Here is a 57,671-nt window from a genome sequence, read left to right on the forward strand (position 1 = left end):
GCTGGTAGCGAAAGGCAAACCGAAGAAGGTGGCTTTAACCGCAGTGATGCGACAGATGCTCACGGTAATGAACTCGTTGCTCAAAACGCCGGAATTCGTCCTTGAGTAGAACACCGTTGCTCCAAAGCGGCTTCGCCGCAAAAGGGTTCACCACTCCCCACCTACGACACCCATCGTAGCGGAACGAATCCCGCCCCAGCTCCGTCCGCATCTCCTGCCTTTCCACTGATCACTCGGCACTCCCCGCCCCCACCTACTAGGCCCATCGTATCCCCTACCCCGCCCCTACCCCCATTTTCTAACAGAATCCCTCCACGCGGGGCAAAACCGGACAGCAACCGGATTTCTGCATAACGCAAATCCGTAGGTTTCCATTCATTCCTTGTCCCCCACGCGCTCCACCCCTTACCCCCATGCCCCTCGGCGAGCACCCACACACCCTCGCCAGGACCCTTACACACACAGACCACTTGATGAATCAAACCGCCCTCTCCCGAGCCCTGCTCATCGCGGCCGCCGCCCTCGGCCTGCAATCCGCCGGTGCCGCCACGGTGCTGGACCTCACGCCCACCGGCTACACCTGGAATACTGCGGATTCGGAAAGCTCCGTCTTGGGCGGACGCTCGATCTATATCCGCGCGAACGAAACCTTCAGCATCGACCAGATCACCTGGCACGGCGGCGTCACGGCCGGGAACTATGAGTTCGTGATCTACCAAGGACAGGGTGAACAGGCTGTTCTCGGTGCCATCCTCGGCAGCGGAAGCTCTGCCCTGCCCGAGGGAGCAGGCCCACAGACCATCGGTCTGAACTTCACCTTCGAGGAGAACACCGAATACGTTATCAGCTTCCGCGCCACCCCCGACACCTACGAATTCGATGGTCCCTATGCCTGGGACTATCTTTCATGGGGCGAGGAGGAGGAATCGGATCTCGGCTTGATAACCCTCTTGGACGGACGTCACGGCTTCACCCCCGATGAAAACAACAACTCCTGGACCACCCACTTCTCCATGAACGTGGTGCCGGAGCCCTCCAGCAGCCTGCTCGGCCTCGTCGGTCTCTGCGGGATCGTCCTGCGCCGCCGCCGCGCCTGATCGATACGGGCTACCATCTCCCCGAGGAAACAACCTCCCCGCCCCGCGATGCCCCCGCCCTCCCCGGCAAGGCATCGCGGGGCAATCTATTTACGGGGATCTTGCTACTACGCACATCGTAGATAGAGAAAGCGCTACGCCTCCAAGATCACAAAGTCAGGGGTCACGCTCACATCGGCAAATCTCCGCCTCCAAAGTCCCGGCAGGGACGGCAGAAATTAGCCGGTGGCGTAAGCCACCGGAAACGACGGCGCCATGTCCGAAGTCCCGGCAGGGACGACACGGAGTCAACCATTCCAGCGTCCGCGCTCATCCCGGATCGGGTGCTACACTCCGACGAACGGTGAAGCATCCGTAGTCCGCGGCGCTTCTGGTCATTCAACTCCGTGTCGTCCCTGCCGGGACTCGGTTGGTGGTCTCTCAATACCGGTGGCTCACGCCACCGGCTAATTTCTGCCGTCCCTACCGGGACTCAAGGTAAGCAGCAGAGCCCTCATCGCGATCCCCGATCTGATAGATCATGTCCTCCCATCCCCCGCCTGACCGCTCTCCGAGCGGTCCCTGCCTCCAGCCCTCAGATCTTCCCGATCCGCCCCATCACCTCCTCGAAGTCCTGCATCACCGCGGCATCCCGCCTCGCCCGGCCCGGCCTGCCTGTGGCCATGGCATCGCACACCGCACGGCGGGAGCGCCCGAAGGCCCGGGCCGTCATGCGCGGGCTCACACCCATCTTCACGCAGGCCAGCATGGCGACCACCCGCCCCCGCGCCGCCCGGGGAGAGCCGCGAGTGGGCCCCATGATCTCCCGCCACGGGCAGCCCGCCTGCCGCGCCGCCGCCTCCACACAGCGCGCCACCACCTCCGCCGCCATCGCTTGGCCCAGCTTCAGCAGCGCCTCGTTCCGGATATCTCCAAGTACGGTTTTCATCGTAGTATTCGTGGTAGCGGAAGGACTCTCGTCCTTCCGGCGGCTCGCATTTCCCCGCAGAGCGCCATGGGGTACTTGTTCGCATCCTCCCCCAGCCGGAAGGACGAGAGTCCTTCCGCTACGATGCGGCCTGCCTCCCCTCAAACCTCTGCAGCCGACCGTTGAGAAACAACGGGAACACCGTCCCCCTCTCGCCATTCCGCATCTTCGCCGCGCGGATCCCGTCCTCCTCCAGGTAGAGCACCACATCCGCATCCTGCCCGATCGCCCGGCTCTCCCGCAGCTTCCCCTGGTCATTCAACTGCGATGCCGTGAGCACCGGACACTTCAGCGATTTCGCCAGCGCCTTCAGCCCGCGCGAGACCGCCGCCACCTCCTGCTCCCGCGTTTCGTCCCGGCGCCGCCGCGCGCTCTCCACCAGCTGGAGGTAGTCGATCACCACCAGGTCCAGCCCGCCGTGGCGATCGCTCTCCGCGCGCGCGATGCCGGTGATGCGCTCCAGCGTGAGCCCGCCGCCATCATGGATCGTGAGCGCGGATTGGCTGATCTCCTCCAGCGCCCGCTGCGCCCGGGAGAGCATGCCGCGCGCGATCCCCTGCGGCCGCGTGAAGATCTCGTACGGCACCCGCGCCGTGCAGGAGGCAATGCGCGAGACCACCGCCGCCGCATCCATCTCCAGCGAGATCACCAGCACCCGCCGCTCGCCCTTCAGCGCCGCCGCCACCGCCTGCAGCATGGCCACGGACTTCCCGCAGGAAGGCTCCGCCGCCATCACCCACAGCTCTCCCGGCCGCATGCCGCCCGTGGCCGCATCCAGCGGATCCATGCCCGTGGTCAGCCCCGGCATCGAGCCCTTACTTGCGCTCTCCATCATCTGCGCGATCAAGGCGCCCACCGCCTCCCCCGCCGGGATCAGGCCGCTGCGCTCGGACAGGGCCGCACTGGTGGATTCCGTAGCTTCGCGCAGGGCCACCGTGAGCGCCGCACCATCTGCATTCCCCGTCTGCTCTGCGATCGCCAGCGCCGCGGCCAGCGCGCGACGCCGGGCGAGAAAGTCCCGCAGGATCTCCACGTGCGCTTCCCAGTGGGCCGTATTCGGCGCATAGGTATAGATGCCCGCGATGGCCCCCGGCCCGCCCAGCTCCTCGATCGCACCGCTGGCCTGCAGGTCCGTGACCACGGAGACCAGGTCCAGCTCCTTGCCTGCCGCCACGCGCTCGCCCAGGTAGCGGAAGAACTTCGCATGCGCCGGGATGCCGAAGTGCTCCTCCACGAGCCCCTCCGCCTTCCCGCGGGCGAGCATCTTCTCATCCCGCAGCAGGCCGGATAGCACCGACTTCTCCGGACCCTCCGCAACTGGTGGTACGACATTCATAGTAATCTCTCCAACCAATGACCCATGACCACTGACCCATGTCTCCGCCTCACAGCCTGAGCACCTTCTTCGGCTTGCCGTCCTTGCCGATCTCCCGTTGCTTCGCCGCCCCGGCCTCCGCCCATGCCCGGGAGGTGGCCATATCGCTCTGCCAGGAGCTCACCTTCCGCAGCGGTCCACCACCGGCCGTGCCCCGATACCAGTCCGCGGCGTTCCGCGTGTGCCACCAGAAGGCCGCCCCCTCGGGCGATAGCTGGCACATCGGCCCGTAGGCCATGGCCTGCTCCATCGTGCATACCGCCGGAGGCTCCTGCCCCCCGGGCTTTGGCATCACCCCATCCCTCTCCTCCCTTCCCTCGATCTCATCCATCTCCTCTCTCTCCTCTGATCTATCTCCTCTATGAGTAGGGTCCTGCGATGCCTGCACGGGTACCTTCAAACGATCGGGCGATGCATCCGCCGATCGTCCCGCAGCCACCACGGGAATCTCCGCCGGTGCCTCACCCTTGGCTCGGGCCGCCTCGTACTCGTCCATCCAGGGCAGACGCTTCGTCTTCGTCGTCCAGGCATTGATCATCGAGCGGTTCACATTTGCCCAGCCGCGCAGCTCGTACCAGCCGCCGCCCTTGTCCTCCACCCAGCCGGCACGGCCCGTCATGTGTTCCCAGAAGGCCTCCACATTCTCCCGCACCGCGCAGATCGAGGCCAGCTTCAGCGGATCCATCTGGAAGATCCACTGCTTCCGCGCCTGCGCATAGCCCCAGAGGCGCACCAGCACACCAAGTGCCCGCCCTTCCCCCACCATCGCGGCCAGCGCTTCGAACTTCCAATGGTAAATCAAATCAATCTCTATGATCATGTCGTGTAATTTCTGTTAGATCGTCCTTCGCATCCGCCCACGAGGCACGCCGTCAAGGGCACGTAGTCCCGCCTTCAGGCGGACGAACCCATCTGGCGTGTCCCTTCATCCTATCCGCCGTAGCGGGGGCACTTCGTGCTCCCGGCTGCTTGCATCCGCCCCGGGATCGCCATGGGCTTCTCTCTCGCGCACACCCCCAGCCGGAACGACGAAGCCGCCCCGCTACGATGGCCGTGGCGGCATGTGAGAGCGGCTTCTTCCGCCTGAAGGCGGGACTACGTGCCCTTGATGGCGTGGCGATGAGGGTGGCTTCGTGTTGTAGCGCCAGCACCGGGTGCGCTGGCTTCAGCCGGCTTGGACGGAAGGCGAGCCACCCCAGCGACTCCTCCTCACCATGACCCCGACCATCCAAGCCGACTAAAGTCGGCGCACCCGGTGCACCACGCCCCTCACGCCGCCTGTGCCTCCTGCTCCGGATCATCCGCCAGCTCGATCACCCGGCGCGTCTGCAGCACCTCCCCGCCGGGATGGTCCAGCAGCGCCATGCGGCAGGCACTCGGCAGGCTCTTGGTACGATAGATCTCGTAGCACAGCGCATTCCCCTGCCGGAGCAGCACGCCGGTGGAAAAGTCCGGCGCCTGCCCGCTCATCCGCACGCGGTCCACGCGCACCATCCGCTCCGCCTCCGATCCGGAGGCGATGGCATGTTCCTCACCCGCGTTCATGCCGCCACCTCCCTTCCCAGCAGCACGTCCGCGATCGCCCGCTCGATCGCCAGATCATTCAGCAGGTACTGCCGGGCCAGCGGCTTGCGCAGCTCGTCCCCCCAGCATTCGTGGAAGTTCGCGCCGGTCACCCCTCGCTTCTCCAGGTCATCCTTGTCCAGGATGGTGGCCCAGCCGAGATCCCGCCCGATGAGGCCCAGCGTGCGCGCCGCCCGGTTCGCCGAGCAGGTGCTGCCGGACTCCGCACCGATCAGGTAGAGCGGCGCCAGATCCACCCAGGCGCCCGGTGCCAGCTTCCCCGGACCGCCCCGCGCCGCGAAGGCCGCCGGCGGGATCGGCACCCGGTTCACCCAGGAACGCACGATCAGGAAGCGCGGATCGAAGGCGCTGCGCCCGTTATTCCCCGACCAGAAGGCCCAGGTGGGTGCCAGGCGGAACTCCCGCCAGAAGGCCCGCAGCAGCTCCTGCTCCGTGCCATCCAGGATCAAGGCATTCACCCCCGGATGGTGCACGCCGATGGCTACGACGCGTGCCGTAGCAGGATTCAGCGCGGCCTTCCGGTGGATGACCTGCCAGTACTTTTGCTCCTCCCGCTCGATCTTCGCCTTCACCCGCTCCTCATGGCGGATGTGGCTCACCTTCACCGCCGAGCGGTCGAAGGGCGGGCTGAGCCGGCCCACCGCTTCCAGGTCCGGGGCCGTCTCGATATCGAAGATGCTGATATTGCTCTCAGGGTATTTCATGGTGTCGTTTCGCTAGTTAGGGGAAAAGGGAAGGTGCCGTGTGATCAGTGAGCAGTGATCCATGGCGGAGAATCGGGAAACCAAGGCAGCCCCACCCGGGACCGCCCTTTCCACGGATCACTGCTCGCTGCTCACACGGCTATCCGGCGCAGCCGACTGCGGCTCCGGGCTGTCCCGACGGACCGCCGCCCGGTCTAACAGCGCCTTCACCGCCGCCACCGGCGGCAGCCCCGCATTCGCGGCGGCTAACAGGTAATCCTTCGTCGGCTCACCGAACCCGGAAATGGGAATCAGGACGCGACGCGAAGTGGCATCGGGCAATCGGGACATACACCAAAGTTACGCTTTCGGGTGCATCCGACAAGCCCAAAAATACACCGATTAGCGAAAATACCTCTCGACTTATTGCACCTTAGGGTGTATTCGATCTCCATGAATCCAAGCAAAGAAGACATTAAAGAGTGGTTAAAGACCACCGCCCGGAGCCGCGATTGGCTGGCCGCGCAATGCGGCAGCATCAGCAAGCGCACCGTGGACAACTGGCTCTCCAGCCCGAAGGAGATCCCCCTCGCCACCCTGGCCCTGATCGGCCGGCTGATGGAGGACGACCGGCAGGCGGAGGAGACCCGCCGCCAGCGGCAGGACCCGCAGCCGCAGATCTTCAGCGTGGAGGTGGATCTGGCCACCTTCCGGGACTACTCCCGCGCCGCCCTGGAATCCCGCATGACCCTGGAGGAATGGATCATCCACACCTGCGATGCCGAGGTGGGCCGGATCGCGCGGGACAAGGTGATCGCCCTGCCGCCTGCCCTCTCCGCCAGCCGCATGCTGGAGGAGGCGGAGCACTGGCTGGACCTGCACGGCGGCATCGCCGCCGGCGCCCGCATCTCCTCGGACATCCAGCCGGAGCCCGTGCGCGTCTCCCGGGACTACCCGGCGGATCACTACGCGCTGCGCGTCTTCGGCCGCTCCATGGAGCCGAAGATCCGGGACGGCGCGCTCATCATCGTGAAGCACTGGCACGGGCAGGGTTTCCCGCGGAAGGGCAGCATCGTCGCCTACTCCGACGGCCAAGGCGCCACCCTGAAGGAATTCGCCTACCGCAAAGCCCAGCCCGGCGAGGATGCCGACACCTTCGGCAACATCCCCGTCCTCCGATCCCTCAACAAGGAGTTCCCGGACATCCAAACCCTCGAAGGCGGCAGGATCGACGCCGTGCTGGTGGGGGTGGAGTAAGGGAGAACGGTGATAACGCCAGCCATCCTCCGGATGCGGTTTACCGCATCCGGAGGATGGCTGGTATATCCGACTTTGCCAAGTTTATTCGTTTGACACCACTCGTATGCCATGGCGATGTCTTGTAAGACATCGCCATGGCATACGAGAAAGAGAACAAGGAGCCCCTCTCGCCCCTTCCCCTGAAGGAGCGCTGGGATCTCGTGTTCAGCGGGTTGAGTTCGCTTCTCAGCTCCACCGACTCGGCTCACCCCGTGTCCCGGGTCTGGCGTCACTCGGATCTGGCCGGGGAGATCGCCTCGATTGCGCAGGCCCACGTGGCGGAGCTGACGACGAATTTCCCTCCGGCCCGGGAGGTGATCGAGCGCATGGTGCACATCGGCTGGGCCAAGCTCCTCCCCACCCTCACGCCCGCCGGGAAGAAGGACGAGCACCTCTACCTGATCGACATGGAGGCCCCCGCGAATGAACTGCCGGGCGTGCCCGAGCTCCTCCAAGGGGCCGAGCCCGGCGGCGTGCTCTGCTACTTCGGCGCACTGGAGCTCCACGAGCTCAGCACCCAGCTCCCGGCCTTCTACCACATCGCGCGCCTGGAAGACCCGCGGCCGCCGACACCCGCCGCAAAAACCCCGAAGCCGAAGCCCGAAACCACCGGCCCGCGCAAACCCCGCGATCCGCTCGGCACCCTGCGCTTTCACTACCAGGGCATCCCTTGCTACTCCACCCGCCGGGATCGCAGCCTCGTCCCCGGCACCCAGCTCCGCCAGCAAGGGCCGCGCACCCTGCTGCGCACCACCACGCTGGAGCAGACCCTGCTGGATACCCTGCTCCACCCGCTCCGCTGCGGCGGGGAGGCCACCGTGCTGGAGGCATGGGAGCGCGGCCTCCGCCGCTGGAATCCCGAGCGCATGGCCCGCCATCTCGAAGCGATCGCCCGCGATGACTTCGACCGCCGCACGGGCGCCATGCTCGAACTACTAGATGCATCGGAGGAGCCCGCCCTCACCCCGCGCCTGCGAGCGGCCAAGGCACGCTGGCAGCACACCGCGGATGCAGAACCCATCCCGCTGCTCCACGGCCTCGACTACTCCCGGGTCTCCTCCGGGTGGGGCGTGACCCTTCCCTGACCTCACCATGGGCCCCGACCAACAGCGCGCATGGAAGGACTCCGTGCTGCAGGAAGTTTTGCAAGCCATCGCCCGCCAGCTGGAGTTGAGGCGCGTCATCATCTTCAAGGGCGCACGCATCCTGAATCTCCATCTCGGCACGACGCGGCAGTCACTCGATATCGATTCGAATCTGGATGCCGACTTCCACGAGAGCATGTCCGGCCCTGAAGAAGAGGCCGCATGGTTCCAGGAACATCTTCTAACAGCACTGCACCGTCACTTCGAAGACCAGGATCCGGTCCGCTTCACGCTCGACTCCGTGGCCGTGCGCAGGAATCCGCCGCGCTTCCCGCACCCCCGTGGTTGGGACATGCTGGTGGCGGAGATCCGCCTCACCGATGAACGTTTCCGCGGGGTGCGCGGCCTGCCGGTTCTGGAGCTGGAGATTGCCGCACCCGAGCCCTTGGGACCGCACGCGGTGTGTGAACTGGCGATCGATGGCGCCAGCATCCAAGCCTACACGCTGCATCGCATCGCCGGGGAAAAGCTGCGGGCCTTCCTCACCTCGCTCCCTGCCTACCGGCAAAAGATGAGCGGCGGCGAACGGGCAATGCGCGTGAAGGATCTCCACGATCTCAGCCGCATCCTGAACGCACGCCCGATCTCCGATCACCGCTTCTGGTCCGCAGCCGCCGCCGAGTTCCGGCTCGCCTGCGAGAGCCGCCGCGTCGATTGCGAGGGACCGGTCACCTTCAAGCAAAACCCGGAGCTCATCCGCCGAGCCTACGAAGGCGATGCCTCGCTCAGCGCGATCCCATGGGAGGAGGCGGAGCAAGCCTTGGATCAGGTGCTCGCCTTCCTCGCAGAGCAGGGGACATTCCCGCTCCACTTCCCGGCCTGAGCCCCCCACCTCAAAACTCCTCCGCCTCGATCTCCTCGGTCTGGAGGTTGCCGTGTTCGACCTTGTAGAGGGTGATGGTGTAGCCGCTGACCTGGTTGCCGGTCTGGCGGAAGTTGAAGGCCTCATCCGCCTTGGAGTAGGCAGTGTCCGGACCGAAGAGGTAGGTATCGCCATACCACTTGTCGCCGGAGGCATACTTCACGGTGAAGTTCCCCAGCGGCACGTCCACCTTCACGGTGCTGCCGCCGCGGACGAAGACGGTCATCACCGGCTTGCCGGTCGCGGCATCCGCCAGCTTCACCAGGTGGTGGCTGTCGTAGGCGGACTTGATCTCGAAGGGCGCGAGGCGCTTCTGCTTGCGGTTCGTCATGCGGACCTCGCCGTCCTTCGGCAGCGGCTTCTCCGGCTGGGTGAAGGGCGGCTTCTCCGGCTTCGGCTTCGCGGCAGGTGCAGGGGCCGGCTTCGGCGGTTCCGGGTCCACCGGATTCGCCGCCAGGAAATCCGCCATGGGATCCCGCGCGTAGGAAGGCAGCTTCTCCGGCTTCGGCGGCGAGGAGAAGCGGTAAGGCTGCCCTGCATCCGCATATCGATCGTAGTCCGATAGCAGCCGGTCATCGCTGTATCTACGACCCCCATCGTAGGAGGACGGGCGCGAGGGCGCCGGGTCCTTCGCCGGCGATGAATAGGATGGATACGACGACGAGGAGGATGAGGAGCCCGCGGACGCCAGCCCCAGCACCTCATGCTCCCGGTAGTAGGGCCGGTCCTTGTTCCCCGCCTGCGCCACGGAGAAGGCCAGCGCGTAGGCCGCGAAACTGGCACCCACGATGCCCGCCGCCATCACCGGCCGCGCCGTGGAACGCTTCAGCGGCGGATGCGAGGCCAGCTCGCGGAAGTCATCCTCCTGCGCGAAGTAGGCGTGGTCCCGCTGATTCACCGCCACCCGGATCTTGTCCCGGAAGCTATTGATCACCCCGGCCATGATCGAGTAGGTCAGCTCGGGCGAGACGGTGAACTCCTCCGCGGACTTCGTGCCGAAGATCATGCGCACGCTGGTATGCTGGTAGCTGCCATTCCGGTGGTGATGCGTGGCGCGCACGTCCTCCAGCTCCCACAGCGGCCAGTACCACACGCGGTCGAAGCGGGTGCGCATGATGTAGAGCGGCGTGATCAGCAGCCATGACTTCAGCGCGGAGCGATGCCAGCGCACGATGCGCAGCAGGTTCAGCCCCTGCAGCACGCCCACCACCAGGGAGATCCCCATGAGCCACTGCTGCTCGCCCTCCCGCCAGCGCAGCGAGGCCGTGCCCATGGTGTAGAGATACCAGAACCAGCCGCTGAAGACGATGGCAAGGAAGTAGTTCCAGCCCACCCCGCCCTGCGCCACGCGGTACTGCACCTTGTTCTGCCCGGACACGCGGTCCCGCAGGCGCTGCTGCACCGCCGGCGGCAGATCGGAGAAATGGCAAGTGCCCGAGCCCGATGCCGGAGCGGCAGGCGCGGGAGCAGGCTGCGGTGGTGCCTGATAGGCCCGCTGCCCCGCGGAGGAAGATGACGATGATGATGATGACGATGCGGCCGCTGCGGGTGCAGGCTGCGGGGCCCGCCCCTGCGCGCCCGCCTCCTTCAGCGTGGCATAGGCGGCATTCAGCTCCTTCAGCATGTCATTCGCCAGCTCCCACTCCGCCCGCTGCGAGACCTGATCGAAGCGGTCCGGGTGCAAGAGCTTGCTGCGCAGGATGTAAGCCTTCCGGATTTCTTCCGGCGTGGCCGTGCGCGATACGCCGAGCACATCGTAGGGATCTCTGCGGGACATGGTGGAGGAGGAGTAAGGGGGAACTGCTTCGGAGAGATATCCCCCGCGCGCAGTCCGGCCTATCTAGCAGCCTGCCCCGGCATCACCAAGGACAGACTCCGCGCCTACGCCTTTGCGGAAGGGGAAACTATTCCCACATTCCCCTGCCCGCCCCCGCCTGCTACAGGTCCGCAGCATGAAGCTCATCCCCACCCTGCTGCTCACCCTGGCCGCGCTCACCCTGCACGCTGAGGAGGAAGCACCTGCCCCGGTCCGCCCGGAGCCCAAGCCGCCGCTGATGCTGCCGGATCCCGTGCCGCTCGCCCCGCTGGATCCCCTGGACGAACTGCCCGGGCAGGATGAGCTCGACCGCTTGATCGACCCGAAGGACCCGCACATGGCCGCGCTGGAGGAGATTATCCTGGAAAAGGCCGGCATGAGCGCCACCTGGCCGGATGTGGAATATGCGGAAGTACGAGGTTACTTGTACTTCCCCGGTCAGGGAGACCTCCTCGGCGAGGGCGCGGAGGATTCCATCATCAAGGGCCTGAAGCTCCACCCCGCCACCACCAATCCCGAGGGCGCGAAGCTGAGCGCGGAACAAGCCACCCGCCTGCTCGATGCCATCCGCCCGGCGAAGTGGCCGCGCCAAGGCACCGGCTGCTACCTCCCGCACCACGGCTTCGTCTTCTACGATCAGGCGGGCAAGATCGTCGCTCACGTTTCTCCCTGCCTCCTGTGCAAGAACGGCCGCGCCGAACCCGGGAACAAGAACCTCAGCACCTGGGACTTCGCCGCCCTGTCGAAACTCGTCACCGAGCTCGGCCTGCCCGTTTTCAAGGATATCGACGAAGCCGAGGCCTATTATGAGAAAGAGGTGAAGGTAAAAGCCAAGCCCGCGGGGAAGTGAGCGGCCACGAATCGACTTCCTCTTAACGGCCGATTTGATAAGGCAACTTTCTCATGAAGTTCATCGCCACGATTCCTTTGATCTTCTCTCTGGCCACCTTCGCGGTCTCGGCAGATCCGGAAAAGAGCAGCACGGACCAAACGGCTCCCGCGAAGAAAGCGATGAGCGCCACCTGGCCGGACGTGGAGTATGCGGAATTACGAGGCTACCTCTACTTCCCGGGCGGCAAGTGGATCCAATCATGGGAGGGCCGCGAACCCATCCTCAAAGAGGGCAAGCTCCACCCCAACGTGGTGAACCCGGAGGGAGCGAAACTCAGCCCCGCACAGGCCGAACGCCTGCTGAAGTCCGTGCGCCCCTGCACGGCCAGCGTCAAGGGCGATGCCTGTTTCCTGCCGCATCACGGATTCGTCTTCCACGATAAAGCGGGCAAACCGGTGGCAGCTCTTTCCATCTGTTTCCTGTGCGAACTCGGTCACGCCCATCCGGGTGAGATCATCGCCTCCTCATGGGAGTTCGAGGAACTTGAGACGCTCATCACCGAGCTCGGCCTGCCCGTCTTCAAGGACATCGACGAAGCCGAGGCCTACTACGAGAAAGAGGTGAAGGGGAAGGCGAACGCCAAGCCCGCGGCGAAGTGAGGCTATCCCGCGTGCTACGACATCTATCGTAGCGGAAGGAATCTTGTACTTCCGGCTGGGGGCGTCCGCGAGAGAGAACCCCATGCCCGTCTCCGGGCAGACTCACCCCGCCGGCCGCTACTCCAAAGACCCGCCTTGCCATCGCGCGTATATCCCCCTCATCCTTCCATCACCCGCTCCGCATGAAAAAGAAGCGCGCCCTCCTCCTCTTCGCCACGCTCGCCCTGCTGGTCGGCGGCTACGCCGCGTGGTGCGGCCGCATCTTCTACCTCCACGTGCCCACTCCGGAGATGACCGAGCTGCCGGAGGAATACCGTGCGGATGCCCGCGCCCTGATCAAGCAGCACGGCCTGACCGACCCGGAGCCCTTCGAGACCAAGCGCTTCCTGGAACTGCTCGCCCAGCCCTACGACAGCGATCCCGAGCCCGTCATCATCGGCCCGTGGACCGGCCCGGAGAACGTTTCCGCCTCCCGCATGCGCGTCCCCTTCCGATACACGAACCGGCAGATCGTCTTCTGGAGCACCGGCATCGGCTGGACCGCCATGGTCACCGACTACGTCCCCGGCAGCGAGACCATCGAACGCCGCCGCCTGCGCAAGGCCGGCGACGCGGCGCCATGAAGAAGAAGCGCGCGCTCCTGCTCTTCGGCAGCCTCGGCGTGCTCACCCTCGGCTATGTCGCGTGGTGCGGGCGCTCCCTGTATCTCTCCGTCCCCATCCCGGATATGACCGAACTCCCGGAGGAACATCGCGCCGAAGCCAGGGCGATCATCGCCGAACGCGGACTCGACAAGCCGGACTCCTTCGAGTTCGGGAGCTTTATCAAGCTGCTGTCCGCCCCTTACAAAGGCGAGCCCGGTGAAATCGTCGTGCACACGACGGAATCCGGCGACACCTATGTAGATCGCTTCAGCCCCGGCCGACGCCACTACCGCCTTTATGCGATTTTCTCCCGCACCCGGAGCGGCGCATGGTATCTGCGCGGCTGCCATATCGATGGCAAGTGGCGACCGGACCGCCTGCTCGGCGACTCACCGTAGTGCAAGCAGGCCCACGAACTACGACACTCATCGTAGCGGAAGGACATGCCATGGGGAACATCAGCATCCCTCCCCGCCCCGGAGGGGCATCGGAACTTAGCCGGTGCGCAAGCGCAGCGCAGCCACCGGTTAGACCCGCCACACCATTCGCGTCCCGGAGGGCCGCCGGAAATCCCCGGTTCACCCCGCCACTCACCACAGCTCCCGCGGCCCTCCGGGACGCCAATCATTTGTCCGCACCTACCGGTGGTTTCACCACCGGCTTGTATCTTCGCTTTGTCCGCCCGGCGTGCTTTCATACCCGCCATGCGTCCAAGCGGGTGACCGGGCTTGCACCCCGGCCACCCGGCCTGCGGCGAGTCCGTCACCGGCTCGGGTATCCTCGCGGATAACCCGAAACTTAGTTGGGACCGTCGCGGGCCATTGGATCGCCAGTTCGAACCGTTACATGAGCCGTTCCGGTGCAATCCGGGCGAGCTCGCATCACAAGCCTGAACGAACCGACTCCATGAATATCCTACCGGAACCACCCCCTCTCGTCCACCTCGGTGTCGACGTCGCCAAAGCCGAACTCGTCGCCGATTTCCAAGGCAGGATCCGCCGCTTCGGCAACGATCCCAAGAGCATCTCCGCCCTGATCAAGGCGGCCTCGCTCGTTCCCGGCATCCCGCACCTCGTCTGCGAGGCCACCGCCGGGTACGAACGCCAGCTCGCCGCCGCCGCCATGGACAAGGCGGTCCGCGTGAGCATCGTCCCGCCGCTGCGAGTGCGCGAGTTCGCGCGCGCCCACGGGCGGCTCGCCAAGAACGATCCGCTCGATGCGGCCCTGTTGAGCCGCTTCGGTGCCTCGGTCGGCCCGCGGCCCTTGCAGCCCAAGGACAAGATCCGCCTGCAGCTCGACGACATCATGCGCGCCCGCGCCGAACTCATCGATTCGATGCAGCGCGAGCTCAACCGCGCGGAACACCATTATTGCCCCGTGGTGGTGCGTATCCACAAGCAACTCGCCGCGGGCTACGCCAAGCATATCGCGACGCTCGAGGCCAAGGCCGCCGCGCTCATCGCCGGGGACCGCGATCTCTCGGAAGCCGACGCTCTCCTGCGGGCCGTTTCCGGGGTCGGCCCGCAGACCAGCCGGACCTTGCTGGCCTTCCTGCCCGAACTCGGGCATGTCGGTCGCAGGACCATCGCGGCACTGGCCGGTCTGGCACCCTACGACCGGGACAGCGGGAAGTCCAAGGTCAGGCGCTTCATCCAAGGTGGCCGCGGCCAAGTGCGCAAGGTGCTCTACATGGCATCGCTGGTGGCCATGCGTCACAACAGCGTGCTCAAGGAGTTCTATCAGCGGCTGCGCGACGCAGGCAAACCCTTCAAGGTCGCGATCGTCGCGGTTGCCCGCCACCTGCTGGTCCACCTCAATGCCATCATCGCCAGAAAACTCGAAATCCCCATTGCGGTTTAAGACCGTTACTAAGTTCCCATACCCCTCCGGGGCGGGATCAGTCGCCCATCCCGCGGAGCGATAAGGAGCGGGGACATTCTTGTCCCCGTTCAACACGCTCACCCCGACCACAAGAATGTCGTCACCCCTTACGCTACCCCCTTTGGAGCCGCAGGCTCCTTGGAGTGCGCGCGAGCATCGCCGCTTTCGAGCGAGTCCCCGCACCGCAGCGCCATGACGAGAGTGCTTCCGTCCTCCTTAAGCACCCACACACCTCTCCCACCTACGACATCCATCGTATTAAAAAGCCCGCCACCCCCTCAAGGCGCGAACTCCACCCTCAGCCGCAGCGGCTTCGGGCCTTCCGGCACGTCCAGATCCAGCGGGATCTGCACCGTCACCTCCGTGCAACCGTTCTCCAGCCGGCGGCGGGTGATCTCGCCCGAGCCCTTCCACGGTGCCCGGCCGTCCTTGCGCGCGATCTCGATCCGGTTTCCGGCATCCGTCACCAGCTCCACCACGTAGGACACATCCCGCGGCACTTCCGCCGGCAGGACGAACATCATCAGCGGCTCCGGCGGATCACCCAGAAAGGCCAGGGTCGGCAGCTTCTCCCAGGCATCCGGATCGTTCACCGGAGCCAGATCGAAGGCGTAGGCCATCAGGTTCGTGATCCCGTCCGTATCCAGATCCGCCTCGGGATCCGCGAACACGCCTACCAGGCCGTTCGCATCCGCCCACTCGAAGTAATCGTCATCCCCCGCCGACGCCGGCAGCAGCCCTGCAAAAAGCAAGCCACAGGCGAGGAAAAGGGGACGGCAGGACATGAGGGCGAAGAAGATAACTAATCCGCCCCCTCCGTCCAGCCCGGAATCCGGCAGCCGGAAGAGCAGGCGCCAGCGGATGAAACCCACTCTGCCGCAAAAGGTAGCGGAGGTGATTCGTGCTTCCGGCGGGGCAGACCATCCCGGAGACGAGCACGGGGTTCCTTCCCGATGATTCCCCCAGCCGGAACGACGAAGCCGTCCCGCTACCATCGAGCCCACCACCGCCGCTTGGAATCTTGCGCGGATTTTCCCCCACCTCCCGGGCCGAATCCCCTTCCCCGCACCGGAGATATACCATTGTCTCCGCGTCATGATCCTCCGCCCCCTGCCCCTATCCCGGCTCAGCCTATGTCTCGCCAGCCTGGCCATCCCGCCGCTGATGAGCTCCGCGCACGCCGCCAGCCTGCACTGGGATGGCGGCTCCACCGGACCGGATGCCGAGGGCGGCGCGGGCACCTGGAGCACCGCCACGGATGTCTTCAACTGGGACAGCGCCGCCACCGCCGGTAGCGATGTGGCATGGACGGATGGCTCGGACGCCGTCTTCGGCGGCAGCGGCGGCGCGGTCACGGTCTCCGGCACGGTCAGCGCCACCTCGCTGAACTTCGCCGCGGCAGGCTACTCCACCACCGGCGGCACTATCGCCCTCACCGGCACCCCGCTCATCGATGTCGCGGGGAATGATGTCACCCTCGGCTCGGTCCTCTCCGGCTCCGCCGCGATCCGCAAGACCGGCACCGGCACCCTCACGCTCTCCGCCTACAATACATTCTCCGGACAGCTCACCATCGAGCAAGGCACGGTGAAGACCTCTGGCAGCGGCCGCATGGGAGGCACCACGAATGGCACCGTGGTGCTGCCGGGTGCCACCTTCGACGTGAATGGAAACTACCACGAGGGCGAACTCTTCACCATCTCCGGCGCCGGTGTGAACGGCGCGGGCGCGATCGTGAACACCGGCCCTAACAATTCCGAGGCGGTGCGGCAGGTGGCACTGGCCGGGCCAGCCACCGTGGGCGGCACCGCCCGCTGGGATATCCGCCGGCTGAGCAGTGTGGGCTTCTTCACCATGGGTGGCCACACGCTCACGAAGACCGGGCCCGCAAGCGTCCATCTCGTAAGCATCACCGTGGGTAGCCCGGGGAATATCGATATCCAGCAGGGCAGCTTCTGGGTGGAGTCCAGCACCTCGCTGGGCGGCAGCGCCGCGAACAAGATGACCGTGCGCAGCGGCGCCGCCCTCAGGCAGTGGGATAACGCGGTGGCCCAGAATTGGACTGCGGACTTCGAGCCCGGGAGCAGTTGGATCGTGGATTACCGGAACTCCCGTTGGGCTGGTCCCGTCATCCTGAACGGCGCGACCACCTTCGACATGACCCGGGAGTGGAACCCCATCGGAGTGCTCACCACGAGCGGCGTGATCAGCGGCGCAGGCTCGCTGCGCAAGGTCGGCCCCGGCACCTTGGAACTCGCCGCGGCGAATACCTATACCGGCGGTACCACCGTGGATGCGGGCACGCTGGTGCTGAATGCCGCGGGCTTCTCCGGTATCGGCGCGCTGCGCGGGCCGCTCACGGTGAATGCCGGTGCCACGCTCAACCTGCCGGTGCAGGATTCGCTCGGCTACGTGGGCGGCCTGCGGGTCAGCGAGCTGAATATCAACGGCGGCCTGGTGGACCTGCCCCTGGTGGAGAACGAAGGCGTGCCGGTGGCGAACTACAACCGCGTCCCGGCCCTGAACTTCAGCGGCGGCATGCTCCGCACCAATGGCGGCGAGAATGCCGCCGACGCCATCAACTACTACCTGCTGGCGAATGACGGCGTGCTGAACAGCCTGCCCGCAGCGGACACCGCGGTGCTCTCCGGTCGCCTGCAACTGGGCACGGGCGTTGCGATCTACCGCTCGCACATCCATGTGGAAAAGGGTGATGCCGCCGAGGGCCTGCGCATCGATGCCGCCATCACCGGCAGCAATCCTTCCTCCGGCTTCCGCAAGGATGGCGATGGCCTGATGGTGCTGAACGGCCCGGCCGTCTATCCGGGCCTGACGCAGGTGGAGGATGGCACGCTTCTGTTAGGCCAAGATGGCGAGCTGCCCGCATCCACGCTGCAGGTGGAGGATGGTGGCGGCTTCGGCGTGAAGACACCGGGCAAGACCTTGGCCGCCATCACGGCGCAGGATGGCAGCACGCTGATCCTCCCGGCCGTGGCGGACGCCACCACCACGGTGAGCGGCGCACTGGATCTCACCAGCGGCAGCATCGCCATCGCCCCGGTGCTGGGTGCGGATACCGCGGCGGGCACGTACGATCTCATCACGGCGGGCAGCATCACCGGCAGCGGCATCCCGGTGCTGGATCTCTCCGCCGCCTACGGCCCCACCCGCGCCAGCGGCAGCGTGGCGGTGAATGGCAACAAGCTGCAGCTCACCGTGACCGGCACCGGCGCGGATCTGCTCTGGAACAATGCCTCCGCCGGCGGCGTGGCGAATGGCACCTGGAATGCCACACTGGCGAACTTCTCCAGCGGCACGGGCAACGAGGCCTTCCAAGCCTTCGACTCCGTGACCTTCCCGGATGGCGCGGGCGGCACGCGGACCATCGCGCTGGAAGGCCTGCTCGCCCCGGCACGGCTCACGGTGGATAACTCCGCCACGAACTATGTCTTCAGCTCCAGCGGCGCGCTGGCGGGCGCGGGCTCGCTGGTGAAGACCGGCAGCGGCACTCTCACCCTGGCCGGGCCTAACAGCTACACGATGACCGGCCCCATCACCGCCGCGGGCGGGGTGCTGGACTTCGGGCACAAGACGATCACCGCCGCCGGTCTCACGCTGGCAGGCGGGCAATTCAACAACGCCACGGCGCGGCTCGCCGCGATCGACCTGCAGGCCGGCAGCAGCAATGCACGCCTGATCTCCACCGCCCCCTGGCGGAAGACGACAGCCGGCGACGTGAGCCTGACCAATGCCAACGCGATGAGCGCGCCTGGTAGCGTGGAGGCGGGCACCCTCTTCGTGGGGAATCCCGCCGCACCGGACACCACCGCCACGCTCGGCGGTAGCGCACTGATCGGGATCGCGACCGGCGCCCGCGTGGTCTACAGCCACGGCGAGGGCACCCCGGTGATGCCGCACTCCTTCAGCGGCGGCGGCGAATTGCACCTCGTGGGGGTGAAGAGTTCGACCAACGTCCTCACGCAGTTCCAGCTTACCGGGGATAACCGCGCCCATACCGGCCCGCTGACGCTGACGAATGCGCGGATCACGGCGGAGAACGGCACGGAGATCGGCAGCGGTCCGCTGCGGATTGATGGCCGCGCCTCCGTCACGATCAAGAATCGCACGCTGGCAAACGCCATCGACGTGGCGGCCGGCGGGACCTGGAGCAATGGCTCCGGGGCCAGCGCGGGACTCAGCCTCACCAATGTCACGCTGAGCGGCCCGATCACGGTGCGGGACGGCATGACCTTCTCGTTCAGCTCCGCGGCTTCGTCGCGGAATGCGATCAGCGGCCCGATCGCGGGCGTGGGGCCGGCAGGCTTGCTCTACTTCAGCGGCAGCAGTAACAGCGAGATGCTGATCTCCGGCGCGACCGGCTACACGGGATTCATCGCGACCGCCGGGACGGGCTCGACACTGCGGTTGAACGGCAGCACGGCTGCTACGACAGTTACCGTAGGTAGCAATACCGCGCTCGCGGGCAGCGGCACGATCGGCAGCGGCGGCGCGCTCACGTTCAACAACCTTGGGACCCTCAAGACGGGCATGGCTGGCAGCGCCCTGACGGTGAATGGGGATGTGACTCTGGCCGCCTCGACCAAGGTCGCCCTGGAGCCCGGCCCGGGTACCGTGCTGGACGGACCGGTCACGATCCTGAACTACACCGGCACGCTCAACGGCACCACGGCGAACCTGGCCATGGATACCCCGGCCCATTACCGCAAGGCGGTATTCGCCATCGAACCCGGAAGGATCACCCTGGATGTGGGTGTGAAGGAGCTGGACTGGAAAGGCAGTTCCGGTGCCGCGTGGCAGTTGCAGGGGCAGCCGGTCTGGTCGAGCGGCATCAGCAGCGTGATCTTTTGCCGCGGAGATCATGTCCGCTTCGCGGACCGGGTGGGACTCAATGTCATCACCATCGGCGGGACTTCGGCGGTCCAGCCCTCTTCGGTCCTGGTGAATAACAGCCTGTCCGAATACCGGATCCCGAACATCATCGAAGGCGGTGCCACCTTCACGAAGGCTGGCAATGGCAAGCTGGTGCGCTCCGGCATCAGCACCTACAGCGGCGGCACCACCGTGAATGGCGGCGTGCTGGATGCCAGCGCCCAATCGCTGGGCACCGGCCCCGTGCTGGTGAATGCCGGCGGCACGCTGGCTGGAGATGCGGTCATCCCGGGAGCGGTCACCATCCATGGCACGGTGGATCCCGCTTCATCCGTCGCGATCTATCCTCCCGTTATCCAGACCGGCCCGCTCGTGCTGACCGGCACCTACCGCTGCCAGCTGGACACGACCACGAATGACCGCCTGACCGTCACGGGCGATTTGAACCTCACCGGTTCGACCTTGGTGGTGGAGCCCGTCTTCAATTCCGCCAGCGCGCCGGAGAATTTCACCATCGCCAGCTACACCGGAAATCTCACCGGCAGCTTCGCCACCGTCAGCGGCATGCCGGCCGGATACGCACTGAAAGTCCAGCCGGAGCAGAAGCGCATCGTGATCGCGCTCAGCGTCGTCGCGGATTGGGCCGCGGGCTATCCCGGCCTGGCCGACACCACTCCCGATGGCGACCCGGATCGCGACGGGATGACGAACCTCATGGAATACACGCTGGCCGGCGACCCCGGCGTGCCGGACGCCTCCAAGCTACCGCTGCAGACGCTCACGGAAGATTCGCTGATCATCCGCTACAGGCGGAACGATCTCTCCAGGGATACCACCACGCAGACCATCCAGTGGGGCAGCAGCCTGGGCACATGGAGCGAGATCCCCGTGACCCTCGCCAGCTCCCCGAACGTGCAAGTGGTGGAGAACGGCAGCGCGCCGGATGACATCACCGTGACCATCCCCCGCGTCCCCGGGAAGATGTTCGCCCGCTTGAAGGTCGTGGAGAAGTGAGCGGATAAGGAGCAGCGACATTCCTGCCGTCGGGGTGGATCCACCGTAGCGGAAGCACTCTCGTGCTTCCGGCGGCTCGCGTCTCCCCGCACATCGCCATGGGAATCTCTCTCGAATCCTCCCCCAGCCGGAACGACGAAATCATCCCGCTACCTTGGACGCCTACTCCCCGCCCCGGAGGGGCATCGGAACTTAGCCGGTCGGCAAGCGCAGCGCAGCCACCGGTTAGGCCCGTCGAGTGATTGGCGTCCCGGAGGGCCGCCGGAAATCCCCGGTTCACCCCCAGCACTCACCACAGCTCCCGCGGCCCTCCGGGACGCCGATCCTTCCTCCACACCTACCGGTGGTTTCACCACCGGCTTAGTTCCGATGCCCCTCCGGGGCGAAGCATCCCAGCTTCCGCCATCACGCACATCACCGACACATCATCCCTCCCGCCGCGCTCCAGCGCCCACTCCGCTTGATGCTTGGAAGATCAGCGATGGGTTACTTCCCCATACTCCACCCTTTCCAAAAACAAACCATCCGGCGGCGCACAGAAGGGCGACTTGCCGCCGGGCAAGCCCTTCGCCTGATCCAGATACCCCGCCACCTGCGCCAGGCCGATGCGTCCCTGCGCGGCTTGGATCGCCGTGCCTGTTAGAAGCCGCACCATTTTGTACAGGAAGCCATCGCCGGAGTAAGTGATCCGCCAGCCCCACTCCAGCGGAGCGAGCTCCACCGCTGTCACCGTGCGCACGTAGCTCGTCTCCTCCGTCTCGTAACCACGCTTCGCGCCGAAGGCCTCGAAGTCGTGCCGCCCGATGAAAAGGTCCAGCGCCTCCCGCAGCGTGTAGGGATCCAGCTGCCGCGGCAGGTGCCAGGCCAGCCCTGCGCGGAAGGGCGTGAGCACCGGCTCCGTGGAGATGTCGTAGCGATAGGTCTTCCCCGTGGCCCCGTAGCGCGCGTGGAACTCCGCCGGCACCTCCTCGCAGCTCATGATGCGGATGCAGTGCGGCAGCTTCGTATTCAGCGCCGGCACCCAGTTGAAGGGATTCATCGTCAGCTCCTCCGGCGCCTCGAAGTGCGCGATCTGCCCCAGCGCGTGCACCCCGGCATCCGTGCGACCGGAGCCGTGCAGGCGCACCGGCTGCTTCGCCGTCTCCGCGATCGCCTTCTCGATGAAGTCCTGGACCGTATTCCCCTCCGGCTGCGACTGCCAGCCCGCGAGCGTCCGGCCATCGTAAGCGATCGTCAATTTCAAGCGCACGCGCGGAGCGTGGCGGGCCAAGAGCCAAGAGCCAAGAGCCAAGAGACGGGGGCTTCAGCGCAGATCCGGCAGCGGAGCCGGGGGCAGCACATTCTCTTCTCCCTTTGCTGCTTCCTCTTCCTCGCCGGGCATCACCACCCGCTCGCCCGCCATCACTGCATTCGCCGCTTGTCGCACCTCTTCCGAGATCAGCGGCGAGTTGATCAGATGCGCCAAGGCGGGCCCCGGGAGCGGAGGACCGCCACGCGTCAGCCGCTGCATCACCGCATAGTCGCGCTTCTGCGGATCCGGGATCATTGCCAGCATCCGGTCCGTCGCCGCCAGATCTCTCATCGAGTCCTCATAAATCGCCGACATGAAGATCACCTGCTTGTCCCGGCCCTCCGGCTGCCATGCCTCCAGCCAAGGCATCGCCTTCTCCGCGTCCGCCCGGATCCAATCGTCGATCACCCGGGTGTAAGCGGAGTCGAGCGAATCCTCCAGGGCCCCCGCCATCCACGCGAAGGCCGCATCCGGATCCTTGTGCGCCCAACGCGTCACCAGCGTGGCGGTGGAATCCATGAGGCCGTGCATGCTCGCCTGCCCCGGCGCGATCCCCAGCGACTCGAGCCGCTCGGCCTCCGCCGCCCAATCCGTCTCCTCTGGCAGCACCTGCACGTAGCCCAGATACGCGAAGTCCTGCGACATGGAATTCAGCCCGGGAATCACGCCGATGGCCTCCTGCGGAGATTTCTCCGCCAGCACATTGAAGAGCTGGACCGTATCCACGCCGATCAGCACCGGCTCCTGCCCGAAGAACGCCGACGACTGCCGCAAGAAATCGAGGGCCAGTGCCGGATCCGTCTTCGCGATTCCCTTCAGCATCGCACCGTAGTGCTGGCGATCGTTCCCCTTCAGCCGCTCCTTCGCCAGGTCCAGCGCCTCCTGCGGGGAGAGCAGGCCCAGCCTCTCCCACAGGATCGGCACCAGCTCCACGCGCCGCGGATGCTCGGCACCCGGCAGCAGGCCGTCTTCGGCATCGCCCGGCGCACCCGCGCCGAACTTCAGCTCGAACAAGTCCGGCTCCGCGAAGATCTGCCGCAGTTCATCCAGAGACATGGCCTGCACCACATCCCACAGATCGATATCGCCCAGCGGTTCCCGGCTCAGCAGGCGCGCGCGCATCGACTCCACCCGGTGGGAATCACCACCCTCCACACCGCGCGTGCCGCGCCGCGCCGCTGCGGATGCCTCGGCTTCTTCACCACCCCGCTCCGTCTTCGCCTTCCGCGCCTTGCCCCCCGCCGCGGCCTCCTCCGCATCCGGCATCCCGCCGGAGAACACCCACCCCGCGAGCACGCCTAACAGCCCGAGCACCGCCAAGATCGTGAGCGCCTTCTTCACCCCTGCATCATCTACAAGCCCGCCGCGGACTCAAGCTCTCCGCGAGCCGCAGGCTCCTTGGACTGCGTGCAGCCTGCTGCCGCTTTCGCGAACGCAGCCTGCTGCGGAGCACGGGCGATATTCCTCCCACCCTAGGTCATCCCCGGCCCCGGCGATACCGAACTTCTTGACCAAGCAGCTTCCGAATCACCCGACACGCTCCCGGACAGAAACCCGCGACCTTCCCCACTGCTTCACGGCAGCAGGCTGCCTGCCGAAAGCGGCAGCAGGCTGCACGCAGTCCAAGGCGGCGATGCCGCGGATCCGGGCGCAGCGTCCACCCTCCCCGTATCTCCCGAAGTTCTCACATCACCCCCGCAAAAATGCCGATCCACTCCGTGAAAATTGCGTGATCCGGCATCTTTATATTGTCTCGTATCGCGATATCCCGGAGCAGAGCGGCATGCCGTTCACTCCTCCACAGGCAGGCCCCCTCGCGCCCATCACCCGCGCCTTCCTGCTCGCCGCTCTCCTGCTGCCGCAGGCATGGGCCGCCGCGCCGCAAATCCTCACCCCGCCGCAGCCCGCGGAGATGTATTTCCGGGAAAGCGCCATTCTCTCCGTGGAAACCGCCGGCGAGGACGTGAACCTGCAATGGTACAACGGCCAAAGTGGCGACACCTCCGCCCCCATCCCCGGCGCGACCGGCCCCCTCCTCGTCAGCCAGCCGATGAGGACCAGCCATGTCTTCTGGGTCCGCGCCAGCAATGCCGACGGCCACACCGACAGCCCTGCCGTGCCGGTCACCATGCACGCTGCCCCTAAAGGCACCCTCAAGGGGATGGGCACGAATCAGAGTAACATGCTCTTCCCCAGTGGCGACAGCAAGGTGCCGAAGCCCATCATGGAGGGCGTCATCGCCATGGCAGCAGGCACCAGGCACAATCTCGTGCTCAAGGATGATTTCTCTGTTTGGGCCATGGGCGATAACAGCCAGTTCCAGATCGGCTCGAGCTCGAACGCCACCAAGCTCGTTCCCGAGAGGATCGGGGAGAACTTTGTCCACCTGGCGGCCGGTAGTGACTTCACGCTCATGATTGCCGGCAGCGGCGCGCTTTATGGCTTTGGCGTGAATGATCGCGGCCAAATCGGAACGCTCGACTGGGCCAACTTCCAGCACGGCAGTCAGATCGCCGCCGATGTGGTGGATGCCTCGGCCGGTCTCGCCCACACCGCCTACGTCACCCGCGATGGCACACTCTGGGCGCGCGGTGCCAACTCGAGCGGCCAATTGGGAGATGGCAGCACCAGCGACCGCCAAGTCTCGGTAGCGGTGGCCTCCGGCGTCGCTCGCGTCTACGCCGGTAATGGTCACACCTTCTTCCTGAAGACGGACGGAAGCCTCTGGGGCACGGGCCACAACGAATACGGGCAACTGGGAGATGGCAGCAGGACCCGTCGGCTGCTCCCTTTCCAGATCGCGCAGGGCGTCATCTCGGCTGCCTGCGGCGGCACCCAGAGCTTCTACATCACCAGCGCGAATGAGCTCTTCGGCATGGGCGCCACCGAATCACTCGGTTTGGGCGAAGACGTTCAAGAAGCCTCCCAGCCCTCCCCGGTCGCCATCGCGCCGGACGTGAAGCGCGTGGCCTGCGGCTTCCGGCACAGCCTTTTCATCACCACGGACGGCATCCTCCACACCACGGGCTTCGGCGCCTTCGGCCAGTTGGGGGATGGCACCGCCACGAAACGCTTGGCACCCGTCACCGTCGGCAAGGCGGTTGAAGCCGCGGGCGGCGAGTATCAAAGCGTCTTCATCGATGCTGCCCCGGTCATCTCCGATCAGCCGGACTCGGTGGTCGTCCGCCCGGGTAAGACCGCCGGTTTCTCCGTGCTCGCGCAGGGCTTGGGCCCGCTCAGCTATCAATGGTATCTCGGACTGCCGGGAGACACCACGCAGCCGCTGGCCGGTGCCACCACCGCAGAGTTCACCACTCCGCCCTTGCGGGCCGCCGCCTCGTATTGGGTCCGCATCACCAATCCGCACGGCTACACCGATAGTGTGCCCGCACGCGTGCTCATGTTCGCTAGGGTCACGATCAAGCCGCTGCCCAAGAAGCTGGGCGTGCCGCACCTCGGGAATGTCGTGATCAAGGCGGAAGTGACGGGTCCGGCACTCAGCTACCAATGGTATCAAGGCAAGAAGGGCAACACCTCCCAACCGGTCCCCGGCGCCACCTCCACCCTGCTCGTCACCCCGCCTCTCGCCGCCAGCACCAGCTACTGGCTGCGGGCCACGAATACCATTGGCCACGTGGACAGCGGCGCGGTCGCCGTGACCGTAGCGCCCCCGCTCCGCGGCACGCTCCACAGCACCGGTCTGAACCACGTCGGCCAACTCGGCGATGGCTCGCTCACCCGCAGCCTCAGCTACCGGCCGGTCACCCACGAGGTCTCCGCCATCGCCGCGGATCTCAACCAGAGCTTCTTCATCAAGGCGGACGGCAGCCTCTGGGGCATGGGCGAGAATACCAACGGCGAGCTAGGCGATGGCTCCACCACGGATCGCAGCCTGCCGGTCCCCCTCGGCAGCGGGATTGTAGCCGTGGCCTCCCGCAACCAGAAAACCTTCTACCTGAAGGCGGATGGCAGCCTCTGGGGCTCCGGTCGCGGGATTCCCGGATACAGCGGGCAGCTCCTCACCGCCCCCGCGAAGATCGGGGACGGCTTCGCCAGCATCCACACCGGCACCACCTTCAGCTTGGCGCTGAAGACCGACGGCACCCTGTGGGGAGAGGGCGGGGATCATACCGGTCAGCTCGGCCAAGGTGATGATGATGAAGACAACTACCCCGCCTTCATGAAAATCGCGGATGGCGTGGTGCAAGCGGCCGCAGGCACCCTGCATTCGCTTTTCATCAAGAGTGACGGCTCCCTCTGGGGTATGGGTTACAACACCGGCAGGGCACTCGGCTTGCCCGACGCGCCGGGTGCTGTGATGAGCCCCACGCAGATCGTTCCCTCCGGCGTCACCCGCATCGCCGCGGGCAGGGAAAGCCTCTTCCTGAAACAAGATGGCAGTTGCTGGGGCATGGGCGGAAACTTGAATCCCGGCGCCGAGCTACCGGCCCAGATCGCCACGAAGGTGATCGAAGTCGGGGCGGGCGAATTCCATGTCTCCTTCCTGACGGGCGACAACGAGCTGTGGGTGATCGGAGCCAATGGCCAAGGCCAGCTCGGCGACGGCACCAATACCACCCGCACGGAGCCGACCTTCATTCACGCCGCGGTGGCCGCAGCCGCAGCCGGCTACCAGCACAGCCTGATCCTCACCGGAAACCCGGTGATCCTGGAGCAGCCACTACCGGTGGCGGTGAAGAAAGGCACCCGGGCAAGCCTCTCCGCTCAAGTTGCGAGCTCCGTGCCCGTGACCTGGCAATGGTACCTCGGGGAAAGCGGCGATACCTCGCGGCCGATCCGCGGTGCCAAGAAGGCGCTCTATCGCAGCGCCGCGGTGAACGAGCCGCTTCTCGTCTGGGCTCGCGTGACGAATCGCTACGGCCACACCGATACCGTGTCCGTGCTGATCCAGCCGGTGACCAAGCCGATCATCGCCTCCATCCCATCAAACACCACGCTGCGTGAAGGCGACCATGCCGCGCTGCCCGTATCCGCAAGCGGCGGGGTGCTGACCTACACGTGGTACGAGGGAACGCCCGGGAACACCTCCCAGCCGGTCGCGACGATCGATCAGGCCACGCTCCTCAGCCGCCCGCTGCGCGCCTCCACCAGCTACTGGGTCCGAGTCTCGAATGCCGCTGGCTTCGTAAATAGCGGTGCCATCCCCATCACCGTGCTGCCGCGCGCGGCCGGCACCCTCATGACCGCCGGCCGGAACCAATACGGACAGCTCGGCAACAACAGCACCCAAGGCAGCCCCGAGCGCGTGCCAGCGGCTAGCGGAGTGGTGAAGACGGTAGCAGGCGTCTTCAACACCTACTACCTGAAGGACGACGGCACGCTCTGGGGCATGGGCTACAATCATGTGGGCCAGCTCGGCACCCAAGACATGACCACCTCGATCGTGCCGATCCAGATCGCCACGGACGTGATCGATGTGATCGCGGGAAATGTCTACCTGCTCTTCATCAAGGCGGACGGCAGCCTCTGGGGCACCGGCTTCGACAATCACGGCCAGCTCGGCCAAGGCAGCCTGACATCCCGCAGGGCACCGGTCCAGATCGCCACCAATGTGGTGCAGGCCGCTGCCGGTGAAGCTCACACCATCTTCGTGAAGTCCGATGGCACCGCATGGGCCACCGGTCGCGATACCGATGGCGAGCAAGGCAATGGTACCGACATCGCCGGGAACGTGCTCACCCCCGCGCAGATCGCCACCGGGGTGGCCGCCGCAGCAGCCGGCGAGCATCACACCCTGCTGCTGAAACACGATGGCACCCTCTGGGCCGCAGGCCTGAATAGCCAGGGCCAGCTCGGCGATGGCAGCCGCACCTCCCGCCACTCCTTCGTCCCGGTCGGCAGCGGCATCCGCGCCGTGACTTGCGGGGACATGCACACGCTGGTGCGCAAGATGGACGATAGCCTCTGGACCCTCGGGCAGACCTCCACCGAGATCGCCACCGGCGTGGAATCCATGGCCGCGGGCGTGGGCTACAGCCTCTACCTCACCCGCCAGGGCGAGCTCTATGGCTGGGGGAACAACGAGAACGGCCAGCTCGGAAACGGCAGCCTGACCTATCAGGCCACGCCCGTGCTCCTGGGCACTGCCCATGCAGTGGCCTGCGGCGACTACCACTCCGCGGTGATCGTTCAGGACGAAGCCTCGGGCGCGACCGCAAACGCCACCGGACGCGCCGGGACCATCCCGGACCCCGATGGCGATTCCGATGGCGATGGCCTGAGCAACCTGATCGAACACGCATTCGCCAGCGATTCCCTTGCCCCCGGCGTGCCGCCCTACACGCTTGCCCTGCAGACCACCGAGGCCGGATCCGCGCTGGTGCTCACGCATCGCCGTGCGATCGGTGCCGCCGTGGACTTCATCTACGAGTGGTCGGACGACCTCGCCGATTGGCAGGCCTTCACCCCGCAGCTCCAGGTGCAGCCCGTAGATGATGAGGTGGAAACCGTCATCGCCACCCGCCCCATCGCCCCCGGCGAGGCCGCCATCTTCCTCCGCGTGCGCGTGCGGGAGAAGTGAGGCAGCGCCTCCCGCGATCTACGACATCCATCGTAGCGGAAGAAACGAGGCCATGAAGCGCGAATCACTTGCCGTCATGAAAGCCCCCATACCACCGGGGATACTCCCCCATCTCTGCATTTGCCTTGAGCACCGGGCTCCATCCATGACCTCATACCTCCGATGAACCAGCTCCTTCCTTACTCCATCATCCTTGCCCTCGCTTTCGCTCCCGCTCATGCGGAACCGTCCACCAAGCTGCAGGAGCTTCAGAAAGAGCGCAGGGAGATCACCGGCAAAATCCGAAAGGCGATTCCCGATCTCGGCGCCGTGGATCCGGAGCTGAGGAAGCTTGAGCAGGCTGCGGCCAAAGCTTCCGAGGCCCATCAGCTTGCGCTCGATAAACACCCGAAACTCCAGGAGCTCAATGCCCAGATGGCCGCCGCAAACGCCAAGCTCGAGGCCGCGACCGAGGCGAAGGACGAGGCGGGCAAGGCCGCGGCAGACGAGGAAATCTCCAAGCTCGCGGACCGCCTCATGGAAACCGCGGACAAAGAGCCCGAATTGAAACGCCTCGGAACGGCCATGCACAAAGCGACGATCGCATTGATGGAGCGTGAAGACCAAGTGCGCGCAAACCATCCGCTAACCAAGGAACTCTTCGCGCGGGAAGAAGCATTGCAGCGCCAGATCGACGCCGAGTTGGAAGCACATCCGGAGTCGGAAACAGAGTGATAGGAAACTCGATATTTGCCTATCGCCCCCTCGATCCACGAAGTCCATCGCAGCGGGATTACTTCGTATTTCCGGGGAGGCGCGGTCAACCTTGAGTCGGCACCGGTTTCATCGTCCCGCTACACCTCATGCCTCTACATAGGGAGCGACGACATTCCTGTCGTCGGGGTGAGCGTGTTCATCGGGGACAAGAATGTCCCCGCTCCTTACCGCTCCGCGCCCAACTACATCGCCTCTCCCATCGCGCGACAGCCCGCACTCCTATACCCGCAGCTTCCCCTCGATCGAGTCATCGAGCGTCTTCCCGAGCAGCGCACCCGCCACCACCTTCAGCCCGGCGATCGCATTGCCGTGCTTGGTGTCCCAGTAGTAGCCGCTCTCCGGCACGAACTCGATCACCGTGATGCGCGGATCGTTCTCCCCCTCCGTGAACCAGGTCTTCAGCAGCGGGTTCCACAGATCCCGGATCTTCGCCGCATCCCGCGTGATCCGGGCCGTGCCGGTCAGCAGCAGGAAGTCCGAATACTTCGAGCCCTGGAAATGCAGAACTACCCGCGGGTCGCTCTCGATCTCCAGGTTCTTGTGGCTATCGCTCGCGCTCAGCAACCACAGGTGACCCGCCGCATCCGTCTGCAGCACGTTCATCGGACGGGAGCCGGAGGACTCGCCCTTCGCCACCGCCGTGGTGAAGAAGCAGGTCTCCGCCTTTTCCACCAGTTCGCGGATCTTATCCACCGCTTGGATGTCATCCAGATCGGCGCGGTTCTCCTCGGGTTGATTGCGGTTGATCGAGTCCATGCCAACCGAATCGCACGAAGGGTGCCACCGCCATTTCCGCACCGCTACAAGCCTCCCCTTCCCCGCCGAGATGCCGGATGCACCCCAGCCGTTCGTTTTGCACCTTTTCCCGAGACTCCACCAATGACCAATGACCCATGACCAATGACCAATGACCAATGACCAATGACCCATGACCCATGACCCATGACCCCTACATTTCCCCCTAGCGCGCCGCGAACTCCGCGCTATGTCTGACGGAATGTCCCGGCACCGCGACCAACTCCTCACCATCGGTCTCACCGCCGCCGCCTCCGCGGCGCTCACCATCTTCGTGCGGAACTTCATTTCCGGGGAGAAGAAGATCAAGCACCGCATCGCCCAGCGCTACGGCATTTCGGACCCGCAGTTCGAGCGCTCCATGAGCCAGCTCCTCGGCCCGCCGATCCTTCCCGGGAACAAGGTCACGCCGCTCTACAATGGCGTGGAGATCTTCCCCGCCATGCTCGCCGCCATCGCCTCCGCGGAGCGCAGCATCTGCTTCGAGACCTTTGTCTACTGGTCCGGCCGCGTCGCCGATATCTTCGCCGATGCGCTGGCGAAGAAAGCCCGCGAGGGCGTGCGCGTGAACGTGCTGCTCGATGGTGTGGGCTGCAATTGCGTGAATGGCGACGCCATCCGCCGCATGGTCGATGCCGGGGTGGAGCTGGAGGTCTTCCACCTCGGGAACTTCGCCCGCACCAACGAGCGCACCCACCGCAAGCTCCTCATCATCGATGGTCACCTCGGCTTCACCGGCGGCGTCGGCATCGCGGATGAATGGGAAGGCGATGCGCGGAACGAGAACGAATTCCGCGATACCCAGTACCGCGTCGAGGGGCCCGTGGTCGCGCAAATGCAGGCCGCCTTCCTGGACAACTGGATGCGCACCCGCGCCGAGGTCCTGCACGGCGAGGCCTACTTCCCCCAGCTGCGGGAGGCCGGGGAGCTGCATTGCCAGATGTTCAAGAGTTCCCCCATGGAAGGCAGCGAGAGCGCGCGCCTGATGTACCTGCTCTCCATCGCCGCCGCGGAGAAGAACATCCGCGTGGGGAATGCCTACTTCCTGCCGGATGACCTGACCACGCAGACTCTGTTAGAAGCCGTCGAGCGCGGCGTGAGCGTGGAGATCCTGGTCCCCGGCGAGTGGAACGACTCGAAGACCGTCCGCCTCGCCGGGCGTCAGCGCATCGGCCAGCTGCTGGAGGGCGGCGTGCGCGTCTACGAGTACGAGCCCACCATGTACCACTGCAAGAACATGATGATCGACGGCCTCTGGACCTCCGTCGGCTCCGCGAACTTCGACAACCGCTCCTTCCGCATCAATGCCGAGGCGAACCTGAACGTCATCAACCGCGACTTCACCGCCACCGCCGTGCAGGTCTTCCGGCAAGACCTCCAGCGCGCCCGTGAATTCACCCTGCAGGACTGGCACGACCGCTCCCCCGCCGAGAAAATCGCCGGCAGCGCCGCCACCCTGCTACGCTCGCAGTTGTAGGCCCGGGCAAAGCACCCGGTCTTCTGCATTTCCACGGATCACTGCTCACTGATCACTCGGCACTTCTCCCTCCCTTGCATCCTCCGCGATTCTCCCGCCGTGCCCTCCGGGAATCCCAGCCGCCCTCTCCTCGATCCATCGCGATCCCGCACGATCCTGGGCATCGTCTTCGTGCTCGCCGGCATCAACCATTTCCGCGTGCCGGCGCTCTATGAATCGATGATCCCGCCCTACCTCCCCTGGCCCTCCGCGCTGAATCTCATCTCAGGCGCGGCGGAGATCCTCGGCGGACTCGGCATCCTGGTCCCCGCATTCAGGAGACCCGCCGCATGGGGCCTGATCGCCCTGCTCGTCGCGGTCTTCCCGGCCAATCTGCACATGGCCCTCCACGGCCTTCCGGGAAAGGACATCTCCCCATGGATCCTCTGGCTCAGGCTCCCTTTCCAGGCCGTGTTCATCTACTGGGTTTACCGTAGCTGCCTGTCGGGCGCCGATGATCCCGCTGCCAAGCCAGCGTGACGGTAGGCAGCTCCCGCAAACTCCGGTTGCCCTCATCCCCATCCTCCGCGATTCTCCCGCCGTGCCGTCCGAGAATCACATCCTCCGCCTCCTCCACCGCGCCGCGGTCTCGGTGGAGCACGCATGGGATCGCACCCGCTACCGCGCCAGCGCCGCCACCGGCCGCAGCGATCCCCGCCAGATCGTCGCCTACCAGGGCCATGCCGATCGCGCTGCCATCCACCTCAGCGGGCGCGTGCTCTCGAACAAGCCGAGCGGTGGCCCGCTCGATGACGACACCTGGTGGGACAATCTCGCGAATACCTGGCGACGCTGGGAGAGCGATGAAGTGCCCTACGCGCCCGTCCGCCTCCGCTTCCGCGATCAGCAGCAGGACCTGAGCGCGGATGAAGAAGGCTACTACCACGCCCGCTTCCCTCTCCCCGCCGATCCAGCACCGGATCGCCTCACCTGGCTGGAGGCCCATGCCCGCACCGGCCGCGAGGGCCACGAAAGCGAGATCCACGCCACGCACCGCATCATGCTCGTCCCGCGGGATGCCGCGTATGGCATCATCAGCGACCTGGACGACACCGTGGTACACACCGGCATCACCAGCCTGCTGCTCGCCGCGAAGCTCACCTTCCTGGAGAATGCGAAGACCCGCAAGCCGCTCGATGGCGTGGCCAAGCTCTACGAGGCCCTGCAGCGCGGCCACGCCGCCCACCCGCTCAATCCCATCTTCTACATCTCCAGCTCGCCCTGGAACCTGCACGACCTCCTCGTCGATTTCCTGCGCCTGAACGAGATCCCCTCCGGCCCCCTGCTCCTGCGCGATCTCGGCGTGGATGAGACCAAATTCATCAAGGAAAAGGGCCACGGCCACAAGCAGCGCAAGGCGCTCGATCTGTTAGACGCTTACCCGGAGCTGCCCTTCATCCTCATCGGCGATTCCGGGCAGGAGGATCCCGCCATCTACGCGGAGATCGCCGCGCGACACCCGCAGCGCATCCGCGCCATCTACATCCGCGATGTCGATCCCGAGCACGATAGCACCCACGACACCGCCGTGTACCGCGCCTGCGAGCGCGCCCAAGCCCACGACGTGCCGATGATCCTGGCGAAGGACAGCCTAGCCATCTCCCGCCATGCCGAATCGCTCGGCCTCATCCCGCCCGCCGCCTTGGGAGAAGTCATCACCGAAGTCCACAAGGACCAGGAACGCCCCGGCACCGGCGAGCAAGCCGTCATGGACGCCGTCGCCTCCATCGTCCCGGAGTGATCCGCCCCCTCTCCTCTCCATCCCGTGAAAAATCCATACCCACTCATCAAGAACGCGCTCGCGGAGCGATACCCCCGGCTGGCCGTCATGGCGCGCTATGTCCGCATGCGGCGCAAGCGCTTCGTGGCGCTCTTCCTCTTCGTAGCCCATACGGCGGGCGCGCTCACCTCGGTGCAGGCGCTCATGAATGTGCGCACCGCCCAGGGTGCCACGGCCTGGGTGGTGGCGCTCAATACCTTCCCCTACGTGGCCGTGCCGGCCTACTGGGTCTTCGGTAGGACCAAGTTCCAAGGCTACGTGAGCGAGCGCCGCGGCAGCGATACGAAGTCCGACAGCGTGGTGGCCGGTCTGCGCGACCGTGTGCAGCAGGCCGGGTATCTCGGAGGTGCGCGCGGCAATTCCAGCGATCGCCTGCTCGAGCGCTTGGCCAAGCTGCCCGCCACCACTGCCAATGACGTCCAGCTGCTACGCAACAGCGAGGAGATCTTCCCTTCCATCTTCGAGGGGATCGACCAAGCGAAGGACTACGTCCTCGTCCAATTCTACATCGTGCGGGATGACGAACTGGGGCAGAAGCTGAAAGACCACCTGATCTCCGCACGCGGCCGCGGCGTGCGCGTGCATTTCCTCTACGATGAGATCGGCAGCTACGGCATGCCCGACAAGTATGCCGCGGAAATGAAGAAGTCCGGAATCGAGATCCTGCCCTTCAACTCGATGAAAGGCTGGAACAACCGATTTCAGATCAACTTCCGCAACCACCGCAAGCTCGTGGTCACTGACGGCCGCTGCGCCTGGACCGGCGGCGCGAATATCGGCGACGAGTACAGCGGCGGCGACGAAGACCTCTCCCCCTGGCACGATACCATGGTCAAGATCCAAGGCCCTGCGGTGCAGACCGTGCAGGTCTCCTTCTTCGAGGACTGGATCTGGGCCAGCGGGAACGAGCTGGCTCTACAGTGGGAGCCCGCCGCCTCACCTGCCGGCGGGAACCAGCGCGTGCACTACATACCCAGTGGACCCGCAGATGCCGTGGAAACCTGCACCCTGTACTTTCTCCAGCTCATTCACTCCGCCAATCGCAGGCTCTGGATCGCCACGCCCTACTTCGTGCCCGACGAGCAATTCATCACGGCACTCGAGTTGGCCGCGCTGCGCGGCGTGGAAGTCCGCATCCTGGTCACCGACCAATGCGATAGCCAGTTGGTCGATCTCTCCGGCTGGGCCCACGTGGAGCGGCTCGGCGCTCTCGGCGTGAGATTCTACCGCCACGGCGACGGCTTCATGCACCAGAAGGTCACGCTCGTGGATGACGACACCGCCACGGTCGGCTCCGCAAACATCGACAACCGCTCCTTCCGCTTGAACTTCGAAGGCACGGTGGAGGTGCGGGACCAAGCATTTGCCACCAAGGTCCGTGAAATGTTCGAGCGCGATTTCAAGAAGTCACGACTCGTGCCGGTGGATGAGCCCACCCAGCGCGGCTTCTTCTTCATGCTGAAGGTCCGGGCTGCGAACTTACTCTCGCCGATCCAGTGAAACCGCCCGTGACACAATACTTCATTATGCACGGTTCACGCTGTCGGATCGCGCAGAACTCCCTGCTAAAATTCCGGGCGCATCTCGCAGCGGTCTTCGCTTTTCTTGCTACACCGGGGATTTGAGCGCGTGGCCGGCCCTCATGAGCCCTCGGCACACCCGTTGCTGAAACGATGCCGCCATGAAAAACCAACTCCGCGGCCTCCTCACTGCATGCGCGTCCACCCTCGCCTTTGCCCTCGTCTCCTGTGACGTGGACAAGAAGGAAGACGGCTCGCTTCCCGAGGTGAAGGTCCAAGTCGACGGTGAAGCCAAGCTTCCCAAATACGATGTGAATGGTCCCGACGTCACGGTCGGCAAAAAGAAAGTGGAAATGGAAGTCCCCACCGTGGATATCAATATCCCGAAGGAGGAGGACAACGAGCCTGCCACCAAGCCTGCCGAAGAGCAGAAATAAGTTTCCCCCCCGACTGGCGGCCATGGCTCAACGGGCTGGAGCCCTGCCGCTACCGCGCTCCGAGGGTGTAGATGAAGGAGGATTCCCCCGCCTCCCCCATTCGTCGCCACCTCCGGAGCGCGTTTAATTTTCACACCGGTCCCGGATTCCCGGAGTTCGGATTGCACGGATTGATGTGAGCCGAAATTCCGCGCACATTTATGCACCTCCTCCGGCCTAACACCCTTTGACCCCGTCGGAAATTCTCCCTACACCGGAATCAGCGAGCGGCCCCCAACGCTTGCACTCGACGGGCCCCGCAGCACGAAACTGCGGGGCCCGTCTTTGCATTCCAAGCGGAGTCCCCCCGGAATCCGCGTGGAAGACATCGCGCAATTGCAGGCGCAATAAAAAAGGGTTCGCTCTGATAGACCGCTGCGCGGCGGATCAGTTCAATTTTTCCTCATACTTCCTTGGATCCGGGCGATCCCGATCCGGAATCACCCGCCGCTACCCGGTCACTTTTCCTCCGCACCGGCCACTCGCAATTGAGTGCACAGCCACTGCGGCAGGCCATCAATCTCGTAGCCCAGATCCGCGTAGTAGGCGATGAATCCGCTCTCCGGCTTCGCCACCGTGGCCGTCACCGGACCGCCCTCCTTCAGCTCGATCGCCTGCGAGCTCCAGCGCGCCTCGCGGAAATCCTTCGTGTCCGAGCGCGCCACCCACAGCCGCGCCTCCTTCGGCGCGGGATCCGCCGTCACCTCCAGCTTCAGGCTGCCATCCGCCTCCGTCCCGTGCTTCCACGCCAGCTTCGGCAGCGGCTTGCCCGTGAGCTGATAGCGCACGAAGGCGGACACATTGTTGATCGCGCGATCCGCGTTCAGCTTCTTGCCCGCCTCATCCCGCTCGGTCAGGTCATGCCCGGCATTCGGCGTGTAGGAGATATATTTCTCACCCGGCAGCGCATCCCAATACAGGTTCAGCGCATCCGTGCTCCAGTAGCGGTCGTTGTTCCCCAGCACGATCAGCTTCGGCATGGTGAAGCGCTCGCGATAGGTCCACGGATCGATCATGCTCCACAGGCTCTCCGCGCGCGGCGTATCCGGCACCGGCACCAGCCCGCGGCTCGTGTAGGGAGAGATCTGCTCGCTCGTCCCACCCAGCGAGCGCTGCTGGTGCGTGAGCTGCTCGCGCATGTTCAGCACGTCGATCACCATCGGCGTGATCGCCATCACCCGCGCATCGCTCGCCGCCGTCAGCCAGGTCGTCCAGCCGCGCTTCGAGCCGCCGCCCACGATGAACTTCTGCACCGGCTGCTCCCACTCCTTCCTGCTGAATTCCTGCAGCGTATCCATCGCCTTCACCACGCTCTTCACCATCGGGAAGAGCAGCGGCCACGAGGCATCCCCGGAGTCCAGGTAGCGCACGAAGGTCTCCGCGATCAGGTCGTCCTCCCGCTTGCCGTCGAAGAGCGGCTGCTTCGGCACGCCCAGCAGTAGCGCCACCGGGGCCTTGATCTTGCCCGCCAGCAGCGCCGCATACATCGCCTTCTGCATCGAGGCGCTGCCGCCTTCATTGAGGAGCAGCACCTTCTCGGTCGAGACCTCCGCCGGCCGCACCACCAGCAGATCGTGCGACCACGTGATGCCCTGCCACACCTGGGACGTCAGCTTCAGCCGCCACGCCTTTATCCCCGGCAGCTCCTTCACATCCTCCACCGTCCACGCGTACTCCGGCTCCGCCTTCGCCACGTAGTTCGCCAGATCCGGCGGCACCGCCCGCACCTCTTTCCCCGCCGCCCAAGCCGCCGAGCCCAGCAGCACCGTGAGTATCCCGATTCCGACAAAACGCATTCGCCACGCTAGCAGCCTCCCGCCAAGGCACAAGCAGGCGATTTGCGAGGCCCTCTCATCGTAGCGGAAGGACTCTCGTCATTCCGGCTGGGGGCATCCGCGAGAAAGAACCCCATCCCCGCCTCAGGGCTCACCCACCCCGCCGGAAGCATGAAGCGCCTCCGCTACAGAATCCAGGCGAAGCCACCCCATCGTCCTACTACACCCATCGTAGAACCACCACTACACCCCTCACCCCCCGAAACACAACTCCACCACCGCGCCGCCCGTGACCCCGTTCGAAACCCGGATCGTCCCCCGGTGCGCCTCCATGATCCGCCGGCAAAAGGCCAGCCCCAGACCGCTCCCCGGCACCACCCCCACATTCTCCCCGCGCACGCCCGGCTCGAGGACCCGCTCCGCCTGCTCCAGCGGAATCCCCACGCCATTGTCCGCCACCCGCACGATCGTCAGACCCACCACCGACTCCCCCTCGATCCGGATGTGCGGCGCCGCGCTGCTGCGGTACTTGATCGCGTTCTCGACCAGGTTGATGAACAGCTGCACCAGCATCGTGCGGTTCCCGCGCACCGGCGGCAGCTCGCCCATCTCCAGCCGCGCCGCGCTCGATTCGATCAGCGGCGTCAGGTTCTGCTTCGCCGCCTGCACCACCGCTTCCAGATCCAGCTCCACCATCTCATCCGTGCTGGAGAATACCTTCGAGCGCCCGTGCAGCTCGCTGATCAGCGCCTCCATCTGCCGCAGCGATTCCAGCGCCACCTTCAGCGCCGGCCCGGTCGATTCCCCGCGCGCCTCCGCCTCCCGCGCCATCTCCGTCATGAAGAGCGCATTCGTCAGCGGGTTCCGCAGATCATGCGTCACCACCCCGGTGAAGGCCTCCAGATCGCCATTGCTCCGCGCCAGCGCCTGCTCCGCCTCCTTCGTCTTCGCCAGTTGATCCTTCAGTTGCAGGTTCAGCCGGTGCAGGCCCGGCAGTTGCAGCGCCTTCGGTGCGATGCGGAAGAGCGCGATCACCGTCGCCCAAGAGGCCAGCGCCGTCACCGTCTTCATCAGCGCGGAGAAGCGGTACACCGGCTCCCAGAAGATGATCGCATCCACCAGGTGCGTGAAGCCGCAGCTGAAGATGAAGGCCGCGAAGAGCCAGAACAGCCGCGGGAAGACCAGCTCGTTCCGCTTGCACCACCAGTAGGTCGCCAGCGCCAGCGGGATCATCGAGTAGGCTCCCGCGATCGCCAGATCCGAGATCACATGGAACCACCCGTGGACCTCGCTCCAATTCCCGCAGCGCCAGCGCGCCGGGAAATCGGAGGTATCGAACAATAGACTCAGGTCCGCGAGGGGCAGTCGCATGGCGGCCTCATAGCGAATCCACACTCAAGTTCAAGCCGCCACGATACAATTTATATCTATCTCGTGAATCCGTTAGTTATAGCCCCATAAGCGGACTGCCTGCCCGCTCCAAAGGAAAACGGTTCCCTCCCGCATTCTTCCCGGCTGCTGCTCCGCCGATGTCCGCCAATCCTCAAATTGCATGCGCGATCTTGCACATTGCAATTCACCCCTCCCCACTCCCGCCGGATTTACGCGGCTCTAGCGGTGGCATGCTCTGTGCCAGAGGCTTAGGCATGAACCTCTCCCCTGTGCACCTGAAGCGCTACAAGGACATTGCCGCCCTTTTCATGAAGTATGGTCGCGGCGACCTCTTGGCGCATGCTGACCTTCCCGTCACGGAGACTCCCGAGAAAACCACGGACGACCAACCGCCCGCTCAACTTGCAGACGACATCGAAAAGCTGGGGCCGGCCTTCGTGAAGATCGGCCAGTTGCTCTCCACCCGCTCCGATCTCCTGCCACCGGCCTATCTCGACGCCCTGGGACGCTTGCAAGACAAGGTGGAAGCGGTGGACTACGAGGAGATCGAAAACACCGTGCAAGCGGAGCTCGGCGTCCGCGTTTCAAAGGCCTTCGAATCCTTCGAACGCAAGCCGCTCGCCGCTGCCTCGCTCGGGCAGGTCCACCTCGCCACCTTGCGCGGCGGCCGCCAGGTGGCGGTGAAGGTCCAGCGCCCCGGCATTCGCCGGAAGATCTCGGAAGATCTGGAGAGCCTCGAATCCATTGCCACCTTCCTCGACGAGCATACCGACTTCGGAAAGAAGTACGAAACCCTCCGCATCGTGGATCAATTCCGCGGCAGCATCCTCCGCGAGCTGGACTACCAGCGGGAGGCCGCCAGCTTGAAGGAGATCCGCGCGAACCTCTCCGGCTTCTCCCGCCTGGTTGTGCCGCAGGTCGTGGATGACTATTCGAGCGGTCGGGTCCTCACCATGGACTATGTTCCCGGCACCAAGATCCCGGCTCTCTCCGGCGCCGTTCTAACAGATCTGGATGGTGACGAACTGGCGGCTCAGCTCTTCCGCGCCTATCTCAAGCAAATCCTCGTCGATGGTTTCTTCCACGCCGACCCCCACCCGGGCAACCTGATCCTCACCCACGACCGCCGTCTCGGGATCCTGGATCTCGGAATGACCGGCCGCGTGCAGCAGCGCATGCGCGACCAACTCGTGCACCTGCTGGCGGGCATCAGCGAGGGAAATGGCATCCAGACAGCGGAAGCCGCGCTCGGCATCGCCGAGGCGAAGGAGGACGCACTGGACCGCGAGGGCTTCATCAGCGCCGTGGAAGAAATCGTCGGCGCGGCGAAGATGCAGTCGCTCAAGCACATCGATGTGGGCTCGCTGGTGCTTGAAGTCACCCGTGCCTGCGCGAATGCCGGGCTGCGCATCCCGGGCGAAGTGAGCATGATCGGCAAGGCGCTTCTCAATCTGGACCGCGTGGGCCGCTGCCTGAGCCCGGGCTTCGATCCCCATCAGGCCATTCAACAGCACCTCGGTGAGATCAGTCGGGCACGGGTGAAGGAAACCCTGACCTCCGCGAATCTCATGGGCATTCTCACGGAGTCGAAGCAGTTCCTCGGTCAGTTGCCGCTGCGCGCGAACCGGATCATGGATCTGCTGGCGGACAACAAGATCAAGGTGCGGGTGGATTCCATCGATGAGAAGGCGCTCATCGTGGGCCTCCAGAAGGTGGCGAACCGAATCACCCTCGGTCTCATCCTCGCCGCGCTCATCGTGGGCTCTTCCATGCTGGCGCGGGTGGAGACCAGCTTCCGCCTCTTCGGCTATCCCGGCTTCGCCATGCTGTTCTTCCTCATCGCCGCGATCGGCGGCGTAATCCTCTTCGTGCAGATCATGATGAAGGACCGATGAAGCGCACCAGCGCCTCCCGCATGCAGCAGCACGCGCTGGCCTCCTTCCCCCCGGCCTGATAAGGCATCGGATGGAGATGCCATATCGCAAGGAATCCAGCCACCGTCCCCGCTCCCTGCTCGCGCTGGTCCCGCGGCTCGTCAGCTTCTGGCTCGGGCTGCCGGTGCTCGCCTTCCTGCTCTGGTCATGGCGCGATTCCATGGTCCATGCCAGCTGCCTGAACCAAGCACAGGGGAAGCCTTTCCAAATGGTCTGGCCGCCCGCCGATCCGCACCGCCTCCATTCCGCGCGGCCCATCCTCTCCGCGGAAGACCCGCGCCTGACGATGCCCGAGATCGAGGCCCCCAGCATCGACGCCCTGCTCAGCCAGCCCAGCTACTACGACGCCTCCCTTCCCGCGTCCCAGCAGATGCCGCTCAAGCCGCATCGCAATCTTCCCCTGAACTTCGCCAACCCGTGGCAAGCCACGCCGAGCATGGTGCAGCGCTACCTCTCGCTCGGCAGCAAGGGCAGCGTGATCTATCTCTCCTCCCGCATCGTCCCGGCCCCGCGCATCCCGGCATGGAGCTACCTGCGCGATCAAGCGGACGCCCCTTGGTTCCCCGCCCCGGAATACTCGCACCATGAAGCCATGCAGAGCCGCACCCTGCGCCTGCCCTATTGGCTCCTCCTCGCCATGGTCCTGCCCGCCTGGTCCTTGCTCCTCTTCTGGCGCGCCCGCCGCCTCCGCAAACGCCTGAGCAATCTCACCCCCGCGTGAGATGCCCTATCATCTCTTCTACTCCCCCATCCCCCAGGCCTGCCGCACCATCCGGCCCCAGCGCTCGCGCGCCTTCGCCTCCACCACCGTGGGGTGCTTCTCCGCCCACTGCCGCTCCACTGTCGCCAGAATCTCCTGCCGCTCCGCCAGCGGCACTTGCGCCCAGGATGGATCCAGTTCCTCCGCACCCCGCGTCTCATACAGCGCGATCCGCAGGTAGTCCTCGCGTCGACCTGTTAGATCCGCCGCTCGCAGGTAGTCCGCGCTGATCTTGCCCTCGCTCTCCTCCCACATCGCCTCCCAGGCGTGCTTCTGCTCCTCCGGCTTCACCCTCGCAAGCAGCTCGAAGGCCTCGCGCCGCGCCTCCTCATCCATCTCCCCCTTCGCCACTCCCTCCAAGGTTCTCTGGAGTTCCCCCTCACGATACTCCCGATCCAGGTAATTCGGATGCGCCACCAGCCACTCCGCCGCCTCCAGCGGGGATCGCTCCGCCCACACCCCGAGGGTATTCTCGCTCGCCGTATAGGGCTGGTAGTTGTCCCCGGCCAGGTGATCCAGCAGCTTCCGGAAATCGAAATCCGGCGCGAACTCCATCGACATCATCTCGTTGGATTCCACCTGCGGGATTTGCCGGAACACCTCGACCAACTTGTCCGCCGAGGTCTTCGCCGCGGCCAGCGAGACCTCCGAGATCACCGCATCCCCCCAAGTGGCCGAGTCGAACTCGGCACGGTGCTGCTGCCATTCCTCATACGCCTTCCACGGATCGCGGCGGCTGAACTGATAGAGCACCATCCCCGCGACCCGCTGACGCGCGCCCGACTCCACTCGCAGCACCCGCTCCCAAGCACCCCAGCCCTGCCGGTCGATCAACTCGTTGATCAATGCAAAGGTGACATCCCACTCCGGCCGCTTCTCCAGCGTGGTGCCATACTCCAGCAGCTCCCACAGCGCCTCCGTTTCACAGCTGGCCAGCGTGCGACGCAGCATCAGCATCCGCTCCGCATAACCACCCGGTGTAAGCGCCGCATCCTGCGCGGATGCATTCACCCTCTCTAACAGATCCTTCGCGCCGCCGCCATGGCCGCGCTCGCCCGACTTCGCCGCGGCCTGCTTCTCCGGTGCCTTGACGCGAGCGCCGCCCAGCATCGCCCCCACCGCGATCGCGAGCACGCAAGCCGCCGGGAACATCCATCGTGATGGTGTGGCACTCATGATCGGTGTCGCTTGTCCGCTTGCGCCCGGGAGCGCGGAGCCTCCGGCCCGCAGAAGTTGCCAGCCCGGCTCGCGAGATCTCGAGCTTTGAATGGATGTCGCCGCTGCCGATTTCTCACCCCGGTCCCACACTGGCACAACAAGGGTCGCTTCTGCGGGCCGGAGGCTCCGCGCTCCCGGGCCGACTTCACTCCGCCACCTCCTTCTCCCTCACCAGAATCGGAAACCCCTTCCTCAGCCCGGAAACAAAGCCCCGGGCATTCCGCAGGGCCGGCCCCTCCAACGCCGCGGAAAAACGCTCGAGCTGCTCCGGCGGCAATTCCTCCAGCAGCCCCCGCAGCTCATCCAGCTTGCCCTGATCCTTCAGCCCCGGGCCCAGCACCAGAAGCATGTCCGCCTCCCGACCGCCCGGCCAATCCAGCACATTCTCCATCGCCCCCCGCGCATCCATCTCCGACCACTTGGTAAACAGCCCGCCGATCAGGATCCCCTCCTCCGCCAACTGCCGCGCCGCGCCACTCTCGATCCACGGCCGCGCGTCTTCGATCTCATCCTGGGACAGGTTCAGCATTCCATCCGCGAAGGGATCGCTGCGGGAATCGAGGAAAAGCTCCCAGGGCACATCCCGGCACGCCTGCGCCAGCACCGCATCCCCCGCCGCCGCCTTCCCCTTCAAGAGCTCCACCAGCGTCCAATCGGAACAAGGCGCCAACTTCTCGCTCTGGATCACCGCTTGGAAAGCACCCTCCGGATCGCCCTTCGCCCAGCCCTCCATCACCCACACGCGGAGCTCCGGGCTGATCTCCACGGCCCAGGCTAGCGCCGCCGCCCCCTCGCGCTTGCCCAGCTCGCGCACCGCATCACCCAGCAGCCGGTGCAATTGCTCGGTCTCGCCCCACTCCGCATTATCCCCCAGCGCCAGGAAAGCCTTCCGCAGCACCAGGATCTTCTCGCGCAGCGCCTCATTGGAGAGCGCCAGCGTCTGCGCCTCCACCTCCTTCTTCCGCGCCGCCCACTCCTGCTGGAACTCCTCCACCGCCACCCCCGCATCCGTCCGCGTGCCGGTCCCGCGCCGCGTCTCCGCCGCCTGCACCGCATCACCCCCCGCCGCGCCATCCTGCTCCGCGCTCAGCAGATAGGCCGCGAACCCCAGCACGGGCGGGATGATCCAGCGGATGGGTTTCGCATTCATACTCGTGTCTCAAGAACCGCTGATCCCGCTGCGCACTTCCTCCCGCTGCGCCTCCGGCAGATTCCAGTTCGCCATCACCTCGTTCGCATACTGCAGCGCCTGCTCGCCGCGCAGCGCCTTCAGGTGCTGCACCCGCTGCTCCATCGGCAGCTCGCCTAACAGATTACTGATCCCCCACGATCCCCGGTTGATCTCCACGCTCGCCTGCAGCGTCTCGCCGATCCACAGCGCCGCCTCCTCCTCACCCGCGCTTCGCATCAGCTCGTGGAAATTCGAGGGCGAATGCAGATAGCCCGCCCCGGCCAGCAGTTGCCCGCGATCCCCCGCGGGCAAGTCCCGCAGCAGACCCAGCGCCCATGCATCCGCCGCCTCCGCCCCCTGATCGGTCCGGATCGTCGAGCGGATCTCGCTCCATTCATCGCCGCAGCGCTCCTTCGCCGCCGCCAGCTCCATGAAGTATGCCCGCGCACCCGCAGGATCCTCCCGCACCCAGGTCTCCATCACCTTCACCGGGAAGATCGGCCGGCTCATCTGTGCCCCCATCTCGCGGCGCAGCGCCCTGCTCAGCGTCAGGAAGTCCGTGCCCGGCTCCAGCTCCAGCGCCACCCCGGAGAACGCGTTCACCGAGTCCCCCACCTTCGGCAGCTTGCCCCACAGCGCCGCAATCGCCTCCGGCCCCTGCTTCCCTGCATCCTTCGAAAGCCCCTTCATCAATCCCATGATCCTTCCGTCTAACAGCGAGTGCTTGAACTCGCCGTGCGCCACCAGGCAATCGAAGGCCCGCTGCGGATCGCTCCTCGCCAGCGAACCCGCCACCGCCGTCATCCCCGCCTCGCGCATCCCCGGATCCCGCAGCGCCTCCGCCCACGCCAGCACCGCATCCGGGTCCTCGATCACCCAGGCATCGATCGCCCGGCGGAAGCGATCCACCGACGCCGTATCCATCCCGCCCAGGCCGAAGCTACCCAGCCACAACTCCAGCGCCGCCCCGCGGTCCCCCTTCGGCATCTCCTTCAGCAGGCCCGCCATCCCCTCCCCCTCCGTCCCCTGCAGCCGCTCCGCCCAACGCTTCCGGCTCGTCTCCCGCGCCGCGCTATCCCCAGCACCCGCCGGGGCCCGACCGGACTTCACCTGCACATCCTCCCGCTCCACCCCCGCCGGCACCACCCGATGACTCAGCCGCCCCAGCGCGAAGACCAACAACAAAACAGGAAGCAGCCAAAAGCGATTCTTCATAAAGCGGAGATCTAGCGAACCCATGGGACGCAATAACCGTCCCTTCGATTCATCCCACTAGCTGATGGAAATCCCAGGCAGAGTCAATCGGGCTCCGCACCCGAACCGACGGCCCCACCAGAATCCCCGCCACCCCGCCGAGATCGCGGATGCCGCCGGGTTGACATATCACGCGGTGAAACAATCCCTCTCCCTCACCCTGAACAACCCGATGGACCATGCCTGGAGCAAGCAGGTGGCCGAGCAGCGCGACGAACTCCTGCGCCGCCACTACCAGCTCTGGGAGCGGAACCAGCCGGAGGCGGCAGGCGCTTGGCTGAATCAAGTCGATGCCGCCTCTGCGGCGAAAATCCGGAGGGCTGCCGATGAAGTCCGCTAACAGCGCCGCGCCCCGCCGCCTGCCTTGGGCTCAGGCATTGGCCCTCGCCATCCTCGCCGGCCTCATTGCATACGGCGTCGGTCGTGCCGGGAGGAAGTCGCCACAGCCGGCGGTCTTTGAGTGGAGCAAGCTCAGCGGGAATGATCGCGATGGGCAGACCGATGTCGCCCCCGTCCAAGGGGACCGCACGGAGCAGGTCATGAGAATCCGGCAGCGGCTTCTTCATCGATGGCGCAGCTCGCCGGACCCGGTCGCGGATTGGGAACTCATGCGTGAGACCTCCCGCGTGCTGGAAAGCCTGAGTGTCTCCGAATTGGAAGCATGGTTCAAGGAGGCGGACCACGGGCTCTTGTTCTCGGATGGTCTGCTCAAGCAGGAGCTTCTGGACGCTTGGGCGCGGAAGGATGGACCCGGTGCGGTGCTCGGTTCGGGTCCCCGCTCGCGCTACATGGACAACTGCGTTCCCGCTTTCATCGCATGGGGACAAAAGGATGCCGATGCCGCCTTGCTCTGGCTGCGGGACGTCGCGCTACCTGCGGCATCGGAAAACCAGAGGCATTCGATGCGCGTGAATTTGCTCCTGCATCTGGCCAAGTCGGATCTGGCACGCGTGGAGCAGGAGCTCCCCTATATGGACGCGGCCGAGCGGAGCGGCACGCTCCGCGCACTGGCCATGAATGCCTCCAAGGATCCGGAAACGCAGAACCGCCTCCGCGATCTGGCAGCCCAGTCCACGGGGCCTGACGATGCGCTCCGCATGGAGAGCCATCTGCTCACGCGCATGTCCCAGACCGACGCCGATGCCGCCGAGGCCCGGGTGGACTCGATGGAACTGGAGCCTGCCCGCCGTGCCGAGCTTGAGTGCGATATCCTGAAGGGCGCATCACAGAATGATCCGGAGACAGCCTTCCCGGAATGGCTGTCACGGCATCCGGCGGACCAAGCCATCCCTGCGGGCTTCTGGCCGGCACTCAACCAGAGCTTCAATTTCGACCGCGAAGAGATGACCGCTTGGATGGACACGCTCGATGCCGGACCGCTGCGGGATCAGATCCACGAGCGGGGCACCCGCCTAATCGCATCCACCGGCGACCATGCGAAGGCGGCGACCTACGCCGCTGGTATCGAAGATCGCGGTCGCCGTCAGGCCGCCATGGAGATCCTCCGCGTGATGTGGAGAGAACGCGATCCCGAGGGCGCCACCCGCTGGCTTCAAACGCTGAGCACGGAAGATCGCGCCATGCTCGAGCGCTGAGGCTCAGCCGGAAATTACCTCACCCGCACCCAGCGGGAACTGTGCTTCCCGTCCTCCGGGTCTTTCTCGCGCGCCTCGAAGACAGCCCCATCGGGCATGATCAGCTGGCCCGCTTCGCCGGGTCTTGCCCCTTTTAGCAGAGGCCGCCCGCCACTCCTCACAATCACCCAATCCCCCAACCTGCAATCCCCGGGGGAATTGCATTCACGAGGCGAAATCGGCAACGACACGGCCCACTCGTTCGGCTCCCGAGTCCCCTCCGTCAAGGGCAACCGTAATAGTGCACATCATTGCTTTCCCTCGTAACGATCAAAGACCGACCCTCGGGGGGAGAGGGCCGGTCTCATCAGGTCACGGATTTTGGGTTCTGTCGGATCAAGACGTTCGCGCAGGTCATGGCGGCGGGCCCGGTGCAGGGAGACTGCATCAAGCCCGCCGCTTGTATCTGGGGGGGAAGAAAGCGGACGTCTTGAACCGCGACGAATTAGCAATTGCGGTGCCGGATAACAGCATGCCGCCGAATCCTTGATACTTCGATCTTCGAGAGGAAAAGCCTACTCCGAACTCATGCACTCTGCCTCCCTGTCGCTGAGGAATGCATGAAGCGCCGCGAGCCGCCACGAGCTCAGGCAATACGCTGGAAGCTCCCGGGCCATGCTCACCCCGATGGCATGGGCAATGCGAAGCCTAGCTCCGCGCCAAGCTTCCACTACGGAAGTCGCGCACCGCATCAATCAACGAATCCATGAAATCCATCCTCAAATGGGGCGGCATCGCCCTCCTCTACACCTGCTCCTCCATCGCGCAGGTCACCGAAACCACGGAGACCACTGAAACCACCGAACACGAAGACGGCAGCGTGACCGAGACCACCGAGACCACCACCCGCACCTTCGAGCCGGAGGTCGAGAAACGCGTGGTGAAGTACTTCGATACCTACAAGACCGAGCGCTACGGCCTGCCGCCGGCGGTCGTGACCAAGATCTCCGTGGAAGGCATCCCCTCCGGCTGGCGCACCACCCGCATCGCACCGGGTGTCGTCGTGACCGAGAAGGAGCGCCCCCACCTCATCGTCGCCCCGCCGGAATTGGTGAAAATGCTTCCGACCGCGCGCGCGGAGACCAAGTACTACATCGCGGGTAGTAACGTCGTCGCCGTCGACAAGAGCTACAAGATCGTCGACTCCGTCCACGTGCCTTCGATCAAGTACATCGTCTCGGAATAAACCATTCCGGGCTGCTTGGTTGCAGGAGGCCGCGGCGCAAGCCGCGGCCTCGTCCGTTCTAGAGATCGAAGATATCCATGAACGCGGCGGCAGCCCCGAAGAGCGCGATTAAGGCCACCCAGCCCACCATCAACCTCTCCACCATTCCGAACCCGCCCCATCCATCGCCGGCAGACTGCTCAATCCGGTCTTCATCCTCCTGCGCTGTCTCCTCATCATCTTCATCATGGGGAGTACGCACCCTGCATCGTAGCACGGGCCCGGCATATCGCAAACGATCGCTTCGACATCACTGAAGGGCAACCCCGGCGATCAAGAGGCTGCGACCGGGGACATCGATTCCATTCCCTCCCCAGGGCCTAAACAACGCGTCCCCGGTCGCAAGATCGCTCATGACGCTGTTAGGATGTCCGCGGCGGCAGCAAAGTTGCAGCAATTTCCACGGATAAGCTCCGCGTTATTCAGGCCTGGTTCCTACAGGCATCATCGTCGTGCGAGACGACCGAGGATGAGTCCGAGACCGGCTGCCGCCAGCACCGTGGTGACAGGTGCCGCATTCACCAGATCCACGAGCCTTAGGGCGATGGTGGCGCTCCCGGTTTCAGACCCGGCCTTCTTGATCGCGGCGCTGCGCGAACTTCTCGGGGCACTCAGGGGCTCGCGCTTCGGCATCGGGCGGAGGCGCGGACCGGAGTTTGGCTCCGGTGCGGTCTCAGCGAGATTCGGGCTCTTGGGGTAGGCAGGTACGTTGGACATAGTAGTTTTTCTTGGATTCGTTCCTCACCTTGCAAGACCTGTGCCACGACAGGTCGATCCCGATACCACCGATGAAAAAGGCCCTCACCGCCGGAGCGATGAAGGCCTTCTCACCGGATACCACGGAAATTCAGGCATCGGGTACCAGCTCCCCGATCTCGCCGATGATCGTCTGCGCGAGATCCGTGAGCGTGGTATCACAGGTGCTTTCCTCATCGAGGGTCGCCTGGAGCAGGCTGACGATCTCGTCCAGCTGCAGCGCTTCGGCCAAAGCCCGCGCCGTGCCGTAGCCGGCGATCTCGTAGTGCTCCACGCGCTGGGCGGCGCCGATCAGCGCCAGATCCTTCACGTTCGGGTCTCCTTCCTCCTCGATCGCTTCCGCCCCCTCTTCCACCAGGCCCTTCATGGCCTTGCAGACCTTTCCCTTGGGCGTAACGCCGAGGATCTCCGCAGCTTTCTCGAGCCGCGTGACTTGTCCCTTGGTTTCTTCCAGGTGGGATTTGAAGCCCTTGACCAGCTCCTCGTTGCTTGCCGCCTTCGCCATCTTGGGCAGTGCCTTCACGAGTTGGGTCTCCGCGCTATACAGGTCTTTGATCTCCTGTACCAGTAGTACTTGAATGGATGATAGTTTTGCCATGGTTGTGTAGGCTTCTCGCCTCGGACATCTCTCCTTGCATTCATCATGCCGGGAATGCCCCGCCGCTGGGGGGCTTGCCCCTGCTGCATCGCAGGCTATCCGTGAAGATTTGTCCGCCTCAGGCACGAGCATCTTGCATGACCGCTAGGCACATTGCCTCATACTCTCTCGCGTTTCTCACGATTGCCGCTCCCGCTGTTCGCCATCGGACTCCGGTCTTTGGTGCTATTATTATGGTTTCATTCAACTCGCTCCCCGTCTCGCCCCCTTGGCATCCGCCCTGCGAAAGAGAGCCACCCGGCTCAACCCGCCGGGATACCGAACGATGAAAACCAAGGAAGAAGAATTGAAGGACGCCCGCAACGAGGACCCCATCACCGGCGAGCCCGGTAGTCATCCCGTGGGCGTGGGTGTGGGAACAGCGGCTGGTGCTGCAGCAGGAGGTGCGATCGGTGCCATCGGGGGTCCGGTTGGGGCCGCTGTCGGCGCTATCGTCGGTGGTGTCGCGGGCGCCGCGGCAGGCAAGGCGGGCGGTGAAGCCGTTAACCCGACTGTGGAAGACGAATACTGGCGGGAGGCCCACGCGCGCCAGGAGTATGCCGACGCTGCCGATAACTACGAAGACGACTACGCGCCTGCCTATCAACTCGGCTGGGAGGGACCCAAGCGCTACGGCACGGACTTCAACACCGCGGAGAACTCCCTGCGCACCGATTGGGAAGAGCGGAAGGGCAAGTCGAAGCTCGATTGGCAGGTTGCCAAGAACGCCGTTCGCTCCGGCTGGCACCGCATCGAGCGCAAGCTCCCGGGCGATGCCGACAAGGATGGCATCTGAGCGAGGCAAGCTCATCCCGGCTTATTCACGCCCTGCGGATCGTGTCCTTCGAGACCGGATCTTCAGGGCGCGTTCTTTTTCCGTCCCACGAATCTCCGTTCATCTTTCAGCTCCGTGCATCTGAATCAAGGGTAGCTGCATAATGCATTCGCCCGGCTTCAGTCACAAGCTCTCACGCCATGCCGCCAACTCACACAACTCCTTGTTTTACTAGCACTTAAACGAGATCGAGACGAGCCATTCCACCCTCGGGTACAGCCTCTGCTCAATGGTTCTCACCATGAAAACCAACTTCTTCAAGCTCCTCAGCGGAAGCACTGTTGCCGCCATCGCCGCTCTCGGCCTGGCAGCTTGCGATGTCGATAAAACCCAAGATGGCGAACTTCCCGAAGTGAAGGTCCAAGTCGATGGTGAAGCCAAGCTTCCCAAATACGATGTGGACGGTCCCGATGTCACGGTCGGCAAGAAAAAGGTCGAGATGGAAGTCCCTACTGTGGACATCAACATTCCGAAGGAAGAGGACAACGAGCCTGCCAAGAAGTAAGCTTGCTCACCCTCCCGAGTTTCCCCGGCAGGCACCTGTAATAGGTCTTGGCTGTCTGGTCGGGACGCCGCCCTGTAGATGAAGGATCTGACCCGGTCCTCATACTGCAGGGCGATTTCGTGTTACTAGAAGCGACGTAGAAGCGGGGCGGCTGCCTCCTGTTCGGGACTTCATAGCCCTAACCTCGCTACTAAACTGGACACTCCGCCCGCCGGGATCAGCACCCCAAGGCGGGATAGCGATGCCGCGTGGCGAAGCCATCCCTCATCACCTCCAGCTCCCGCAAATTTGCGTAGCGGATATCCCGCCAAGAGCCCTCGCCCGGACCTTGCAGGATATACAGGCTCACCGTGAACGCCCTGCTCCGCGCGTCATTGAAGATTCCGTGCGCCTCCGCCTGATAGGCGACGCCCGCGCAGATGAAACGCACCTGCTTTCGCTCGCTGATCGCCCACTTCAGCTCGTTCATGTCGGCGTATTTGAGAGGAGTTGCCACCCCGCACATTAGCGCAGAATTGCGTTTGTCAAATTGCAGGAAAATTCATGCGTTTTCCGGGGGCGGCTGGACCTCCCCGAATGCCGTACACGGCGGCGGCTTCGTGCCGTGTCCTTCAGCACGAAGCCGCTCACCGGCTCGGATCTCAGGCCAAGCCTTCCGGCCTTCTCCGGATCAGCGCGGGGCCGTTACCGGGGCAGTGATCACACCGTCCACCACATGCATCAGGCCATTTCCCGCGATGTCGTTCGACATGGTCACACTGGCTTGCCCGATCGTGATCTTCCCGGATTCCACCTTCACATGGATTAGCTCGCTACCGCTGGTCATGTATTCTCCCGTCTTGAATTCCTCGCCCTTGACCTGCTGCGGGATGATGTGGCGCTGGAGCAGACTCACCAGCAGCGAGCGGTTCTCCGGCTTCAGCAGATCGTCGAAGGACTGGCTGTTCATCTTCTCGAAGGCCCGGTTGGTCGGCACGAAGACGGTGAAGGGACCCGTGCCCGTCAGCGTCTGGTCCAAGCCGGCTGCCTCCAGCGCGGTCTTGAATTTCGAGTAGGAGGCCGATGACGCGATCCGCCCCATGATCGACTTCTCATACGTGGCACCGGCAGCCGGAGCGACCGGCACCACAGGCACCACAGTGCGTTCCGTTTCCACCTTGCGGACTGTGTTACCATCCTCGTCGGTCTGGACTTCGACCTTTCGGGCCTCCTCCACGACGGTTTCCTGTGCCATGACAGGCGCGAGGGAGAAGGCCGCGAAGAGCAATGAGGCAATCGTGTGTTTCATGATGGTGATGGGTTGTTCGGTGGCTTCAACAAGGCCGCAGCCTTGTCACATCCTCCCATCGCCACGCATCCCCTGTGCCGGGCCGGGATCACACCGCGGAGAGAACCCGCCAAGCCCGCTGCCACCTAAGATTCACCGGCTCAGCCGGGAAAGCGCGGAGCCCACCGTGAAATCCGTGAAACGGCATTTCGCGACCAAAGTCATGCAGATTGCGGGATCTCAGGCCGACATCCAGTCGAAGATCAGCTTCAGCAGCGCCAGCGAGCCGATGATGATCAGCACGACTCCGAGAATCACCGCGGCGATCAGCATAATCGCAAAGCTGCCCGCACGCCGGACCGCCTTCTCGCGATTGGCCGGCGACATCTCCGCGGAGACAGCCTTCTGCAGCAGATCGTGATTCCGGCGGTTGGATTTGAACCAAACCGAGAAGAAGTCCCCGACCACCGGGAGCGACCCGACCGCCGCATTCGCGAGGATATTGAGCGCCATTACGATCAGCACCTTCCGCGAGACGCCCCTCCGTCCCGCCTCGTGGACAATGGCCAGACCGACAAGCGAGGACACCGTATCTCCCAGCCCGGGAAAGAGTCCCAGAATCGGATCGAGCCCGATCCTGATATCCGTCCCCGGGATGCGGATGAAGTCGTCCATCAAGGACGCGATCGTGCCCGAGGCCGAACGCTTGCCGCCGCTCGCCTCGCCCTCGCCCTTGTCGATATGTCCCGGAGTGACGTTTCTCATCCCGCTTGGTGTTCGTTGCCGTGAAGCCTGCATGCAGCCCGCGCGGGCCACATGAACTGCTACGTGCCATAGGAACCCAGATTATCGCAAACGCAACCCGGCAACTGCTCAGGCATCGGCAGAACGGAGCAAGGACAAGCATCCGCAGTGGGTCGGGCTCGCAGGATCAAAGTCCGCTCCTCACCAATGAAGAGACCCGAAGACACTGCCCCTGCAAAAGTCCTCGGGTCTCCCTATTGCCTATCGCCTACGCGCCCATCTCGAGCGGAGGCAGGCAGTCCGCAAACTCCCTCGCGATCAGATCCAGCCCGCTCCGCTTTCCACCAGCTCCGCGGAGAAGGTTCCGGACTCTCGCGATCGCCAGAAGAAGGTCGTTCAAGCTGCACAGCAATCGCTGCCTCATTTCATCCGGGTAACCGCAGCGATGACGGTAGATGGCGAGGGGACCGCTATGGACAGCAGAGTTCGACTCCTTCAACACGTCCAGCCCGAAGCGGCGCAAGGAGCGAAGGACCCGGATAGGCACACCTTTTCTCATCTCGAGGTCGTCCAACATCTCTTTGATCATCGGCAGATTGTCCGAATGCCGTGCCGACTCTTCCGTAGTCAGTCGCTCCGCGAGCTTCGCGACTGATGATTCTGCTACACGGTAATGGATCCACACCGCTCGCAGCACGGCTTCGAATCCCGAGCGGAGAAGCCCGGTGGCGGAGCCGACATTTCCTTGCATCAGGAGCAGCCTGGCACTTTCCGTGTGCTCTATCGCGACTTCGCAGAAGCTGCGGCTTAACTGGAAGCGCGGCTTGGATGATCGCGGCTCTTGTCCGAGCACCGGAGCCAGTCGGCCAGCCAGTTCGATGGATTGTTCAAGCGGTGAGTTCGATTTAGTGTTTCGTCGGTTCATTTCAGGTTACGTGGTTTGATTGCCGATCAACACACCCTGCCGGTCGCCGCCGGACGGATAGCCGCCGGCAAACCACGCGAATCGCCCATGATCGTATCGGACGACCGCGCAGGGTCCGGACAGCGGCAAAAACCTGCCGACAGCCCGGGGGCGGAGGGCTCAAGCACTCACACCGGATTGCACCACGGACCTGAAAGGACCGTATCTCCCCTGAATACACATCCCGCCTAATAGGCTTGGGATGGAGCGAACGCCTCTCTACGTAGGCGCGGGGCATCATCAGGACCACGGAAAGTGGTCGGGGTGGCGGGATTCGAACCCACGGCCTCTTCGTCCCGAACGAAGCGCGCTACCAGACTGCGCCACACCCCGATGATTGGTTGCTTCCCCTTGCGGGGCCGCCTCCCTCTGGCAGAAAGGCGGGCGGGCTTTCTACCGCTTGCCCGCCCGGCTGCAAGCGAAATGTGCTCATTTTGCTCATCCCGTCGGAGTCAGCCGAACCTGCGGGAGGCAGGTTTAGAGCGTCACTTTAGCTGATGGCCTTTCTCACGGTATTCTTGCTAGACGACGACAGTTGTAGATTATCTCCTTACAACACTACCCATTCTTAGCACATGGCACATTTGGTAAACCTCGACGCTCTTATTCCGCGAGAAGACTTCGATGTCGACAATACTGGAGAGCAGTCTCTTCAAGCTTCAACAATCCAAATACGAAATCTTGAACCTGACGACTTTTTCTACACCGTGGTCCGGAAACCCGACTTCCAACGGGAAACAAGCGATTGGTCGCCAGAAAAGATTTGTGGCTTTGTTGAAAGCTTTCTTGAGGGCGACCTAATTCCCGCGCTGATCCTCTGGCAAGCTGGAAGCCAAATCTTCGTGATCGACGGCGCTCATCGCCTAAGCGCTGTGATAGCATGGGTCCATGACGACTACGGAGATAGCAAAACATCTCGAAATTTCTTCGACGGCATAATACCTGACGACCAAATTTCGGCCTCGGATCACACTAGACGGCTTATCAAAAGGCGAATTGGTTCGTACGTTGATCATAAGTTCGCAATCCAGAACCCGGAGAAGGTCAAACCCGAACTACTCGCCCGAGCGAAGAGACTTGGCAGCCTCGCGATTCAGCTTCAGTGGGTTAAAGGAGACGCAACCAAGGCAGAAGAGTCATTCTTTAAGATCAATCAGCAAGCGTCGCCAATCGACAAGACCGAACTGAGATTGTTGAAATGCCGAAGACTGCCCAATGCGTTGGCAGCCCGCGCAATCATTCGTTCAGGGACTGGCCATAAGTATTGGTCACTGTTTCCCGATGAAATGAGGCGAGAGGTAGAAGCCAAGGCAAGAATCATAAACGAACTACTATTCTCGCCTTCCTTTAGAACCCCAATCAAGACATTAGATCTTCCAGTTGCGGGGCGAGGTTACTCTTCCAAAACACTGCCCCTGGTCTTTGAACTCGTGAACTTGGTAAATGCGGTCAAGAATGAGACCAAGATGCAGCGGGATGATTCTGGAGAAGAGACTTTGCGCTTCCTCAAGAAATGCCAGAGCACCGTCAATAGGCTATCGGGCGTTCATGCATCTTCCCTCGGTCTGCATCCCGCCGTATATTTTTACAGTGCTACAGGCCGCTATCAACCCACCGCCTTCATGGCCATGGTCGCGCTAATGCAGACTTTTGAGGAGAAGGATCTCTTCCGCGACTTTACAAGGATCCGGAGGAAATTTGAGAGTTTCCTGTTGGATCACCGCATCCTAGTAAACCAGGTCACAGTAAAATATGGAAGCGGCTCCAAAGGCTATGCACGCCTTCATCAACTTCTCTATTGGATCGTTGAACGCTTCATCAACGGATATGAAGAGAGTGCGATTCTAAAGGAGATGGCGTTGGACTCACGTTTTTCCTACCTCCAGCCCGCTGAGCGGCCGCAACTTTCAGGGAGGCAGGATTTTGATTCTGAATCTAAGTCTGCAGTCTTTCTTAGAGACGCATTGAGGGACCCATTACGATGCTCGATTTGCGGAGGACTTATCCATCTTAACGGCATTTCGATAGATCATGTGGTAAGAAAGTCGGACGGAGGAAAAGGATCGCCGGATAATGGGCAACTTACACATCCTTACTGCAACACGACCATTAAGAACTAGCTCAGCATTTATAAAGCCTTAAGAAGCACTCCGTGCGATTACCACTAGACCGGTAGAATTGCCTATTATCCTGCATGGATTAGCCCCTCACCTCTTCCCCAGCTCCTTCATCTCCAGCAGCCGCCTCCTCTCGAACACCCCCACCCGGCAGCCCTGCGCTTCCTGATAGAAGATCAACTGCCGCTCATCCGGCCAAAAGGTCCCCCGCGGCCGCGGGCGGGTCACGCCCACCTCCGGCACCTCGTTCATCATCGCGTAGACATGCGGTCCCAGGTGCTTCCGCTCATCGCTCGCGGGATTGCTCAGGCACCTCCACAGCGCCGCCGCCGTCATCCGGTTCGGCCGCAGCAGGCCATACTCCCGCACCAGTTCCCGCGCCTCCTCCCGATACTCCGCAGGTAGCTCGCCGAGCTCCGGCGGATCCGCCGGCACCCAGAAGTTCCGCGTCAGCCAGGCAAAGGCCCCGAGACTTAGGATCAGCGGCAGACCGAGGAAAAGGGCGAAGCGCTTGCGAGTCACAGGGCAGGGCGGGTTCCCCCCACATAGCACAGGCCAAGCTCGATTCCGCAATCCCGCAGATCCCCGGCTTGTTCAATCCCCCCGTCCCGCGCCGCGCCGATTGGAGTTCCTGCCTGCAGTATCCTTTCGTATCATCCGCTGAGCTTGGATCGTCAGGCGGCGGATCAGGCGTTCGAACCGAACCAATTGTGATGAGACATTGCCCCTTCACCATACTTGCCACCTTGTTCTTCACACAGGCTGGAATGGGCCAATCCACCGGCACCTTCACCGACTCGCGCGATGGGCAAACGTATAAGACGGTCAGCTATAAAGATCCGGTGACCGGCACCACGGTCACCTGGATGGCCCAAAACCTGAACTACAAGGTGCCGGGGAGCTACGCCTATGATGATAAGGAGAGCAACCGCACCGAGCTTGGCCTGCTCTACACCTGGGACGCAGCGAAGAAAGCATGCCCGGACGGTTGGCATCTTGCGACGGATAGCGAGTGGTCGATGCTGGTGGCCAGATTCGGTGGCACCGACAAAGCGGGCGAAGCGCTGAAGAGCGCCAGTGGCTGGACCGAGAACGGCAACGGCACCAACAGCAGCGGGTTCAACGGGCTTCCGGCAGGGATTCGTAGGAACGATGCTTATGAGGTCCGCGGTGTCATGGGCTTCTGGTGGACGTCCACACCCTCCGTTCAGGAGGGTAAAGCTTGGGGATGGAACTTCAGTTATGGTGGCCCCGGGGAAAAACCACTTAGGGCAAAAGCGTTCCGTTTCGATAGTACGGTTTCTCACGCAAAATCCGTCCGTTGCGTCCGGGATTGATCATTTGATCTATCTGATCCGGCCCGCCTGCCGTAGCGCGATCCGAGAGTTCCTTTGACAAAACCACGCTTACTTTTTACCACAAAGTAAGCCCGACTCATGCGCGCCACCCTCCTCACCTTCACCGCCAGCCTGGCCGCCGGGGCCTTGGCTGCCTGGGGACTGCATCGCGAAGCAGCCCCACCCGCTCCTGCGGAAGCAAGCGCCAGCCCCGCTCCCCGCGCGAAGCCCGCCCGCAAGCTGAGCAAGGACGACCTCAACCAGCTCGTCACCGCTGCCAAGGAAGCCGAGTCGGCGGATCCTTCCTCCCTCAATCCCCTCGCCCCGCGCCTCGTCGGGTGGAGCACCGCGGAGATCCGCAGCGCGCTGGAGGAATTCCTCGCCAGCCCGGACTGCGCGATCCAGAACGAGGACGGCATCTACCTCGCCGGCCTGCTCACCGGGGAGTGGATGCGCCGCGACATGGAGTCCGCTCTGAAGTGGTTCGAAGCCATCCCTTCGCAAACGGTGCGCGGGGATCTCTCCGTCTATGTCAGCCAGTACTGGCCACCGGATCGGGCGGAGGAAGCGCTCGCCTACGTGGTGGCACATCCGGAGCTCTTCTCCGGCCTCGGCGGCGCCTCGTCTTATCGCACCGTGCTGCGTGCGCTGAATTCCGCGGCCACTCGCGGGGTGAAGGAATTCACCGCGTGCCTCGCGCTCGCCCAAGCGAACGGCCTGCCG

51 protein-coding genes and 1 tRNA gene (1 of these 52 running past the window's edge) are annotated in these 57,671 nt (G+C 64.3%); 27 read left to right on the forward strand and 25 right to left on the reverse strand.

Annotated features, from left to right (window positions below):
• Positions 1 to 473 precede the first annotated feature (473 nt).
• Complete coding sequence (locus tag OJ996_RS21980) at positions 474 to 1,097, forward strand: PEP-CTERM sorting domain-containing protein (RefSeq protein ID WP_264515846.1); 624 nt, start codon at positions 474 to 476, stop codon at positions 1,095 to 1,097.
• 574 nt (positions 1,098 to 1,671) lie between these two features.
• Here the strand turns inward: OJ996_RS21980 and OJ996_RS21985 are convergent.
• The 6 genes from OJ996_RS21985 to OJ996_RS22010 form a co-directional block, all read right to left on the reverse strand.
• Positions 1,672 to 2,025 carry a hypothetical protein gene (locus OJ996_RS21985; RefSeq protein ID WP_264515847.1) on the reverse strand — a complete coding sequence of 118 codons (354 nt, stop codon included), beginning with the start codon at positions 2,023 to 2,025 and terminating at the stop codon, positions 1,672 to 1,674.
• A gap of 118 nt (positions 2,026 to 2,143) precedes the next feature.
• Complete coding sequence (locus OJ996_RS21990) at positions 2,144 to 3,400, reverse strand: replicative DNA helicase (RefSeq protein WP_264515848.1); 1,257 nt, start codon at positions 3,398 to 3,400, stop codon at positions 2,144 to 2,146.
• Positions 3,401 to 3,449: 49 nt separating this feature from the next.
• The gene (locus tag OJ996_RS21995) at positions 3,450 to 4,259 is read right to left on the reverse strand and encodes a hypothetical protein (protein WP_264515849.1); all 810 of its coding nucleotides are present in this window, start codon (positions 4,257 to 4,259) and stop codon (positions 3,450 to 3,452) included.
• A gap of 449 nt (positions 4,260 to 4,708) precedes the next feature.
• Positions 4,709 to 4,984: a hypothetical protein gene (locus OJ996_RS22000; RefSeq protein WP_264515850.1), complete on the reverse strand. Its 276-nt coding sequence runs from the start codon at positions 4,982 to 4,984 to the stop codon at positions 4,709 to 4,711.
• Complete coding sequence (locus OJ996_RS22005; protein ID WP_264515851.1) at positions 4,981 to 5,727, reverse strand: 3'-5' exonuclease family protein; 747 nt, start codon at positions 5,725 to 5,727, stop codon at positions 4,981 to 4,983. The genes OJ996_RS22000 and OJ996_RS22005 overlap by 4 nt, the downstream gene beginning before the upstream one ends.
• Before the next feature lie 117 nt (positions 5,728 to 5,844).
• A complete protein-coding gene (locus OJ996_RS22010) occupies positions 5,845 to 6,057 on the reverse strand; it encodes a hypothetical protein (RefSeq protein WP_264515852.1) in 213 nt (70 codons plus the stop codon).
• 102 nt (positions 6,058 to 6,159) lie between these two features.
• On the opposite strand from OJ996_RS22010, the gene OJ996_RS22015 reads away from it, so the two are divergent.
• From OJ996_RS22015 to OJ996_RS22025, 3 genes are all read left to right on the forward strand, one after another.
• A complete protein-coding gene (locus OJ996_RS22015) occupies positions 6,160 to 6,963 on the forward strand; it encodes a S24 family peptidase (RefSeq protein WP_264515853.1) in 804 nt (267 codons plus the stop codon).
• A 137-nt stretch (positions 6,964 to 7,100) separates the two neighbouring features.
• The gene (locus OJ996_RS22020) at positions 7,101 to 8,090 is read left to right on the forward strand and encodes a type IV toxin-antitoxin system AbiEi family antitoxin domain-containing protein (protein ID WP_264515854.1); all 990 of its coding nucleotides are present in this window, start codon (positions 7,101 to 7,103) and stop codon (positions 8,088 to 8,090) included.
• A gap of 7 nt (positions 8,091 to 8,097) precedes the next feature.
• Positions 8,098 to 8,973 carry a nucleotidyl transferase AbiEii/AbiGii toxin family protein gene (locus OJ996_RS22025; protein WP_264515855.1) on the forward strand — a complete coding sequence of 292 codons (876 nt, stop codon included), beginning with the start codon at positions 8,098 to 8,100 and terminating at the stop codon, positions 8,971 to 8,973.
• Between the two features lie 10 nt (positions 8,974 to 8,983).
• Here OJ996_RS22025 and OJ996_RS22030 read toward each other — a convergent pair whose 3' ends face one another.
• The gene (locus OJ996_RS22030) at positions 8,984 to 10,789 is read right to left on the reverse strand and encodes a J domain-containing protein (protein WP_264515856.1); all 1,806 of its coding nucleotides are present in this window, start codon (positions 10,787 to 10,789) and stop codon (positions 8,984 to 8,986) included.
• 175 nt (positions 10,790 to 10,964) lie between these two features.
• Between OJ996_RS22030 and OJ996_RS22035 the strand changes: the two genes are divergently transcribed.
• From OJ996_RS22035 to OJ996_RS22055, 5 genes are all read left to right on the forward strand, one after another.
• Complete coding sequence (locus tag OJ996_RS22035) at positions 10,965 to 11,678, forward strand: hypothetical protein (protein WP_264515857.1); 714 nt, start codon at positions 10,965 to 10,967, stop codon at positions 11,676 to 11,678.
• Between the two features lie 53 nt (positions 11,679 to 11,731).
• Complete coding sequence (locus tag OJ996_RS22040) at positions 11,732 to 12,319, forward strand: hypothetical protein (RefSeq protein ID WP_264515858.1); 588 nt, start codon at positions 11,732 to 11,734, stop codon at positions 12,317 to 12,319.
• A gap of 182 nt (positions 12,320 to 12,501) precedes the next feature.
• Positions 12,502 to 12,942: a hypothetical protein gene (locus OJ996_RS22045; RefSeq protein ID WP_264515859.1), complete on the forward strand. Its 441-nt coding sequence runs from the start codon at positions 12,502 to 12,504 to the stop codon at positions 12,940 to 12,942.
• On the forward strand, positions 12,939 to 13,361 hold the full coding sequence (locus tag OJ996_RS22050) for a hypothetical protein (protein WP_264515860.1): 423 nt from the start codon (positions 12,939 to 12,941) through the stop codon (positions 13,359 to 13,361). The genes OJ996_RS22045 and OJ996_RS22050 overlap by 4 nt, the downstream gene beginning before the upstream one ends.
• A 508-nt stretch (positions 13,362 to 13,869) precedes the next feature.
• Positions 13,870 to 14,823 carry an IS110 family RNA-guided transposase gene (locus OJ996_RS22055; RefSeq protein WP_264515861.1) on the forward strand — a complete coding sequence of 318 codons (954 nt, stop codon included), beginning with the start codon at positions 13,870 to 13,872 and terminating at the stop codon, positions 14,821 to 14,823.
• A 299-nt stretch (positions 14,824 to 15,122) separates the two neighbouring features.
• Here OJ996_RS22055 and OJ996_RS22060 read toward each other — a convergent pair whose 3' ends face one another.
• On the reverse strand, positions 15,123 to 15,629 hold the full coding sequence (locus tag OJ996_RS22060; protein ID WP_264515863.1) for a hypothetical protein: 507 nt from the start codon (positions 15,627 to 15,629) through the stop codon (positions 15,123 to 15,125).
• Positions 15,630 to 15,939: 310 nt separating this feature from the next.
• On the opposite strand from OJ996_RS22060, the gene OJ996_RS22065 reads away from it, so the two are divergent.
• A complete protein-coding gene (locus tag OJ996_RS22065) occupies positions 15,940 to 20,748 on the forward strand; it encodes a beta strand repeat-containing protein (protein WP_264515865.1) in 4,809 nt (1,602 codons plus the stop codon).
• A gap of 475 nt (positions 20,749 to 21,223) precedes the next feature.
• Here OJ996_RS22065 and truA read toward each other — a convergent pair whose 3' ends face one another.
• Both truA and OJ996_RS22075 read right to left on the reverse strand, forming a co-directional pair.
• A complete protein-coding gene (truA, locus tag OJ996_RS22070; protein ID WP_264515866.1) occupies positions 21,224 to 21,997 on the reverse strand; it encodes a tRNA pseudouridine(38-40) synthase TruA in 774 nt (257 codons plus the stop codon).
• Positions 21,998 to 22,051: 54 nt separating this feature from the next.
• Complete coding sequence (locus OJ996_RS22075) at positions 22,052 to 23,380, reverse strand: hypothetical protein (protein WP_264515867.1); 1,329 nt, start codon at positions 23,378 to 23,380, stop codon at positions 22,052 to 22,054.
• A 388-nt stretch (positions 23,381 to 23,768) separates the two neighbouring features.
• Between OJ996_RS22075 and OJ996_RS22080 the strand changes: the two genes are divergently transcribed.
• Together OJ996_RS22080 and OJ996_RS22085 are read left to right on the forward strand one after the other, a co-directional pair.
• Entirely contained in the window at positions 23,769 to 28,580 is a 4,812-nt protein-coding gene (locus OJ996_RS22080; RefSeq protein ID WP_264515868.1) for an RCC1 domain-containing protein, read from the forward strand.
• Positions 28,581 to 28,889: 309 nt separating this feature from the next.
• Complete coding sequence (locus OJ996_RS22085; RefSeq protein ID WP_264515869.1) at positions 28,890 to 29,294, forward strand: hypothetical protein; 405 nt, start codon at positions 28,890 to 28,892, stop codon at positions 29,292 to 29,294.
• Between the two features lie 261 nt (positions 29,295 to 29,555).
• On the opposite strand, the gene OJ996_RS22090 is transcribed toward OJ996_RS22085, so the two are convergent.
• Positions 29,556 to 30,092: a pyridoxamine 5'-phosphate oxidase family protein gene (locus tag OJ996_RS22090; protein ID WP_264515870.1), complete on the reverse strand. Its 537-nt coding sequence runs from the start codon at positions 30,090 to 30,092 to the stop codon at positions 29,556 to 29,558.
• A 241-nt stretch (positions 30,093 to 30,333) separates the two neighbouring features.
• On the opposite strand from OJ996_RS22090, the gene OJ996_RS22095 reads away from it, so the two are divergent.
• The 5 genes from OJ996_RS22095 (at position 30,334) to OJ996_RS22115 (ending at position 35,384) form a co-directional block, all read left to right on the forward strand.
• Positions 30,334 to 31,608, forward strand: a complete 1,275-nt coding sequence (locus tag OJ996_RS22095; protein WP_264515871.1) for a phospholipase D-like domain-containing protein — start codon at positions 30,334 to 30,336, stop codon at positions 31,606 to 31,608.
• Between the two features lie 99 nt (positions 31,609 to 31,707).
• On the forward strand, positions 31,708 to 32,127 hold the full coding sequence (locus OJ996_RS22100; protein WP_264515872.1) for a DoxX family protein: 420 nt from the start codon (positions 31,708 to 31,710) through the stop codon (positions 32,125 to 32,127).
• Positions 32,128 to 32,188: 61 nt separating this feature from the next.
• On the forward strand, positions 32,189 to 33,388 hold the full coding sequence (locus tag OJ996_RS22105) for an App1 family protein phosphatidate phosphatase (protein ID WP_264515873.1): 1,200 nt from the start codon (positions 32,189 to 32,191) through the stop codon (positions 33,386 to 33,388).
• Positions 33,389 to 33,412: 24 nt separating this feature from the next.
• Positions 33,413 to 34,927 carry a cardiolipin synthase gene (gene cls, locus OJ996_RS22110; RefSeq protein WP_264515874.1) on the forward strand — a complete coding sequence of 505 codons (1,515 nt, stop codon included), beginning with the start codon at positions 33,413 to 33,415 and terminating at the stop codon, positions 34,925 to 34,927.
• A gap of 181 nt (positions 34,928 to 35,108) precedes the next feature.
• Positions 35,109 to 35,384 (forward strand): hypothetical protein, encoded by a 276-nt coding sequence (locus OJ996_RS22115; RefSeq protein WP_264515875.1) that lies wholly within the window; start codon positions 35,109 to 35,111, stop codon positions 35,382 to 35,384.
• 497 nt (positions 35,385 to 35,881) lie between these two features.
• Here OJ996_RS22115 and OJ996_RS22120 read toward each other — a convergent pair whose 3' ends face one another.
• Positions 35,882 to 37,219 (reverse strand): PhoPQ-activated pathogenicity-related family protein, encoded by a 1,338-nt coding sequence (locus tag OJ996_RS22120; protein ID WP_264515876.1) that lies wholly within the window; start codon positions 37,217 to 37,219, stop codon positions 35,882 to 35,884.
• Between the two features lie 231 nt (positions 37,220 to 37,450).
• Complete coding sequence (locus OJ996_RS22125; RefSeq protein ID WP_264515877.1) at positions 37,451 to 38,569, reverse strand: sensor histidine kinase; 1,119 nt, start codon at positions 38,567 to 38,569, stop codon at positions 37,451 to 37,453.
• Between the two features lie 275 nt (positions 38,570 to 38,844).
• On the opposite strand from OJ996_RS22125, the gene OJ996_RS22130 reads away from it, so the two are divergent.
• Both OJ996_RS22130 and OJ996_RS22135 read left to right on the forward strand, forming a co-directional pair.
• The gene (locus OJ996_RS22130; RefSeq protein ID WP_264515878.1) at positions 38,845 to 40,485 is read left to right on the forward strand and encodes an ABC1 kinase family protein; all 1,641 of its coding nucleotides are present in this window, start codon (positions 38,845 to 38,847) and stop codon (positions 40,483 to 40,485) included.
• Between the two features lie 70 nt (positions 40,486 to 40,555).
• Positions 40,556 to 41,245, forward strand: coding sequence for a hypothetical protein (locus tag OJ996_RS22135; RefSeq protein WP_264515879.1), 690 nt, complete (start codon positions 40,556 to 40,558; stop codon positions 41,243 to 41,245).
• A gap of 18 nt (positions 41,246 to 41,263) precedes the next feature.
• Here the strand turns inward: OJ996_RS22135 and OJ996_RS22140 are convergent, their stop codons facing one another.
• From OJ996_RS22140 to OJ996_RS22150, 3 genes are all read right to left on the reverse strand, one after another.
• The gene (locus OJ996_RS22140) at positions 41,264 to 42,460 is read right to left on the reverse strand and encodes a hypothetical protein (RefSeq protein ID WP_264515880.1); all 1,197 of its coding nucleotides are present in this window, start codon (positions 42,458 to 42,460) and stop codon (positions 41,264 to 41,266) included.
• 187 nt (positions 42,461 to 42,647) lie between these two features.
• A complete protein-coding gene (locus OJ996_RS22145) occupies positions 42,648 to 43,652 on the reverse strand; it encodes a hypothetical protein (protein WP_264515881.1) in 1,005 nt (334 codons plus the stop codon).
• 9 nt (positions 43,653 to 43,661) lie between these two features.
• Positions 43,662 to 44,888, reverse strand: a complete 1,227-nt coding sequence (locus OJ996_RS22150; RefSeq protein WP_264515882.1) for a hypothetical protein — start codon at positions 44,886 to 44,888, stop codon at positions 43,662 to 43,664.
• A gap of 175 nt (positions 44,889 to 45,063) precedes the next feature.
• Here OJ996_RS22150 and OJ996_RS22155 point away from each other — a divergent pair, with 175 nt between their 5' ends.
• From OJ996_RS22155 to OJ996_RS22165, 3 genes are all read left to right on the forward strand, one after another.
• Entirely contained in the window at positions 45,064 to 45,267 is a 204-nt protein-coding gene (locus tag OJ996_RS22155; protein WP_264515883.1) for a hypothetical protein, read from the forward strand.
• Positions 45,254 to 46,522: a hypothetical protein gene (locus OJ996_RS22160; RefSeq protein ID WP_264515884.1), complete on the forward strand. Its 1,269-nt coding sequence runs from the start codon at positions 45,254 to 45,256 to the stop codon at positions 46,520 to 46,522. The genes OJ996_RS22155 and OJ996_RS22160 overlap by 14 nt, the downstream gene beginning before the upstream one ends.
• Positions 46,523 to 47,267: 745 nt before the next feature.
• Entirely contained in the window at positions 47,268 to 47,747 is a 480-nt protein-coding gene (locus OJ996_RS22165) for a hypothetical protein (RefSeq protein ID WP_264515885.1), read from the forward strand.
• A gap of 58 nt (positions 47,748 to 47,805) precedes the next feature.
• Here OJ996_RS22165 and OJ996_RS22170 read toward each other — a convergent pair whose 3' ends face one another.
• The 3 genes from OJ996_RS22170 to OJ996_RS22180 form a co-directional block, all read right to left on the reverse strand.
• Positions 47,806 to 47,988: a hypothetical protein gene (locus tag OJ996_RS22170; protein WP_264515886.1), complete on the reverse strand. Its 183-nt coding sequence runs from the start codon at positions 47,986 to 47,988 to the stop codon at positions 47,806 to 47,808.
• A gap of 242 nt (positions 47,989 to 48,230) precedes the next feature.
• A complete protein-coding gene (locus OJ996_RS22175) occupies positions 48,231 to 48,503 on the reverse strand; it encodes a hypothetical protein (protein WP_264515887.1) in 273 nt (90 codons plus the stop codon).
• 130 nt (positions 48,504 to 48,633) lie between these two features.
• Positions 48,634 to 49,140 (reverse strand): ferritin-like domain-containing protein, encoded by a 507-nt coding sequence (locus tag OJ996_RS22180; RefSeq protein ID WP_264515888.1) that lies wholly within the window; start codon positions 49,138 to 49,140, stop codon positions 48,634 to 48,636.
• 325 nt (positions 49,141 to 49,465) lie between these two features.
• On the opposite strand from OJ996_RS22180, the gene OJ996_RS22185 reads away from it, so the two are divergent.
• Both OJ996_RS22185 and OJ996_RS22190 read left to right on the forward strand, forming a co-directional pair.
• Positions 49,466 to 49,975, forward strand: a complete 510-nt coding sequence (locus OJ996_RS22185) for a hypothetical protein (protein WP_264515889.1) — start codon at positions 49,466 to 49,468, stop codon at positions 49,973 to 49,975.
• A 280-nt stretch (positions 49,976 to 50,255) separates the two neighbouring features.
• Positions 50,256 to 50,519, forward strand: a complete 264-nt coding sequence (locus tag OJ996_RS22190; protein ID WP_264515890.1) for a hypothetical protein — start codon at positions 50,256 to 50,258, stop codon at positions 50,517 to 50,519.
• Between the two features lie 217 nt (positions 50,520 to 50,736).
• Here OJ996_RS22190 and OJ996_RS22195 read toward each other — a convergent pair whose 3' ends face one another.
• The 5 genes from OJ996_RS22195 to OJ996_RS22215 all read right to left on the reverse strand — a co-directional run bounded on the left by OJ996_RS22195 (position 50,737) and on the right by OJ996_RS22215 (position 53,827).
• Complete coding sequence (locus OJ996_RS22195; RefSeq protein WP_264515891.1) at positions 50,737 to 51,015, reverse strand: hypothetical protein; 279 nt, start codon at positions 51,013 to 51,015, stop codon at positions 50,737 to 50,739.
• Positions 51,016 to 51,189: 174 nt separating this feature from the next.
• Positions 51,190 to 51,807: a fasciclin domain-containing protein gene (locus tag OJ996_RS22200; protein ID WP_264515892.1), complete on the reverse strand. Its 618-nt coding sequence runs from the start codon at positions 51,805 to 51,807 to the stop codon at positions 51,190 to 51,192.
• 219 nt (positions 51,808 to 52,026) lie between these two features.
• The gene (locus tag OJ996_RS22205) at positions 52,027 to 52,551 is read right to left on the reverse strand and encodes a DUF4112 domain-containing protein (RefSeq protein WP_264515893.1); all 525 of its coding nucleotides are present in this window, start codon (positions 52,549 to 52,551) and stop codon (positions 52,027 to 52,029) included.
• Between the two features lie 247 nt (positions 52,552 to 52,798).
• Complete coding sequence (locus OJ996_RS22210) at positions 52,799 to 53,455, reverse strand: DUF6988 family protein (protein ID WP_264515894.1); 657 nt, start codon at positions 53,453 to 53,455, stop codon at positions 52,799 to 52,801.
• A 295-nt stretch (positions 53,456 to 53,750) separates the two neighbouring features.
• Positions 53,751 to 53,827: transfer RNA gene (locus OJ996_RS22215), tRNA-Pro, on the reverse strand.
• 242 nt (positions 53,828 to 54,069) lie between these two features.
• Between OJ996_RS22215 and OJ996_RS22220 the strand changes: the two genes are divergently transcribed.
• The gene (locus OJ996_RS22220) at positions 54,070 to 55,614 is read left to right on the forward strand and encodes an HNH endonuclease family protein (protein WP_264515895.1); all 1,545 of its coding nucleotides are present in this window, start codon (positions 54,070 to 54,072) and stop codon (positions 55,612 to 55,614) included.
• An 87-nt stretch (positions 55,615 to 55,701) separates the two neighbouring features.
• On the opposite strand, the gene OJ996_RS22225 is transcribed toward OJ996_RS22220, so the two are convergent.
• Complete coding sequence (locus OJ996_RS22225) at positions 55,702 to 56,133, reverse strand: hypothetical protein (protein ID WP_264515896.1); 432 nt, start codon at positions 56,131 to 56,133, stop codon at positions 55,702 to 55,704.
• A 191-nt stretch (positions 56,134 to 56,324) separates the two neighbouring features.
• Here OJ996_RS22225 and OJ996_RS22230 point away from each other — a divergent pair, with 191 nt between their 5' ends.
• On the forward strand, positions 56,325 to 56,948 hold the full coding sequence (locus OJ996_RS22230) for an FISUMP domain-containing protein (RefSeq protein ID WP_264515897.1): 624 nt from the start codon (positions 56,325 to 56,327) through the stop codon (positions 56,946 to 56,948).
• Between the two features lie 99 nt (positions 56,949 to 57,047).
• Positions 57,048 to 57,671: the 5' end (the start) of a hypothetical protein gene (locus tag OJ996_RS22235; RefSeq protein ID WP_264515898.1), read on the forward strand. The gene runs 648 nt beyond the window's last position; 624 of the gene's 1,272 nt are visible here — the first part of the coding sequence; it begins with the start codon at positions 57,048 to 57,050; its stop codon lies off the right edge, out of view.

It is taken from the genome of Luteolibacter rhizosphaerae (assembly GCF_025950095.1).
Classification (GTDB): Bacteria; Verrucomicrobiota; Verrucomicrobiia; order Verrucomicrobiales; family Akkermansiaceae; genus Haloferula; species Haloferula rhizosphaerae.

Coding starts and splice junctions, on each gene's coding strand:
- OJ996_RS22150 (WP_264515882.1), bottom strand. CDS start 44,888: ATGAAGAATCGCTTTTGGCTGCTTCCTGTTTTGTTGTTGGTCTTCGCG.
- OJ996_RS22160 (WP_264515884.1), top strand. CDS start 45,254: ATGAAGTCCGCTAACAGCGCCGCGCCCCGCCGCCTGCCTTGGGCTCAG.
- OJ996_RS22210 (WP_264515894.1), bottom strand. CDS start 53,455: ATGAACCGACGAAACACTAAATCGAACTCACCGCTTGAACAATCCATC.
- OJ996_RS22090 (WP_264515870.1), bottom strand. CDS start 30,092: ATGGACTCGATCAACCGCAATCAACCCGAGGAGAACCGCGCCGATCTG.
- OJ996_RS22180 (WP_264515888.1), bottom strand. CDS start 49,140: ATGGCAAAACTATCATCCATTCAAGTACTACTGGTACAGGAGATCAAA.
- OJ996_RS22055 (WP_264515861.1), top strand. CDS start 13,870: ATGAATATCCTACCGGAACCACCCCCTCTCGTCCACCTCGGTGTCGAC.
- OJ996_RS22010 (WP_264515852.1), bottom strand. CDS start 6,057: ATGTCCCGATTGCCCGATGCCACTTCGCGTCGCGTCCTGATTCCCATT.
- OJ996_RS22060 (WP_264515863.1), bottom strand. CDS start 15,629: ATGTCCTGCCGTCCCCTTTTCCTCGCCTGTGGCTTGCTTTTTGCAGGG.
- OJ996_RS22025 (WP_264515855.1), top strand. CDS start 8,098: ATGGGCCCCGACCAACAGCGCGCATGGAAGGACTCCGTGCTGCAGGAA.
- OJ996_RS22120 (WP_264515876.1), bottom strand. CDS start 37,219: ATGCGTTTTGTCGGAATCGGGATACTCACGGTGCTGCTGGGCTCGGCG.
- OJ996_RS22020 (WP_264515854.1), top strand. CDS start 7,101: ATGGCATACGAGAAAGAGAACAAGGAGCCCCTCTCGCCCCTTCCCCTG.
- OJ996_RS22005 (WP_264515851.1), bottom strand. CDS start 5,727: ATGAAATACCCTGAGAGCAATATCAGCATCTTCGATATCGAGACGGCC.
- OJ996_RS22165 (WP_264515885.1), top strand. CDS start 47,268: ATGAAATCCATCCTCAAATGGGGCGGCATCGCCCTCCTCTACACCTGC.
- OJ996_RS22140 (WP_264515880.1), bottom strand. CDS start 42,460: ATGAGTGCCACACCATCACGATGGATGTTCCCGGCGGCTTGCGTGCTC.
- OJ996_RS22220 (WP_264515895.1), top strand. CDS start 54,070: ATGGCACATTTGGTAAACCTCGACGCTCTTATTCCGCGAGAAGACTTC.
- OJ996_RS22130 (WP_264515878.1), top strand. CDS start 38,845: ATGAACCTCTCCCCTGTGCACCTGAAGCGCTACAAGGACATTGCCGCC.
- OJ996_RS22030 (WP_264515856.1), bottom strand. CDS start 10,789: ATGTCCCGCAGAGATCCCTACGATGTGCTCGGCGTATCGCGCACGGCC.
- OJ996_RS21990 (WP_264515848.1), bottom strand. CDS start 3,400: ATGAATGTCGTACCACCAGTTGCGGAGGGTCCGGAGAAGTCGGTGCTA.
- OJ996_RS22230 (WP_264515897.1), top strand. CDS start 56,325: ATGAGACATTGCCCCTTCACCATACTTGCCACCTTGTTCTTCACACAG.
- OJ996_RS22050 (WP_264515860.1), top strand. CDS start 12,939: ATGAAGAAGAAGCGCGCGCTCCTGCTCTTCGGCAGCCTCGGCGTGCTC.
- OJ996_RS22175 (WP_264515887.1), bottom strand. CDS start 48,503: ATGTCCAACGTACCTGCCTACCCCAAGAGCCCGAATCTCGCTGAGACC.
- OJ996_RS22065 (WP_264515865.1), top strand. CDS start 15,940: ATGATCCTCCGCCCCCTGCCCCTATCCCGGCTCAGCCTATGTCTCGCC.
- OJ996_RS22200 (WP_264515892.1), bottom strand. CDS start 51,807: ATGAAACACACGATTGCCTCATTGCTCTTCGCGGCCTTCTCCCTCGCG.
- OJ996_RS21985 (WP_264515847.1), bottom strand. CDS start 2,025: ATGAAAACCGTACTTGGAGATATCCGGAACGAGGCGCTGCTGAAGCTG.
- OJ996_RS22095 (WP_264515871.1), top strand. CDS start 30,334: ATGTCCCGGCACCGCGACCAACTCCTCACCATCGGTCTCACCGCCGCC.
- OJ996_RS22145 (WP_264515881.1), bottom strand. CDS start 43,652: ATGAATGCGAAACCCATCCGCTGGATCATCCCGCCCGTGCTGGGGTTC.
- OJ996_RS22040 (WP_264515858.1), top strand. CDS start 11,732: ATGAAGTTCATCGCCACGATTCCTTTGATCTTCTCTCTGGCCACCTTC.
- OJ996_RS22185 (WP_264515889.1), top strand. CDS start 49,466: ATGAAAACCAAGGAAGAAGAATTGAAGGACGCCCGCAACGAGGACCCC.
- OJ996_RS22205 (WP_264515893.1), bottom strand. CDS start 52,551: ATGAGAAACGTCACTCCGGGACATATCGACAAGGGCGAGGGCGAGGCG.
- OJ996_RS22000 (WP_264515850.1), bottom strand. CDS start 4,984: ATGAACGCGGGTGAGGAACATGCCATCGCCTCCGGATCGGAGGCGGAG.
- OJ996_RS22015 (WP_264515853.1), top strand. CDS start 6,160: ATGAATCCAAGCAAAGAAGACATTAAAGAGTGGTTAAAGACCACCGCC.
- OJ996_RS22115 (WP_264515875.1), top strand. CDS start 35,109: ATGAAAAACCAACTCCGCGGCCTCCTCACTGCATGCGCGTCCACCCTC.
- OJ996_RS21980 (WP_264515846.1), top strand. CDS start 474: ATGAATCAAACCGCCCTCTCCCGAGCCCTGCTCATCGCGGCCGCCGCC.
- OJ996_RS22135 (WP_264515879.1), top strand. CDS start 40,556: ATGGAGATGCCATATCGCAAGGAATCCAGCCACCGTCCCCGCTCCCTG.
- OJ996_RS21995 (WP_264515849.1), bottom strand. CDS start 4,259: ATGATCATAGAGATTGATTTGATTTACCATTGGAAGTTCGAAGCGCTG.
- OJ996_RS22045 (WP_264515859.1), top strand. CDS start 12,502: ATGAAAAAGAAGCGCGCCCTCCTCCTCTTCGCCACGCTCGCCCTGCTG.
- OJ996_RS22125 (WP_264515877.1), bottom strand. CDS start 38,569: ATGCGACTGCCCCTCGCGGACCTGAGTCTATTGTTCGATACCTCCGAT.
- OJ996_RS22035 (WP_264515857.1), top strand. CDS start 10,965: ATGAAGCTCATCCCCACCCTGCTGCTCACCCTGGCCGCGCTCACCCTG.
- OJ996_RS22190 (WP_264515890.1), top strand. CDS start 50,256: ATGAAAACCAACTTCTTCAAGCTCCTCAGCGGAAGCACTGTTGCCGCC.